The sequence below is a fragment of the Mesorhizobium sp. ISC15 genome, assembly GCF_037162615.1.
GTDB classification, from domain to species: Bacteria; Pseudomonadota; Alphaproteobacteria; order Rhizobiales; family Rhizobiaceae; genus Mesorhizobium; species Mesorhizobium mediterraneum.
Genome location: NZ_JAVSPX010000001.1, coordinates 2,858,814 through 2,916,484 on the forward strand (window position 1 = coordinate 2,858,814; position 57,671 = coordinate 2,916,484).

The window sequence follows — 57,671 nt, forward strand, 5'->3', positions numbered from 1 at the left end:
CGTCGAAGTGGCACCCCTATTCGGTGGCATTGCGGGTCGTCGGGCCGGTTCTGCAAAAATGGCTGATCCCGCACCTTAGGCCGTCTGCAGTCGGTGTTACCGGCTATCCGGCCTTTTTTGACCATTGCTCTCCTTCGGACATGACGAAATTGTTTCGCGGCCAAGGATTTGAGCAGGTCGATGTCAGGTCATTTTACCGCGCCAGCGATTATTTTGCTTTCTTCTTGCCCGCCTACCTTTCCGTCGCTCTGTTCGAGAATCTTTGCGCAGTTCTGAACTGGCGCGTCTTCTGTTCAGGCTTCGTCATCAGCGCTACGAAACCCACTCGCTAGCAGAACGAGGCCATGCGTATTTTTCAGAATTCTGGGCTCAACCCAAGCTATCGGCCCCGGCTTGCTGACCTCGTCGGGCAGGGCAGTGGATTCGAGCAGCAAATGCAGTTGTTTCTGAATGACCGCTACGGGGCTGCACATATTCTCTCGCCGATACTTGAGGGTCGCCCGGAGGCATTCTTTACGAACGGCGACGATGAATCGCTGCAGCGGGCGTGGGCAAGCGAAAACGGGCTGGGCCAAGACACGCCGCTGGCCGACATTCTGCTTGCGCAGATCGAGCACCACAAGACGGATGTCTTCTACAATCTCGATCCATTCCGTTACGACGCATCTTTCGTGCGCCGCTTGCCGGGACATGTGAAGCGAAAGATTGCCTGGCGCGCCGCACCGGGCAGGATTGATTTTTCAGGTTATGATCTTGTGCTTTGCAATTTCCCGTCAATGCGAAGGCTTTGGGAGGAGCAGGGTGCCAGGACGGCCCACTTCTTTCCCGCTCACGATCCGGAGCTCGATACCGTCGCTGCAAATCGGAGCAGGGACATCGATGTCCTTTTCTTCGGTGGCTACAGCCGCCATCACCAACGTCGGCGGCAGATCTTGGAAGCTGTCGCAGGTCTTGCCAGCCGCCGCCGCGTTGTTTTCCATTTGGACCTGTCACGCTACACGCCGCTCGCCGAGACGCCGCTTGGCTGGTTCGGTCCTCTGAAAGCGGTACGCCGCCCACGTGCGATCCGCAACGTCAGCGCGCCCCCTGTGTTCGGGCGTGCCATGTATGAACAGCTTGGAAGGGCCAAGATCGTGGTCAACGCCTCGATCGACATGGCAGGCCCTGACCGCGGCAACATGCGCTGTTTCGAAACGATGGGCGCCGGAGCTCTGCTGGTCTCTGATTCCGGTAGCTATCCCGCACCGATGCGCGATGGGGAAACCATGGTCGTCTATGAACAGCCGCAGGACGCATTGGAAAGAATCGAGCGGCAGCTGGACGAGGGAAGCTGGGACAGGATTGGGTGGGCCGGGAACCGCGCGATTCGTGAAGAATACAGTAAGAAACGCCAATATGAGCGGTTTCTTGAACTGGTCTAACGGGTTATCTGATCCCTCGCCCTCTCCTGTCGCTCGATAACTGGACGAAACCCGAGGGGCGGACTTTAGGCGACGCGCATTAGCTGGCCGGCGCCAGCCCATTGTCTCGACTGAACGAGACATGGTATCGATGTAGCTGTTTCAACAGGTGCCGTTATGCATGTCAGCAAACCCGTTCCGATCCATAAGGATTTGTGGGCCTGGAGCTTTGCCTTGGCGATTGCCGGCTACCCATTGGTCGGTATCGTATCATCTGTGACCGGAAGAGAAGATCAAGTCTTATCGATCGCCTTTCGCGCTCTGGTAATCGGCCTCTGTGGGCTGTCTTTTTTTTCAGACCGGCAGAAAGCTTGGCGGTCGGCCGACGCATGGCTATTTGTTTTTGCCGGACTTTATACAATGAAGCTTGGTATTGATGCCAGCTACGACATAGATGGGGCATCGGACGCCCTTGTATATGCCGTTCTCACTTCCATGGTGCCTGCGGCTCTTCTGGGTTTTTCGACAAACAAATGGTCGGAGATCAATGTAGCATGGGCACTCTTCATCGTCGGAGCGTTGAGCGTGCTGAGTATCATTTGGCTGCAGTATACTGGCTCCAACGCTGTGCGGCTTGACAACACTGAGCGAGTTACTCTCGATCGGTTAAATCCTATTTCCATAGGTCACGCCGGACTAACTACACTTATCGCATCATATACTCTGATAAGAATTTACCGAAGAAAAATAGCTAAAATCGCAATTGTTGCTGTAGTTGCCGCTTCGGTATTCGCCATTTATCTAGCAGCTGCTCGCGGTCCAGTTGTTGCCTTGGCATGCTGCATCGTTGTGCTTCCTATGCTCCGCCCTAAATTCACCACCATGATCCTGTGTCTGCTGTGTCTTGCGGTCGCGGTATTGGCGTTGGCGATCACGGACATAACGCCGTTGCTCGATAAGCTCAATTTGACGACGATTGGAGAAGACCGTTCAACGACGGCACGTCTAGGATCGGTTGCGCTATCGTGGGAACTTTTTCAGCAAAACCCGTTGTTTGGCTACGGAACGCAACTGCCTCTGTTCATATATCCCCATAATATGTTCATGGAGATCCTTCAAGCCATGGGGCTTCTCGGTATGGCGATATTCATTCCGGTTTTCGTGAGGATAGCATTGGCGGTAAAATTCCTGGCCGACAAGCGCTTGGTGCTTCTGCCGCTTTTGACCACGCAAGCCATCGTCGGAGCGCAATTTTCTGGGTCGCTCTGGGGATCGGCGTTTCTTTGGATCATCATTACCGTCTTGATCTTCCGCTTCAATGTCATGAGGTCATTTGAATTGTGGGCACATCGACGGGTGATGTGGCGCTCATATGCCCAACCGGGGCGCCCAGTAGGGTCGCATAAATACCGGATAACATTGCCGCTCGAAACCAGTATGCGCCGGATGTAAGCCATCAACACCTGCCGCCTACGGAGCGTTCTCAAGCTCGTTCAGGAATCTCAAGGTAGCTTGCCACCACTCCGCATTCTCATCCCATTTCGCTGGCCGATAGGGCGAATTGCTGCCGATAGTGCCCCATATAACGATTCCGTCGGCCAGCCTCCTGCAAGTATCCAGTTGAGTATACCAGAGGTCATCCGGCAGAAACGCAAGCGTATTATGAAACTGCGGCCACAGAAAGCAGTAGACTGGCTTTCCTTGTGAAATCCTTCGTGCTTCCCCGATATTGGATTGCGCATAGGCTATCCAAGCGTCCTTGTCGCCGTAAAATGTATACAGCGAGGGAAATAGCGCATCGACATAAGGGATGAGGGAGGAAGCGAGGTTGGTGTTTTGCTGCTTCCAGTCGTCCAGTGCAGCGGCGCCCTGATGGCCGATTGCTCTCCAATGATCCCTGATCGGCAAGACAGCATAAAGCCCGAGCTTGACGCTTGGGTCTGCCTTTCTGAATGCGCTGAGCGTCTTCTGATATTTCGCGATGGACGATGCTTGATCCGGACCCTCAAGGGGCCAGCTTTCAATGTCGACATTGAGGTATTCGTTGCTCCTCGGCACTGCCAGCGCTTGCCGCACCTGGCCGGTGTCGGGAACATCTGGTCCCAGAACATGAGGGTCCACGATCGTAAGATGCTCGAAGCCGAACGCCCGCAAATCGGGCCCGCCGGCGAACCGGATAGCTTCGAAAAGCCTGAACGGAGCGCGCGTTTCCGCCGTTGCGGGCCATGAGCAGGCTAGAAGGCAGATCACACAGAATATCGTCTTGAAAAACATGATGCTTATCCGGTTCGCCAGTCGCGAATTTTACGCGGACGAACTTCGCGCGGTTTGAATTTTCGTGGCCTGAACTTGACGAATTTTAAAAACGGTAGCTTAGCTGGACGTCTCGAACAACCTCCTTACTGAAGCATGATCGACCCGAGAAATTATCCGCCTTTGTGGTGGACGGGCGAAGCATGCAAGCCTATGACCGAACGCGCTGTCGCACTCGTCAAGCTGAGGCTGTTGTGGGCGCATCTGACAAATCTGACGAGGAGATCGAGATCGTTGTGACCGAGATCGTTGTGACAAAGAACGTGCCGCCTTATTCAGTTGTTGCCGGAAAACCACGGGGATAATCCAGCATATGGTTTCTCTCGATGCCTGAAGCGGCCATGACTTGGGAAGACGCCGTCCGCTGGTGTATGAGCGAGCCTTCGATGAAAGAGCTCGCCCGCGCTGCCTATTTCGACGACCCGGTCGTGGCCGCACAGCGCTATCACGAAAGCGCCGAGTTCCTGGCGGTTCGCAGCATGATCCCGCGCAAGGTCGGCCGTGCTCTCGATCTTGGCGCCGGCAACGGCATTCTGTCCTACGCTCTGGCGCGCGAGGGTTGGTCCGTAACCGCAGTTGAGCCTGATCCGAGCGCACTCGTCGGCGCCGCTGCGATCCGGACGCTTGCCGAAAGGACAGGCACGCCCATCGACGTGATCGAAGCCTTCGGTGAAGCGATCCCATTGTCCGCCGCAGGCTATGATTTGGTCGTCGCACGGCAGGTGCTTCATCATGCCCATGACCTTCCGGCTTTCTGCCGCGAGATGGCGCGCCTCTCTCGCGAAGGCGCGACGATCCTGTCGTTGCGCGACCATGTGGTCTCCGGGCCGCAGCAACTCGAGCCTTTTCTGCGCGCTCACCCGCTTCATCACCTCTACGGTGGAGAGAACGCCTTTACGCTGGCGGCCTACCGCGCTGCAATCCAGGAGGCCGGGCTTACGATCGACCGCGAATTGAACTCGTTCCAGTCCGTCGTGAATTATGACCCAATGACACCGTCCGAGGTTCGCGAGAGGCTCGCCAAAATCTTTGGCCCGTTCTCCCCGGTTGTTCGCCTGGCTCTTTCGCCTGTTCCCTTTGGTGTCGTCGCCAGGGTCGCCGCGTCGGTTGACCGCCGGCCCGGGCGCCTGGTCTCTTTCCTTTGCCATAAGCACGGGAAGGACTGATTTCTTGACACAATCACAAGAGGCTAAGCCTGTCTGGGTGACTGGAGCCGGCGGTTTTATCGGCCTGCACCTCGCTCGTTTCCTTGCTCAAAAGGGCTGCCACGTCATTGGCTTCGGTCGAAAAGAAGCACCCGAGTTTGCTATGGCAACCCACGGCGCCTTTCTTTCGGGCGGGGTGACCGTGGAAACGCTGGATGCGGCTCTGGCGGCGCATGGCCGCCCAGCAGCCGTGTATCATTTGGCGGGTGGCGCAACGGTCGGCCAGTCAATTGCCGATCCCCTGAAGGACTTTGAACAAAGTGTTGTCTCTGCGGCTCGTGTGCTTGATTTCTTGCGCCGCCACGCACCCGATGCACCTGTCGTTCTTGCATCCTCGGCTGCGGTCTATGGCGGCGGGCATGCCGGTTCGATCAGGGTCGACGCGGCGCTCGATCCCTATTCTCCGTATGGCTATCACAAACGCATGGTCGAGGAGCTTGGCCGGTCATATTGTGCCGCATACGGCCAGCCGGTCTCGGTGGCTCGCCTCTTTTCGGTCTATGGCGAAGGATTGCGCAAGCAGCTGCTCTGGGATCTCTGCGGCAGGCTCGCGGCAGGCGAAACCGACATTGTGCTTGGCGGCACGGGTACGGAAATGAGGGATTGGCACCATGTCTCGGATGTCGTGCGTTTGATCCATCGCATTTTGCCTGCCGGCGAACCGCGCTTCGCCATCTATAATGGCGGTGCGGGCGCAGCTGCGTCCGTCAGCACGATTTCCAGCATGATTTTGAAGGCCTGGGGAGGGAACCATCGCCTCTCGTTTTCTGGTGAGTCCCGGCGGGGCGACCCTGTCAATCTGATCTCGGATCCGTCCGGCGTCCCGGAGGGGCTTCAGTTGCAGGTGCCGCTCAGCAAGGGTATTGCAGGCTACGTCGATTGGTATCGCGCCGACGTTCTCGCCGAGCCTGTCGGTCGTCAGCGGCGCGCCGCGCCTTGATTACCGTCGGTTTCACTCTCATCGGCCGCGGAACTTGGTCAGGCGGCGAATCCTATCTACGCAACATGTTGAGCGTTATCGCCTCCGAGCTGCGTGGTAAGGTGCAGGCGAAACTGTTTCTTACACCCGAGCAGCATTCAAGCATTGGCGCGTCCTTCGATCATATGTTGGCTGCACCCGCTATTATTGATGACCGGGTCATGGGCGCCGGGCTCGGCAGGCGAGGGCTGATCGCACTTGCTGGCGGAAGGGATCGTGCCTTCGCGGACCTTGTCGCTGCGCAAGGCATCGATGTTGTCTTTGAAGTCGCCCAGTGGTTCGGGAACCGGTTTCCAGTACCGGTTGTTTCCTGGATCCCGGATTTCCAGCACCGGCGCCTGCCGCAACTCTTTCCGCGTAGCGCCTGGTGGCGCAGGGATCTCGGCTATCGCCTGCAGACGTCCGGAAATCGTACGATAATGCTATCGAGTGGGGATGCGCTGGCGGACTGCGAAACATTCTATCCAGCCTCGCGCAACAAGACCGCTGTCGTGCGTTTCGCTATCGACCTCGATCCCGGTGCCATCCTGGCGCGCGCCGATGAGGCGCGACAGGCACATGGTCTGCCTGCGCGTTTCTTCTTCCTCCCCAACCAGTTTTGGATCCACAAGAACCATAGGCTGGTCATAGAGGCGTTGAGGCATATAGGCCAAATGGGGGCGCTGGACTCCTTGCCGCCGATAATCCTCACGGGGCGCACCACCGATCCGCGCGACCCGACATTGTTCAAGCGCATGATGGAGCTTGCGGAAACGCACCGGCTCGGAAGCCATTTTCGACACCTCGGATTGATTCCCTATGACGATGTCGTCGCCCTGATCGGAGCCGCGGACTATCTCCTGAACCCTTCGCACTTCGAGGGGTGGTCAACCACGGTCGAGGAAGCGAAGTCGCTGGGAACGCCGATGCTGCTGTCCGACATTCCGCTGCATCGCGAGCAGGCGCCGGAATCGCTCTTCTTCGCACCCGATAGTGCAGAAGCGCTGGCGCAGCGACTCCTGGAGGCCGGGCAGCGCCCACGCTTAGCCCGCGATAGTGTCGCCGTGCTGCAGGGTCGGCAACAAATGCGCCGCCGAGACTACGCGGCAGCGCTCCTTGCTTTGTTTGAAAATGTCAGAGGTGTCACCCAATGACCGAACGGATCGTCAGTTTTGTCATGAGCGGCGGCGTTGGCTCACGGCTGTGGCCGCTGTCGCGCGAGGACAATCCCAAGCAGTTCCATGACTTTTCGGGCGATGGCTCGATGCTGGCCAAGACGTTGCGCCGGTTGACGGCGCGGCCGGATGGTGAAACGCCGATTTTCCTGATTGCCTCGGAGCGGCACGCCGACCGCGTCCATGCCGACCTCGCCGGCCTCGACCTTTCCGGCGGCGGCCCCTTGTTCGAGCCGACCGGCCGCAACACTGCCGCCGCCGTTGCCTTGGCGACGCTGCGCACCTTGTCCGAATATGGCGACAGCCTGGTGCTGGTGGTGCCGTCCGATCATGAGATCACTACCGCACGGCAATTCTGGCAGAGCGTGGAAAACGGCGCCGGTGCGGCGCGCGCGGGCCGGCTGGTGGTGTTCGGCATCAAGCCTAGCCAGCCGGAGACCGGCTACGGCTATATCGAGGTCGCCGGCGAGAAGGATGGCATCTGCGATGTCTCGCGTTTTGTCGAGAAACCGGACCTCGCGACCGCGCAAAGCTATCTGGCGGCCGGTAACTTCTACTGGAACACTGGCATCTTCCTGTTTCGTGCCAGCGCCATGCGCGACGCTTTCACGGCTTTCGAGCCCGAGATATGGAATGCCACCGAAATTGCCTACCAGGCAGCGACATCAGATCTTTCCGGTCTCTATATGCCTCTGGAGCTCTACGCCGCCATTCCCTCGACGTCGATCGACTACGCGATCATGGAGCGCGCCAGTCACATCGCCATGGTACCGGCCGGCTTCCGCTGGAACGATCTCGGTTCCTGGCAATCACTGCTCGATGTCGGTCCCTCCGACGAAGAGGGCAACGTCATCGTCGGCGACGTCGTCGCCATCGACTGCGAGAACTCCTACATCCGCAGCGACAGTCGCTTGCTGTCGGCCATCGGCCTGAAGGACGTTGCCATCGTCTCGACCGCCGACGCCACCTTCGTCGCCCCGGTCAGCCGCAGCCAGAACGTCAAGAAGATTGTAGAGCAGCTCGAAAAGAGCGGTCGGCTTGAAACCAGGTTCACGCCCGCCGACGACCGCGTGATCGAAAGCGGCGCTTGGCGGCGCCGCGTTCACCACTGGCTGTTTGAAGAGACGGTGCCGCTATGGTCCACGGTCGGTGTCGACGAGCGCCATGGCGGTTTCCACGAGGCACTCGGCTTTGACGCCACACCGCTGATGAAGCCTAAGCGCATGCGCACCATGGCCAGGCAAGTCTACGCCTTCGCTGTCGCCAAGGCGCGCGGCTGGGATGGGCCCGCCGACAGGTTGATCAGCCACGGCATCGAATTCATGAACAGGAACGGCCGCACCGACAATGGCGGCTGGGTGCGCACGCTTAATGTCGATGGCACGGTCGCCGATGCCACAGAGGATGCCTACGATCATTCCTGCGTGCTCCTTGCGCTGGCGCATGCCCATATGGTCGGCAATGCCGATGCATTGCGGCTTGGCGAAGAAACGTTTTCGTTTCTCGACGCGCATCTCGAGGATCACCGCATGACCGGCTTTCTCGAAACGTCGAGCGGCGCGGGCGAACGCCGCTCCAACCCACACATGCATCTGCTCGAGGCTTTCCTGGCCTGGCATCAAGCGACCGGCGATCTCGCCTATCTTCGCCGCGCCGCGCGCATCGTCGATCTGTTTCGCAGCCATTTCTTCGATCCGGAAAGCTGGACGTTGGGCGAATATTTCGACGCCGAGTGGAGCCCGGCGGAGGGCGAGAAAGGCGGATGGACGGAACCCGGCCACCATTTCGAATGGGCTTCGCTGCTGGTCGACTTCGCAGGGCGCACCGGCCAGAGCGAACTAACCAGCTTTGCCAGAAAGCTCTATGCCTCGGCCATCGCCAACGGCCTCAATCGCGCCACCGGCCTCGCCTATGGCGCCGTCTCGCGGCAAGGCCTGCCGCTCGACCTTGTCTCGCGCAGTTGGCCGCAGGCCGAAGCAATCAAAGCAGCGATTGCACTGGACGGTTCGGGCGGTCCCGACCTCAAGCCGGAGATCGAAGCACGTGTCGGTCGCCTGTTCCGTTGGCACATCAATCCGGCGCCGCTCGGCCTGTGGATAGACCGCATCGACGAGCGGGGGCGCTCGCTGGCGAGCGATGTACCGGCAAGCATCTTCTACCATCTGGTCTGTGCGCTGACCCAGTATCTCGACAGCACGGTCGGCGAATCTCGGTAGAGCGATTGACGGAGAGACGCGTGCTTGGCCACGGCGGGAGTGAGAATTTTTGTCGTTCAAGAAAATAGGCTTGCTGGCACTCGTTGCCTTGGCGTTTGCGATTGGCTTCTTTGCCATCATCGTGAAAAAAGGGACGCCTGTTCGTTCGCAACCCCCTAGGCCGCAAGCGGCGCTTGAGCCGTTTGATGGCAAGCTTTCCATCCAGGCGGTCGATGATCTTCGCGTCGGTGGCCGCAAGATTGTGTTGTGCGGCGTGGCGTTTACCAAGCCGCAATCTATGCGTGCGATGGTAACGGAGGCGGCGCGCCGGGATTACCAAGGGCTCGCCCTGACCTGCAAACCGGTCGGCACGGGGACGCCTTGCGACGGCAATGTCGCCTCAAAGTTTGGTGATGCCATCGTTGTGCAATGCCTCACGTCCGATGGCACGGATTTGGCGGCGAAGCTTGCCGAGAACGGCATCCTGTGCGGTCAGCCTGCGCAGGCAGGTCCGATCTACAAATCTTGCTTGTCGGGTTCGTAGCTCACGGGTTCCCTAACTGCCCCTCGCATTCCCATGGATCGCGACTGTCATAAAACGAAAGGCAGGATGTGCGATGACGCCCCCAAGTCAAACAGAGTCGACTCATAATCCCTGTACGAAGCACGGCGCGATTGGCGGTCATCAGGGCCCAAGAAATAGACCTGACTTTCCGACAATTTCCAGATGGGCCGGCGCTAAAATGCTAAATTCAAATCTGCCACGTGAGTGTGTCCGATGAAACACAGCGGAACCAAAAAGTCATCTCGCACCTGCGAAGCAGGTTGGAATCAAAGCAAAAAGCTGTTACGCGCTTGTTCAATACCTTGGTACTTGGGCGGGACGAGGTACGGCGGGAAAAAAGGATCGAAACGAATGAACCTTACTGTAAAAATTGCGTTGGCCGGATTTGTCGCCTCAATCGGCTTCGGCTCGGTTTCGTCTTTCGCTCAGGACACGCCATGCACCTGTACGACCCCTTACCAGGGAGCGGCGAATTCGATTGGTTCCATCGGGCACGCCAATGGTGACGTAATGGTTTCGCAAGCCGCCGGCTATGGCCCGGCCAAAGCGGGAAATGCGCTGGATTTCGGCAGCCGCGTAGTGGTCGGAGCCAAGGGATCGGCTTCCGTCAAGGTCGGTGGCTGCAACCTAGATGTGCCGGCTAATTCAAGCCTCGACATTTCTCGTGTCGAGAACAATATCTGCCTGAAAGTTGTGGGCTCTGAGCAGACGGCAGCCGCCGTTAGCTCTGAGTATACGGGTCAGATTCCCCCGGGCGGCAACCGGTCCAACACTCCGCTATTCATTTTCGGTGGTATGGCTGCCGCCGCCGGTATTCTGGCTGCAACGCAGGATGACGACGACGGCGTGAGCCGTTAGGCGCAACAGGACAATCGCAGCAAAGGCATGTGACTGCCTCTGCTGCGATTGTGTCGCCGGTGCCCTCTGTGCCTTGGCGCGCCGCTGGAGCCGGGGTTTTGATGAAACTCGTCAACCATACCGCTCTATTGCTTGCGTTGGAGATGGGTGCGGTTCGTCTTGGGCGAACTCGCATCGTGACGGATGACGGGGCAACGCTGATCATTAGCTTGCACGACGACGACAGCGCCGTCGGCGAATAGCTTGAATCTGGCATCTACAGCATTGCTTGAATTTGATAAATGCGTCATTCGCTATCGTGCGGGTGGCGCATTTGCCTATTATCCGGGAGAAAATGTCACGTTGCTTCAGTGCGGCCACAAACGTCAATGATCGACCTGCATTCCCATATCTTGCCCGGTCTTGATGACGGCTCGCGCAGTCTTGCTGAATCGCTGGAAATGGCGCGGCTGGCCGTGGCAGACGGAACGACCCATATGGCGTGCACGCCTCATATCGTGCCAGGCATGTATGAAAACGGATCGGCAAATATTGCCCGAGCTGTTCAAGGGCTGGAGCAGGCGCTGCGCCGGGCCGAAATACCGCTCGCTCTTTATGTCGGCGCCGACGTTCATGTAGCGCCCGATCTTCCGGAGCAATTGGCTCTCGGCGATGTGCCGACGTTAAACAGGTCTCGCTATTTTCTATTCGAACCGCCGCATCACGTTTTACCGCCAAGGCTGGAAGATCTTGCTCTACGTCTCGTAAATGCCGGGTTCGTCCCGATTCTTACCCATCCTGAGCGGCTGACCTGGATCAAGGCAAATTACGACGTTGTCGAGAGGTTGAATGCAATGGGCTGCCTTGTTCAGCTTACGGCAGACTCGATTGTTGGTGCTTTTGGGCGCACGGCACTTTACTATTCGGAAAAGCTGATTGACGAAGGCAGGGTAGATATTATCGCATCCGACACCCATGGCGCTACCCGCCGGCGTCCTGGGCTTTCGCAGGCAGTCGCCGCTGCCGCGAAGCGATGTGGGGAAGATGAGGCCCGCAATATGGTGTTCAAACGTCCAGGCGAAATATTGGCGAATCGGCCTCTCGATCCGGTCGGAAAGGCACGTTCGAAAAAGCCAAGCCCCGGCAACGCCGGTCGCTTTGCGGGATTGGGTCGCTTGTTGAAGGGTGGGACGGCGTAATGGGCGTTTTTCATTCCGCAAAAAGTTGTATGGGCACGATAAGTGTCTTGCTCGCTTCGCTCACGATGGCTGCCTGCACGAGCACCTCATCAACGACATCGTCTTCGCCGGTCGATGCGCTGCAACTGACGTCATCGTCGGCGCCGCTCTCGGGCGGCGGTGCGCTGCAGGTCGTAAAGGAGCTGCCCGCGCCGCAAAACACCCAGAACGGCAACGAGCAGCCTTTGTCCCCGAACGATGTGATCGAGGTGAATGTGTTCCAGGTCGACAATCTGAACAGAACCGTTCAAGTCGACGCCGGCGGGCAGATTTCGCTTCCACTTATCGGGACCGTCACAGCGGCAGGAAAGACCGTCCGGCAGCTCGAGCAGGAAATCGAAACGGCCTACGGCGCCAACTATCTGCAGTCGCCTGATGTGTCGGTCTTCGTCAAGGAATCGATCGGACAGCGCATTACCGTCGACGGCGAAGTCACCAGGGCCGGTATTTTCCCGGTGTCGAGCAATTCTTCTCTCATCGATGCGATCGCCCTTGCTGGAGGGTTCAATGCCGTTGGCGACGCAAAAAAGGTCTTTGTTTACCGCGGTATCGGCCCAAACACATTGGTCGCAAATTACAATGTGGAGGAAATTCGTGCTGGCAAGAGCCGCAACCCACGTATCTATGGTGGCGACAAGATTGTCGTCTTCGCCTCGAAATCGAAAATTGCGATGAACAATCTCAAAGACGCTCTCGGAGTTGCATCAAGCGCAGCGAGACTTGCCGTAGTCCCCGGATTGTAAATCACGGCCGCTCAGAATTACGCACAGAGAAAACCTAAGGTTGCCACGCACCATGCTCGATCGTAACAGGCAGCATCAAATCGCAGGTCCAGGACATGGCCAAGCCTTGTCTGCCGACCTGTATTATGACGGTGCACAAAACTATAGCCCGTACGGTCGCGATTACGCGGAGCAGGACGAGGGCTTCAATCCGCTCAGGTTGTTTTTTTACGTTGTCCAGTATCGGTGGCTGATCGTCATGATGGTAGCTGGCGGACTTGTCGCCGGCATCGTCGTTACCATGATGCAGACGCCAAAATATCGGGCAACAGCACAATTGGAAGTGCTGGTTCCTTCGGCCAAGGTCTTCAAGGACATTGAAGTGGTTTCTGAAGCCAGCGACGACTATCGGGTCTTTCTAACCGCCCGGGAAAAGCTGAAAAGCCGGGCTTTGGCGCAGCGCGTGGTGTTCCAACTAGGGCTTAGCGAAAAGCCGGATTTCCTGTTTCCGACCCCGAACTTCTCGCCTAGCAATATTTTCTATCGTGCGTTCGGAATTTCCAAATCGCCTTCCATTGAAGAGACAACCCCGGAGGAACGTGAGCAGATTGCGATCGGGCGTGTTCTGGATGACCTCACGGTCACTCTGGTCGCCGACACAAGCCTGCTGTCGATTACGTTTGCCGACCAGAAGCCGAAATATGCGACTGATATCGCCAATCAGATCGCGCAAAGTTATATCGACCAGCGCCTCGATCAGACCAGCGAAACCTCAGACCTGGCACGGCAATTCATCCAGGAACAGGTTTTGCAGGTAAAGCAAAAGCTACAGAAATCCGAGGAGGAACTCGTCGCTTACGCAAAGGATGTGGGCATCACGATAACCGGCGACGAGAAATCGCTGATAGGGTCGAATATCGAGACTCTGAACACCGCGCTCGCGACAGCAATCCAGGAACGTCTCGATGCCGGACGGATGGTGGACCAGATAGACAAAGGCCGCGGGGCGAGCCTCGGCCCAGTCTTGGAGAGCGAAGGTCTGCAGAAGATCACCGAAAAACTGTCGGATTTGACCAGCCAGTATCAGCAGAAGTTGGGCATATTGAAGCCTGGCTTTCCAGAGATGCAGCAGCTTCAGGCGCAGATCAAGGAGCTGCAGCGGCTTTATGACAATGGCGTTTTGACTATAACCGATTCGCTGCGGCAGAAATATCAGGAGGCTCAGAACAAGGAGGCCGACCTCAAGTCAAAGCTTGCCGAGATGGAGATGCAGCAGGTTATCTTCAACGATAAAAACATCAAATATACGATTTTGAAACGAGAAGTTGATTCAAACCGCTCTCAGTATGATAGCCTTATTGCCAAGTTGAACGAGGTTGGAGTGAGCTCAGAGCTCAAGACACAAAGTGCCGCGATAGTCGATTTCGCGACGCCGCCCAATGGCCCTTATTCGCCGCGCCTGATCGTCAATCTTGCGATCGCTCTGATGCTTTTCATGACTCTGAGCGCATCAATTATCTATATCATCGAGTTGTTGAACAACACCTTCACCAATCCTGAGCAGGTCGAAAAGGAATTGGGATTGGCGATGCTCGGCATCTTGCCGCTTGTCGATGACCGGGAACTCATAGCCAGCATCGCCGATCAGAAATCCGGACTATCCGAAGCCTACCGTTCGCTTCGAACATCGTTGCAATTCTCCGGTGCCGAAGGCGCGCCACGATCGCTTCTGGTCACGAGTTCGGAGCCCTCGGAAGGCAAGTCGACGACGTCGTTCAAGCTCGGGCAGGATTTTGCCGCACTCGGTGCAAGGGTTCTCATTGTCGACGGCGATCTGCGAAAGCCCAACCTTCATCGGCTGTTTGGCCTCGACAACACAATCGGACTGAGCAATCTGCTGACGAACACTGTCCGCAAGGAGGATCTGGCTAGCATCTTCAGGGCGACGAAATACCCAAATGTGACCGTTCTGACTTCCGGAACGATCCCGCCGAACCCCGCGGACCTGCTCTCTTCGCCGAAGATGGCACTGATCATTACCAATCTCGGCAAGCGCTTCGATCTTGTCATAATCGATGCCCCACCGGTCGTCGGCCTTTCAGATGCACCCATCCTGAGCCGTCTTGCCGAGGGTACGTTGATGGTCATCTCGACCAATCAGGTGACACGCAAGTCGGCGAAGACGGCGTTGAAGCGCTTGCGGGCTGCCGGCGCAAACGTGGTCGGAGCCGCGATGTCGAAATTTGCGGTGAACAAGTTCGATTACAACTACGCGTACAAATATATGAACTACCAGTATTACGACTACGGCACCCCGAAAATTGAGGGCAAAGTCGATGACGGAGCAGACCAGCCCGCTTATGCAAAATCTACGGCGTTCAGGCGTTTGGTTCGTCGCATCCGTTCTAGCATTGGCGGCTTCGTCGATCGGGCTAAGTCGATTTCTTGAAACCGAGACGCCAACCGTTTCCCTCGCGCTGGATCCGTTGAACGTCAACGCCTTGACGGGCGAGATCACCGACGACCTGAACGATACAAGCACCGCTCCCGATCTCGACGCATTGCTTGCCAAGGCCGAAAGCGCGCTTCGCTTTGACCTTGCGGACGCACGTCTCTACAGCCTGATCGGGGAAATCAAGTACCGACAGGGTGCAAAAGACCAAGCCTACGAATTTTTCGATCAGGCTCGAAAATTATCCAAGACAGAAATCCATGCGCTTCAGAGGTCGATCGGCCGCTCGATCGAAACAGGCGATCTGTCCGGGGCTGTCGGTGAGATCGATATTTTGCTGCGGCGATGGCCAGATCAATTTCCGGCGATCGCCGAGGGGCTGCCGACAATCCTTTCGAACCCCGATGGATACCAGGCGGTGCTGGCAGCCATCAGGGCCGCGGCGCCCTGGAGAGCCAATCTGTTGGTTGCGCTTGGTAAAACCCCCGAGGGACTCGATTTCGCAAATCGGCTATTGCTCGATTTGACCGGATCAAGCGCGCCACCAAACTCGAGCGAATTATCCCATGTAATCTACGGCTATATTCGTCAGAAGGAATATGACCAGGCGTATCGATTGTTTCTTTTCAGCCTGTCCGATCAAGAACGGAAACTGGGCGGGTACATTTTCAACAGCACCTTTGAGCCCGTGTCCAGTGGTAAGCCTTTTGACTGGCAGGTCGGCGATCAGTCGGGCCTGGAAGTTACGTTTGTATCATCTCAAGATGCGGTCGAAGGCGAGGGTGGAGCGACGGTCCGCTTCCTAAACACGCCCGTCAAGAACACAGCTCTTCAGCAATATATCGAACTGCCTCCAGGCTCCTATAAAATTTCTCTCGCTGCGTCTGCGAGAAACTTGAAGCTGCCAAAGGAGTTGTTCTGGTCGATCAGATGTGTGGGGCCGACCGGCGAAATAGCGCGTTTCAATATTCCGGAGGGCACATACAATCGCCAGGCGCTCAGTCAGGATTTTTCGGTTGGACCGGCTGGGTGCCCCATGCAATTGTTGAAGCTGGAGACTGCCGCCATTGCTGAGAGCTGGCGCTTTCGATATGTCGGTACGTTGGTAATGCACAAATTGAGCATCGAGAGACTTTCATCTTGAGGGACCGGCCGTCGGAATGGGATAAATATCTCCTCGGGTCGGTTCTGTTTGTTTCGCTGCTGATCGGCGGTGGCACTGCAAGTGGTCTTTATACGGATACGCTGATTGAGATCGCGGCAATCATCTCGGCGGCGGCTGTCTTTTCACAAACCTCTGGCCAGAGACTCCCCCATTCTGTTCTGTGGCTGCTTATCTTCGCTGTGGCGTTGGTGATTTTGCAAATTGTCCCGCTGCCTGCGGCGATATTCAGCGGATTGCGACCAGAGCTGTTGCTCGCAGATTCCGGGCTGGTTGGAGAAACCCGATTTCGTTTCGTCAGCGTCGGGGTTGGACGGACGATCGAGAGTCTGTTGTATCTGGTGGCGTCAGCGGCGTTTTTTTTGGCTGTGCTGCGTTTGCGCACCGATCAGGTCCATGGGCTTCTCCCGTTCTTTTTTATGGGCGTTATCTGCAATGGGTTGGCGGGAGCGATTCAATATTCGCTCTCCGACAATATCGCCATAGAGGGATTGTTGCCTTTTACGATCAATGCCGGGCTTTTCGCCAATCGGAATCATTTTGCGGCTTTGCTTTTTGTTTCTATTCCCTTCGTCGTTTATTACGGCCTTTTCCGCGGCCATCTCTTGTCCGGATTGCTCGGACTGGTCACCCTTTTGCTGCTTCTTTTGGCCGCCGGTTCGCGCGCCGGTGTTCTGATTGGACTGGCGATTACCGTACTGTCCATTTTCTTTCTTTCGGCGCGCTCCAAGGTTAGTGGATGGGGCATACTGCTGATTTTCATAGGACTTTCAGCCTATACGATAGGCGCATGGACGAAAATCGATACTGACGCGATCGATCCAGCTTTCGGGCGAGGAGAGTTTGCTCGGACCACCATTGAGGGAATCAAAGAGAATTGGGCAACCGGCGTCGGATTTGGTAATTTTCAAAAGGCCTATCAGATATATGAAAAGGAAGGGATGATTTTCAAACAGTTCGTAAATCATGCCCACAACGAGTATCTTGAAATAGCTTTTGAAGGTGGAGCTCTCGCCATTCTGCTGATGGTGCTTTATTTCGTAATTCTTTTGATAGCGTTTACTAAAATTCGCCGCGATCCTCTTCAAAAGGCGGCGTTTCTCTCGGTGTCTTTTCTTCTCATCCATTCACTGGTTGATTATCCGTTGCGGACCGAAGCGCTTGCAATGACGTTTGCCTTTATGAATGCAATCATCTTCCACAAAGGATTTGCGGACCGTTTGGCCCAGAAGAACGAATTGATCGAGATCGACCACAACGGAAACAAATTGTTCGTCCCGATCGAAACTTCGTCCCAACGCAAGCCGAGATTGACAAGCCGCCGCGCGAAACATAAGCACGAACGCGCGAGATATAAACACGAATAAGTTGCGTCGGCTGGGGAGCGCGAAGGCGGTTTTTAGGAGAGCTTGTTGAAAGGCATTATCTTGGCTGGGGGCAGCGGAACCCGGCTCTATCCGCTGACACTGGCGGTCTCTAAGCAAATCTTGCCGATATACGACAAGCCGATGATCTACTATCCGCTGAGCGTCCTGATGCTGGCGGGAATCCGCGAGGTTCTGGTCATCTCGACCCCGCGCGACCTGCCGGTTTTTCGGGATCTGCTCGGCGACGGCTCAGAGTTCGGGCTTGATCTGTCCTATGCTGAGCAGCCGCATCCCAATGGCCTTGCTGAAGCCTTCATCATTGGCCGTGACTTCATCGGCAATGACAGCGTCTCGATGATCCTCGGCGATAACATCTATTTCGGCGAAGGGCTGTCGCAGCTCTGCCGCACGGCAGCTTCGCGCAAAAGCGGCGCCTCGGTGTTCGCCTACCATGTCGAGGATCCGCAACGCTATGGCGTGGTTTCGTTCGACAAGATCAGCGGCTCCGCTTTGACGATCGAGGAAAAACCGCAGGCACCGAAGTCGAATTGGGCCATCACCGGCCTCTATTTTTACGACAATGATGTCGTGAATATAGCCCCGACGATCCGACCTTCGGAGCGTGGCGAGCTCGAGATCACGGCGGTCAACAACGTATACCTGGAACGCGGGCAGTTGCAGGTTCACCAACTCGGCCGCGGCTATGCGTGGCTCGACACCGGCACCCATGACAGCCTGCATGAAGCCTCTTCCTTCGTGCGCACGATCGAGCATCGTCAAGGTATCAAGGTTGCCTGCCCGGAAGAAATCGCCTTCGAGCAGGGCTGGCTGACGGCGGACAAGGTTCTGCAGCGCGCCACCCGCCTGGGAAAGAATGAATATGCCGCCTATTTGCGCAAGCGCGTCATCGAGTTGACGGAGAACTAGGTGTTGGAGATCAGGCCCCTCGGCCTCGACGGCGTGCTGGAGATCATCCCGAAGCGGTTCGGCGACACGCGGGGGTTCTTTGTCGAGACCTACAACGTCGAGCGGTTTTCAGACGCCGGTATCGATCTGCGTTTCGTGCAGGACAACCACTCCTATTCCGCTGCCGCGGGTGTGTTGAGGGGGCTTCACTATCAGCTTCCCCCGCGTGCCCAGGACAAGCTGCTGCGCGTTATCCGCGGCAGGATTCTTGACGTTGCGGTCGATATTCGCCGCAGTTCGAAGACATTCGGAAAATGGGTGGCCCTCGATATCTCCGCCGAAAAAGGCAATCAAATTTTGGTGCCGCAAGGCTTTGCGCACGGTTTCGTCACGCTCGTGCCGGACACCGAGGTGCTGTATAAGGTCACCGACACCTATTCGCCGGAACATGACCGATCGATCCGTTTCGACGATCCCGCCATCGGCGTCGAATGGCCATCGCTATCAGGCGGATTTCAACTTTCGGACAAGGACCTCAAGGCGCCGCCGCTCGCCGCCGCCGAGGTGTTTGTGTGAAAGACGTTTACGTGAGGAGAGCGGCATGAATTTTCTGGTGACTGGAGGTGCCGGCTTCATCGGCTCGGCGGTGTGCCGGCATTTGTGCGGCAATCCGGCCTACCGGGTGACCAACATCGACAAGCTCACCTATGCGGGAAACCTCGCCTCGTTGCGGCCGATCGAAAACGCGCACAACTACAGATTCGTGCACGCCGATATCTGTGACGACAGGACGATTCTGGAAATGCTGCACCGCGACGACATCGACGTCATCATGCATCTTGCCGCCGAAAGCCATGTCGACCGGTCGATCGACGGGCCGGGCGCGTTCATCGAGACCAACATCGTGGGAACCTACCGAATGCTCAATTCGGCCCTGGAATATTGGCGCAGACTTCCCGACGAGAAGAAAAACCGTTTTCGTTTCCATCATGTTTCGACCGACGAGGTGTTCGGCGATCTGCCCTTCGACAGCGGCGTCTTCACCGAACAGACGCCCTATGCACCGTCTTCGCCCTATTCGGCGTCGAAGGCCGCATCCGACCATTTGGTGCGTGCATGGCATGACACCTACGGCCTACCGGTCGTCCTGTCGAACTGTTCGAACAATTACGGTCCGTTCCATTTCCCCGAAAAGCTGATCCCGCTCGTCATATTGAACGCGCTCGACGAAAAACCGTTGCCGGTCTATGGCGCCGGCGCGAACGTGCGCGACTGGCTTTTCGTCGAGGACCATGCGCGCGCCTTGGCGATGGTCGCGACCCAGGGGGCGGTTGGCGAGAGCTACAATATCGGCGGCGGCTCGGAACGTACCAATCTGGCGGTGGTCGAGGCGATCTGCGACGTCCTCGACAGCAGGCGGCCGCGTTCTGCCGGCCGCCGCTATCGCGATCTCATCACCTTCGTTGCCGACCGCCCGGGTCATGACCGGCGCTACGCAATCGACGCTTCGAAGATCGAGCGCGATCTCGGCTGGACGCCGCGCGAGACCTTCGACAGCGGCCTCGCCAGGACGGTCGACTGGTATCTTCAGAACGAGTGGTGGTGGGGTCCGATCCGCCGCGAGCAGTACGCCGGCGAGCGGTTGGGCGAAGCGCGAAAGGGTGCTGCGTGAGGCTTGCCGTCACCGGACGCGAGGGCCAGGTCGTCAGCAGCCTTGTCGAGCGTGCGCGCACGCACCCGGACGTCGAGGTCTTCACCCTCGGCAGGCCTGAACTCGATCTGGCGAAGCCGGAGACGATCGAACGGGCGGTTGTGGCTACCCGACCCGACCTGGTCGTGTCCGCCGCAGCTTACACCGCCGTCGACCAGGCTGAGGACGAACCGGACCTTGCCTTCGCCGTTAACGGCATCGGCGCCGGCCATGTCGCTGCGGCCGCAGCACGGATCGGTGCACCGGTGATCCACCTGTCGACCGATTATGTCTTCGACGGAAGCGGCGAGGGGGCTTATGTAGAAGAAGACGAGCCCGCTCCGCGCAGCGTCTACGGCGCCTCGAAGCTCGCCGGCGAGCACGCGGTCGCCAGAGCCAATCCACGCCACCTCATTCTGCGCACGGCATGGGTCTACAGCCCGTTTGGCAGGAATTTTGTCAAGACAATGCTGCGCCTCGCTGCCGCTCGCGACGAGATAGCGGTAGTAGCCGACCAGTGGGGAAATCCCACTTCGGCCCTTGATATCGCCGATGCGATCTTGCACGTCGCGCAGATTCTGCATGGCAACAAGGGCTTTGCTTCCTTCGGCGTCTACCATCTCGCAGGAACCGGCGACACCAACTGGAGTGGATTCGCCCGCCACATCCTGGACACAAGCAGGGTGCTAGGTGGCCCCTATGCGCAGGTCAGGGATATCGCCACTGTGGATTATCCGACCAAGGCGCAGCGTCCCCGAAATTCGCGCCTGGCGACTCAAAAATTCGCGACTGCATTCGGATGGATAGCCCCGAGCTGGCACAACTCGACCACAGAGGTGGAACGATGTCTTCTTCGGCCTGCCTCAGGATGCTCCTTGCCCTCTCTGGGAACAATGCACTTACCTTAGCCTGAAGAGCACGATGATTCCTTTCACTTCGACGACATTCCGATTTCCTGACCTCGTAACTCCGTCGGCATGGGTCGAACATGTTCCATTCATGTTCTGGTTGATCGATGCGCTCCGGCCGCACCGGTTTGTCGAGCTTGGCACGCATGCAGGGGCCTCCTATTGTGCCGCCTGCCAAGCCATTGAGTTGCTGGGTCTCCACTGCAGTTGCTATGCAATTGATACTTGGAAAGGTGACGAGCATGCGGGCTACTACGACGAAAAAGTTTATCACGATCTCGCTGCCTACCACGCTCCGAAGTATGCAGCATTTTCGCGTCTGGTGCGGTCAACTTTTGACGCGGCTGTTGACCATTTCGAGGACGCCAGCATCGACCTGTTACACATCGACGGTCTGCATACTTACGACGCTGTTCGTCATGACTTCGAGACCTGGCGGCCGAAATTAACGCAAAACGCCGTGGTGCTCTTTCACGACACGAATGTGCGTGAGCGCGATTTCGCCGTCTCTCGTTTTTGGGGTGAAGTCTCGGCGGATCGGCCGCATTTCGAGTTCCTGCATGGACATGGATTGGGCGTCCTGGGGGTTGGCGATAATTATCCGAAGGCGGTCGCATCGCTTTTCGCTGCCGGTGAAGAAGAACACGGCCGAGGAGCCATACGCGCTGCCTTCGCTCATCTTGGCCAAGTGGTTGCCCACTTCAGCGATACAGCCCATGCGACAAGGCGGACGGAAGCAACATTTGTGCTGACCCGCGAAGAGTGGCATCGACAGATGGAACAGCGGGGCAGCCAGATCACCGCTCTATTGGCCGAACGCGATCAGTTGGCAGCGCGGGGACGCGAGCGCGAGGTGCAGTCTGCGCTGGATCGAAAAGAATGGCAGCTTCAGATCGAAGGGCGTGACGCCAAGATTTTGCAGGCGAACGCGCAGGTCATTGAGAAGGCCGAAGAGATACAGGTCCTAAAAGAAAAGCTTTCGGTGGCAGTAGCCGATCGCGAGAATGCCCGCTCTGAGGAAAAGCGACTGCATGAAATTCTCGGCGCTGTTTATTCCAGTACCTCCTGGCGCGTTACTGCGCCCCTAAGAGCGGCAAAGCGGCTTTTGACTACCTTGGGAAAATAGGGCCATTCCAAGCGTATTGCCCGCTGTTTCGGCGATCGAACGGACCTACTCAAATTGTCGACGCATGACCCGAGACAAAGTCTACCCACCGCTTGCTCGGCTGATATAAAAAACTATGCAAAACAGTAATCGCTTGGTCGAGCTTTGGCTTCAATTCGCTGCAGAACTGCGAAAACTGAAGCTTGTATATCGCCGTATTCTCGTCGAGACCCGCCGCAATTCACGGCCTGGGTTCAATCTCCGTGACGGCAACGGCGAAACTGTCGGCTGTCTCGAGGAGATTAAAGTCGAGCGCGGCATGATTCACCTGCGGGGATGGACGACAAGACCAATTCTCCGGCTGATAGCCGGCCCGGTCCGCCGCTCGATCACGCCAGACCACGCCCGTCAAGATATCAATGATGAAAGAGGCCTGCGTCTCGACACCCCCACGGGTTTCAATTTCAATTTCCATTTTCGCGATGACGACCTGCGCCTTGAATTCGACGGGATAGACGGCCCGAGGGAATATAAGTTCACCGCTATGTCACAGATGGAGCGGGCATACTCCAACGGATTAATCTTCTTTCATCTCATATGGTCGGGCATCAAAAACATCCCCCTCTTGTTTCGGCATTTCGTCCTGCGCGATCCCGTTGCTGCAAGCGGCTTGAAAGATCTATATCTCACGTTTGATCGGAAACCAGAGGTTGATTGGACGGCTGGTATATTAACTAAAAGCTCGGCGTTGCCGGTGCTTGATGAGAAGATCTTCATTGTCCTTCCCGTTTACAACGGGTTTGAAATCCTGCCTCAGGTATTGGACCGCGTCGACCGTTTCACCGACGGGCCTTCCTCTCTCGTCATCGTAGAAGACTGCTCGACGGACAATCGCGTGAGACCTTGGTTGCAGGATTGGGTTGCCAGCCGCCAGTCTAAAGCTGTTTTGATCGAGAACGAGCACAATCTCGGCTTTGTCCAGGCAGTCAACCGGGGGCTGGAAGCTGCGGCCGGACACCATGTCGTTCTACTGAATTCCGATGCCTTGGTGCCCGAGAGGTGGCTTTCCCGGCTCATGGCTCCGATCATTGCCGATGAGACGGTGGCTTCCGCCACTCCGATGTCAAACGATGCCGAGATTTTCTCTGTTCCGGTGATCTGTCGGAAAACCGATCTGCGACCCGGACAAGTCGACGCCATTGACTCCATAGCCCGAAAAATCAATCCAGCGGTTCTGTCGGTTGAGGTACCGACAGGCGTCGGCTTCTGCATGGCAATGAATAAAAAATTCCTTGGCCAGGTCTCAAAATTCGACCTGGCATTCGGTAAGGGTTATGGCGAAGAAGTAGATTGGTGCCAGAAGACGCATGCACTCGGCGGACGTCACGTCGCGGTGCCCAATCTGTTCGTTGAACACCGCGGAGGCAATTCATTCGGATTGGAGGCAAAGGCACGTTTGATGCGTTCGAACGGCGCGATCATTTCGAAGCGGTATCCAGCCTACGATGCAAATGTACAGGATTTTATCGCGACGGATCCACTTTTGTCGGCTCGCATTCTGCTTGCCATCGCAGTAGCCAAGAGACCGGATCGTCCCTTGCCGGTCTACTTCGCTCACGATCTAGGGGGCGGCGCCGAATCCTATTTGCAAAGCCGTATCAAATCGCAGATCGAGACCATGGATCAAGGGGCTGTCACCGTGCGTGAGCGCGCCGACGCTGGGCTTTTTGAGCTGGAGATCCATTCGACCGCAGGCAAAACCAAGGTACACACTGACGATCTCGGCCATCTGCGCAATCTTCTTCACACCGTCGATCAACTGAACCTGGTCTATTCATGCATTGTCGGATCACGCGAGCCGCTCAGAATTGCAGCTTTTGTGGCAGAGCTTCGCCGGCCAAATGATCGTCTTTCGGTTCTCATCCACGATTATTTTCCAGTTTGCCCGTCTTATACACTACTCGATAATAGCGGAAAATATTGCGGTATCCCGGCAACGGACGTTTGCGTAGCCTGTCTCGGAGCCGGCAATCCCAACAGCGCTGTACCAGAGCCCGATATCCGCGAGTGGCGCGAGGTATGGGGCGGCGTCATGGCAATCGCTGAACAGATTGAGGTCTTTTCCGGTACCAGTCGTCAGATCATTTCCAAGGCCTATCCGGCAGTTGCGGACAAGATAGTGGTCAAGCCGCATGTCCTTCGATATCTGCCTCCGGCAGTGAACGCGCCGACTACTCGTGTACTGACAATCGGAATCTTGGGCAATATCGGCTATCAAAAAGGCGCGCGCGCGGTCAGAGATCTAGCAGCGGTCCTGCCGCACGATCGAAGCGTTCGCATCTCGATCATCGGAAATTTCGATTATCGCTTCCATCGTTCGGCTATCGCTGTTTACGGCCAGTATCAGGTCGAGGATCTGTCCAGGATTGCTGTGCAGCAGCAGATTGGATGCTGGCTGATGCCTTCGATCTGGCCGGAGACCTTCTCCTACGCCATTCACGAAATGTTGGCGACCGGCCTTCCTGTCTTCTGCTTCTCGCTCGGCGCACAGGCCGAGGCGGTTGCAAAATCGAAGAATGGCTACGTTATGAGAACTACTCCGGACAAGCCACGCGAAATCCTGGATGAGATCCTCGCCGTCATGCGCCACATGTCGAAATCAGCTGCATGAGGGCCGATATCGGGGTCGCAATCTCGCTGAAAAGGGGGGGGACCGCCCTACAGTTCCGACGGGTTTCTGATATCCAACTCGGCCAATTCCGCAGACTTTTGATCGATCACTCGCTGAATACGGTCGTGATAGGCTGGCGCCGCGACGTCTTTGACCATATGCCGGACCTGAATCGCGCTTTCGAGTTGTCTGCGTTTGTCGCTTCCGGTCCAAACGCCTTGTGGGTGTTGACGATAGACGCTTAGAGTTTGCGGTATAAATCCGATCGTTCCGGACTTCTCCAATTGAAATGCCAACGCAATTTCATTGAATCGCCCTTCAAACAGCCTGTCAGGCAGAGATTTCATAAGCCCCGATTTGAAAAGGCAACTTGAAAAATTGGCTATAAGGTTCATCGACGGATCATTCAAAAAGTCACTTCCCGTGAGCTTTGATCGTGTCAGTTCCTTCTGTCGATTTAGCAATCGCCTTGTGTCATTTTGGGCGTTAACAACATCGATCATTGAGAACACCATCGAGCAATCCGGATTGTCTATAAGAAATCTCGACTGTTTCTGCAGTTTTTCTGGAGACGACCAATAATCATCACCTTCAAGAATCGCTATGAAATCACCAGTCGCATTGTCGATACACTTTCGGAATGTCCCGGATATTCCCAAGTTCTCGTCGTTGCTAATGTCACGAACAAGATGCCGATATCTGTTAACATAGCCTTTTACGATGCTGCGCGTTCCATCGCTGGAACCATCGTCACAAACAATGATTTCGTGGATAAAATCACCCACCTGCTTTATAGCGCTGTCCAATGCCTGCGATATATAAGTTTCATGATTATAGGCAGGAATAAGGGTTGTGATGGTAATTGGCATACCATGTTTTTCGCGCAAATAAACGCGAGCGTCATCTAGTGACTCGCCTACACTAATGCGAGATCTATCAGTTGCAGCATCGTTATAGATCATCAACGGGCAGGGTATGAATACCGCAGGGATCTTTTCCGTGTACCGGATAATCAGATCCCAATCGACCAAGCGCCTCATGGTGGTGTCGAATCCACCAAGACTGCGAAACATGTCTCTTGAATGCACGAAGGCGCCTAAATCTATGTAGTTTGCTTTCAACAGAGCCGGGCGATTGAACGGCCGCCTTCCACGTACAGCTCCGTCCGACTCATTTTCAAAGCACGAGTAGAACAGACGATGGTTCGGATGCTCGACGATACTGCTTGCAAACGTCGAAAGAAAATTCGGCTTAAGGCAATTGTCGGAATCCAGGTAGGCGATCCATGGGTTAGATGCCTTAGCCAATCCGGCATTTCGAGCCGACGAAACGCCAGTTCGCTTGTTGCTGCGTAGGAGCTTGATTCTCCCGCCGCTTATTTCGTGCGAATAGCGCTCTATGATGGCGTCGTACGCACCATCTGTCGATCCATCGTCCACCAGGATCAGTTCATAAACCGCATGCCTTTGACTGAGGACAGAATCTATGGAGCGAAAAATTGAATTCTTCCTGTTGTAAAAGGGAGTGACGATGGAAAACTGGACCCCGTCCGCCTCGAAAAATTTCGATGGGTGGGAGTGCTCAATTATGTAAGAATAAAGTTCTGGATTAATAGAATGTATTTTGTGCAAAAAGGCACTTACGCCATCATAGTTGGCTGCGGTTTTTTTAAATGCCTTCACTTTTAAGAGCGGGCAGCCCACATCCAAAAGTAAGTTAGGAAAGACAGTCAAATTAGGGCTCGAGCGTCTTGCTTCTTCGACGGCATCGCCGCCACTGTCAGTATAGCAACAGGAAGTAAATCCTAGATCCTGGAAGTAGGATGTCATCACAATTTCATAGTTCAGTATGACTTCGGAAACGGACTTTTCCTTCTTGACTGCGGAAAAGAATTTTAAGAAATTTTCGGACGAAAAGACGATCCTCTTGAAGACAACAAAATAGCTCTGAAGATGGTATGAAAACTCTGTATTATCGGTAAGGCCCCAGAAATCACATTTTCGCTCTGACATCTCCTTAAAGAGTTTGTCGAAGTTATATAAAGGTCCATAACAGCTATCATTACAAAGAAGCAGTTCATCAGTGCTCGAAAGTAGACCATGTTGATTTGCATACGCTATGCCGCGTTTATATGAGCCGAAATCATACTCTCCGTGCCGCTCACATATATAAGCATCGACAAGGCGGTCGAGCTTTGCCACCTCACTATCGGAAAAACTATTGTCCGCAACAAAAATTATGGTGTCACTAATAGTCCTTAGAGATTTCAGATAATACAACACGTAGGGGTGTATGACCGAGTCTGCGCTGTACGATGCGAAGACCACGATACGCCCCGTTTTTTTTCGCGGCGACGGGTACGAGGATGTGAATTGCTCAAAAGAACCAGCTAGCTCGCTGTCCGGGCGGAAATCCGGTGTACCGTCAAGCTCGGCAGCAGGAATAAACGGGGGAACAAACTGGGCGACCGGAGGAGAGCCCGTGGGGCGTCGCTCGTTTCGACCCCATTTGATGTAGTGAACAAGTGGGTTTAGGTGAGCGGCGCCGACGTCGGGGTTTGCTGCGATATACCCGAGACTGTCGAAAAACGGACTGGGATTGCGACCCTCATAGGCTCCATGCCGTGCATAATGCAGAGCGGGATCGATACCTGCCATATCCACGTCTGTGTTCTGGGAAAGATACCAACGAGCATCGAATAGGTGACTTTTCCTTATGAGCAAGGCATTGCGCCGGTCTCTGTAAAAAATGCTCGCACTTTTAAGATCGAACAAATGTGGGTGAATTTTCCTAATTATCTTCATTCCAACTCCCCCGATTTGGCTGCAATCGCAAAATTTCAAATCGGCAAATTTGACGCGGCTGGTGCCCTAGCGAGATCCGTCAATGAAAGCAACATCGATTTGTCGAGTAATAATATTAGACTATCCGCATATAAGGAAGAATAATTGTATGCATATCCTGAGCTATGAGCGAAATTATCACTCATGATTTCTAGCGTAGTCATTTATGACAGCTTGCATGCGTTCTGTATTGGCACCGCTGCGCCGAACGAAAAGCGCTAACGTGTTACAAGTAGACACGTTCCTGGAGAATTCTTCTATCAGATGGTATTGGGGGCGAACTGTATAGTCGTGAATCGCTATTATCGCGTCCTGTCTTAACCAAAGGAGCGCTGTCATAAAGCAAGCGACTCGAAAGCGGCCGTCCACTAAGCAAAAATCAATTTTGTCAGTATCGGAATCAACAATAGCGTTTGGGTAGGCCGGGAATAAGTGCTCATGACTTTTACCTACGGGTGTTCCCCATCCACCGGTGGGTCCAACATTGATATGACGCAAAGTGATCTTAGGTTTCGGATTGCCGATCTCGGGCCGAACTTTTTCGATCCATTCTTTATCGCTTTCAACTGAAGTTACGCTTTTCTCTACCAAGCCACTCGCGAGTATAGTTGTCCCACCCATACCAAATTCAAAATAGTGATCCGTTTTTGAAAGAAACGATGACAGCAGATCGACTTCTTTCGGAGTCATTATGATTTCCATACTGGAAGTCCTGCCCTGCATAAGAGTTGCAATTCAGCGTTGAGTAGCCAGATCCGACTATGGCCGAGCTGTTCAACTGGCTAACTAAGGCCTCATACGGCTGCCTTCTCCACCTCTTTGCCGAACCACTGTTCAGCCGGTTGGAATGCCTTCACCCGGCCCTTTTCAAGCTCGAGAATTTTGTTGCAGGTGCGTTTCAAAAGGCCATGATTATGGCTTGCAAGGACGATGATGCCTGCCTTTCCAGCAAGTTCATCCATCCGCTTTTTCGCTTTGTCCTGGAAGTTGGGATCCCCAGCACCAATCCATTCATCCATGAGGAGTATTTCAGGCTCAAGGCTGGTTGCAACGGAAAAAGCGAGACGGGCGGCCATTCCCTGGCTATAGGCCTTGAAAGGAACATCGATGAAATCACCAAGTTCGCTGAACTCGATGATCTCATCCATCCGCTTCTCGATATCATAATTAGTCCAGCCATTGATCAGCCCGCGCAGCACGATATTGCGCCGTCCGGTGGCCTCGCTCCGGAAGCCGAGATTAATGTTGAACAGGGCGTCCACACGCCCGCGGATGGCGGCGCGCCCGCTCGTTGGTTCGTAAATGCCGTAGAGCACCTTGAGAAGTGTCGTCTTGCCGGCGCCATTGACGCCGACGAGGCCAAGCCGGTCGCCCGCATCAAGCGAGAAGCTCACGCCGTCAAGCGCCCTTACGTGGCGGGCGCGGCCTTCGCCCTCGATCTGTCCCCCAGTCGGCATGCGCCTGTCGCGCGAGGCCAGTGTCAGCTTTTGGCGAACCCTGTAGGTTAGCCCGAGATTGTCGGCGCGGATCGAAACCATCAGAGCACGAACACGATCTTCTTGCGATAGCTGCCCAGAAGCAGCGCGGCCATAACCCATAGGAAGACTATAATTATGGCGCAAATGCCGAAGGCCGCGACCGGGAATTTGGCATTGAGCACTGGCAGGCGTACGATCTCGATAAAATAGGTGAAGGGGTTCCAGCGATAGATTTCAGCTTGGATGCCCCCGGCCGGGTGTATCCAGAATATCGGTGTGACGAACATGCCGATGCGCATGATATTCTGCACGATGAAGTTCAAATCGGGGAAGAAGGCGCCGGAAACGGCAAGAACAAGGATCGCCGCAGGCGTTGCAATCACGATTAGGATGAGCGCTAGCCCTGACCAGAGCCACTCAACGGTGAAGGGCGTACCTACGAGCAACAGGATGGCGATGCAGCCCGCAAGCGAGTAGCCCGCCCGGATCACCGATTGCATTGTCATGCGCATGACATAAACGGTGAGCGGCAGGGTTGTGCCCTTGATGAAGCTCTCCTCGCGGGTAAAGAGTGTAACGCTTTGGGTGACTACCTCCGTCAGATAGAGCCAGACAAATAGCCCGATCAATACGTAGGCAGCAAAATGCGGTACCGAGTGATTGTTGCCGAACATGACAACAAAGGTGCCGGCAAAGGTGAGATAGTTGACCAGCAGCCAAACAGGGCCGAGCGTCGTGCGCTTGTGCTGGTCGCAGATATCTTCGTGAGCAAGCGCCGCCCAGACGCTACGCATTCTGAGGCCACGGCCGAAATCGGCAGCGGCGCTTCGTACTACCTTCAATATTGTCGTCCCTACAAAGTTTGGCGCTGGTATCACAGTCGCACCGTGGTGCAAAGCGGGTTCATCATTGCGGTCGTTCGGCCCACAAATGCCAAGTCGTCATAACCATCGCAATGCGAATTTGGCAATGGACCGCATCATTCGAATTAGTATTAGAGAATTCCCATCTACCACGTCGGGCCGGAGTCGAACTAGTCGATCGCAAGTTTTCGCCCCGTCACCCTGCGGAACCTCCAAAAACATCTGGCGATGCCCTCGACTCCACGCTATGCCGATAGCAGTTGTATTGGCACTTGTAGGCTACGGACTATAGGGGTCCGGTGTCAGTCTGACCGCCGAGCCTTCGCGCCAGGAGTGCAGTACTATCCGATGACACCATATGTAGAAGTCGTATTCGGGCTTCGGCCGGACATGCGGCGCGCCTTTATCATGATCCAGGACGCCGCCATGGTCCTGGTCGCGGTCGCGCTCAGTCTGGTTTTGTCGCGGTCCAACCTCTCTTTCGAAGCTTTTTCCTACGAGGGCCTGACCACCTGGGCGTGCATCGTCGCTTTCAGCCATTTGCTGTTCAGATATTGCGGCCTCTACAACACGGTCTGGCGCTTCGCTTCGACGCCGGACTTTTTCAACATCCTGAAGAGCTGCGCGATTTTGACTGTCGTACTCTATTGCGCCTCGCTTTCGTTTCGTTTCTTCAAGCCGGTGACGGGCCTCAACGAGCGCCAGTTCATCGTCTTCTTTCTTGTGTCCTTTACGATCATATCGGCCCCTCGGCTCTTCTATCGCTTTCTTCGTGACGGGGCGAGCTGGCGTATCTTGAACAGGGCCGCCGACAAGGGATTGACAAAGCAAGCCCTGTTCGTCGGCCGGCTCGGCGAGGCCGATCTGATCATTCGCTTTACGCGCACGGCGCAGCCCGGGGACTATTCCATCGCGGGGGTCATGGCGATCGAGAACGACGCGCCGTTGGGCACCCGGATTCAAGGGGTTCCGGTGGTTGCAGTCCGCCCCCGTTTGACGGAATTCCTGGAGGACTACACAAGGGGCACGAAAAGTCTCGACATGCTGATTTTCGGAAATGGTGCCGGGCGGGAGATCGAGGAGTATTCGGAGCTGGTTCGTGTCGCCCGGCATAGTGGCATAGCCGTTGTGCAATTCTCGGGGTTTTCCGAACTGGGGCAGGGAGGAAAGCTGGTTCTCGACGCCGTCGAGATGGAAACGATCCTGCGCCGTCCAGCGGTGCCTTCCGACATCGAGCGTATCAGCACTTTTGTCCGTGGCAAGCGCGTCCTGGTGACGGGCGGAGCCGGCTCCATCGGGCGAACTCTAGTCAGGCGATCGCTGGAACTGGGCGCCGAGGCGGTTCTGGTCGCCGATCTCTCCGAGTTCGGCATTTTCCAGTTGAGCCAATATATCGACGAGAAAGACCATGACCGTCTCAAGGCCCGCATAGTCGATGTGGCAGACCGGCGGCAAATGACGCGTGTCATAAGCGAATTCAAACCCTGCATCATCTTTCATGCCGCCGCGCTCAAGCATGTCCCCCTGCTCGAGGAAAACTGGGATGCGGCGATCCAGACCAACGTTTTCGGAACGCTTGTCTGTGCAGAGGTAGCCGCCAAATGCGGGGTGCCGCAGTTCGTGCTTGTCTCGAGTGACAAGGCGGTGGACCCGACATCCGTGCTCGGCATGACAAAACGAGCAGCCGAGCAGATCGTGAGCGCCTTACATGAAACCCATGCGGCCCAACCAAACGGGCATCAACCGGGGGGGCATCATTCCGGCACCAAGTTCATTGCCGTCCGGTTCGGCAACGTTTTTGGCAGCAATGGATCAGTGGCGACCATATTCCAGGCACAGATCGAGGCTGGAGGGCCCGTCACCATTACGGATCGGCGCATGACGCGCTATTTCATGACAGTGGCCGAATCCGTCGACCTCGTCATCATGTCGGCAGCCGATGCAGCGTCGCGACAGGGCAGGGACGACTATGCCGTCTATATGCTCGACATGGGCAAGCCGGTGTCCATAGTTGAAGTCGCCGAGACGATGATCCGCATGGCTGGAAAGAGCCCCTACACGGATATCCCAATCCGGTTCACCGGAATAAGGCCAGGCGAGAAACTTCATGAAACGCTCCACGGCGAAGATGAAGAAGTCGTCGAGCTCAGCACCTCCAAGGTTTTTGGCCTCAGGACGGATGTTGTCGACTGGCCGAGGGTCGAGACCGCGCTTACGGCGCTGCAGACAGCGATGAAGAGCCAGGACAAGGGCTCGGCGCTTGCCGTGCTGGAAGGGCTCCATCAAGCAGAAAGATCCCCGGGTGACCTACGTCGGCCAACAGGTCCAATTGGACATGCAGGATAGGACACCCTTCGGGCGGTTGTGATTGGATGAAGCGAACAAATCCGATAGCCATTCTCAGGCATTTGCAGATGACACCACAATCGTGAGCAAACAAGATCAGCGCGTCGCCATACTGATGGGCACGAAGGACGGCGCGGCTTTCATCGAAGAACAGCTCGGCTCTCTCCTCGCGCAGTCGCATTCCCTGGTCGATCTGTGGATTTCCGATGATGGTTCGACCGACGGCACGACCGCCATCATCGGCGCCTGGAAACCTCGCTGGCACAAGGGTCGGCTGACCTTGGTGGACGGCCCCCGCCAGGGTTTCGCTGCCAATTTTCGATCAATGATCGTCGATCCGCGGATCGAGGCGGACTACTATGCCTTTTGCGACCAGGACGACATTTGGGAGCCGGACAGGTTGGAAAGCGCTGTCCGCTGGATGCGGACGCTGGACGCAAAAATACCGGCTATGTTTTGCTCCAGAACCGCAACCATGACCGAAACCGGAAGCGTGATCGGCTGCTCGCCGCTGTTCCAACGGCCGCCGTCCTTCCGCAACGCTCTCGTGCAAAGCATTGCCGGCGGCAACACCATCATGATCAACGGCGCGGCACGCGACCTGCTGGCCAAGGCGTCGTCAAAGACCCGGTTTGTCAGTCACGATTGGTGGGCCTATCTAATCGTAGCCGCGGCTGGCGGCATCGTTCGGTATGATCCGCGGCCTCTGGTGCGCTACCGCCAGCACGGGGCAAATTTGGTCGGGGCCAACGTTTCGTGGAGGGCGAGATTTTCCCGGCTCGCACATCTGCTGAAAGGCGGATTTGCCAATTGGACGGATGAGAATCTCAGTGGTCTGGCCGCCAATCGTGATCTTCTCACGACAGACGCGGCTGCGTGCCTAGGCTTGTTCATCCTGGCGCGAAAGGGCAGTATCTTCAGTCGCCTGAGCTATCTGCGCCAAAGCGGCGTCTATCGGCAGACGCCTTTTGGAACCTTCGGGCTCTATTTGGCAATCATCTCCGGCCGGATTTAATGCGTGTGAAGGCAGCGAAGCAGACCTTCGACCTCGTGCTGGCGGCCCTGCTGCTGCTGATCACGTCGCCTGTCCTGTTGGTTGCCATCCTGGCTATTCGGCTATCGTCACCCGGGCCTGCAATCTTTTCCCAGACGAGGGTAGGCCGCAATGGCGGGCTTTTTCGCTGCCACAAGTTGAGAACGATGTATCTGGGGACGCCGTCATTGCCCTCGCATGAGGCGCCGGCTAATTCGGTTACGGTGGTCGGAAAGGTCTTGCGGCGGTTCAAGCTCGATGAATTGCCGCAGCTCTGGAATGTCCTGAAGGGGGAAATGAGCCTGGTCGGGCCACGTCCATGCTTGCCCACGCAAACGGAGCTGATCGAGCGTCGCAAGCAGTTGGGCGTGTCATCCATGCTTCCGGGCATAACCGGCTTGGCCCAGATTCGAGGCATCGACATGTCGGTCCCGACGCTCTGTGCCGAAACCGATGCCGCTTATCTCAAGGCGGCGTCGTTCGGTCTCGATGTCAGGATTCTGCTTGGAACGATTTATCGGACCTGAGCAAATCTGCTGACCTGCGCTATTGCGGTCAGTCGCTCGATCGTATCGGTTTCCGGCAGCCAGCCCTCCGAAATGAGCAGGGACGGATCGCATATCTGCGTTGCGGTCAAGCTTTCCCAAAATTTGCGTTTGCCCAGCAACGATGCGACCGGCCGTATCAGGCCGGCAGGGACCGCAACCAGGCGTTTCGGCCGTCCAAAGCCTTGTCGAAAGGCTTCGATGATGGCGGCGACCGGGATTGGCCGTATATCGCTGGCGATATAGACGGGGCGAAGCGGGATCGAATGGGTCAACAGGTGCAAAACCGCCCGGGCCGCTGCCTCGGAGGATATCAGCGAGCGGACGCCCGCCAGGGCCGCTGCGGGCAGCGGCAAGGCGGTGTCGGCCAAGCGCATCAGTGTCGCCAGATTTCCCTTCATGCCAGATCCGTAGACCGGCGGCAGGCGCAGCATTGCGGCATCGGAGCGGCCGGACGATGCATAAGCGTCCAGGACCCTGATCTCGCCTTCGCGTTTCGAACGCCCATAGGCGCATTGCGGGGCAGGGATGGTCTCTTCGTCGAGCCTCCCGCTGAAGCCGGCGCCGACCACAGCCCGGGTCGAAGACAGGTAAATAAAGCGTCCGTTGGCCTGTGCAGCCGCGGCGCGCGCGAGTTGCCCGGTCAATTCGGCATTGGCTTTCAGGTAATCGGCTTCGGTTGGATTGCCACGATCGTTGTTCAACCCGGCGCAGTGGACGACATGCGTGACGTCTTTCAGGATCGTCGCAAAGGCCTCGGCAGGCGCGTCGAAATTCGGCAGCAGGAGGATGTCGTTTCCCGAACCGAGCTTTTCCGGGTGCCGGGAGGCGATCCGGATTTCGAACTGCGCCTCTCGGAGGAGTTGCACGACAAGGCGCCCGATGAACCCTGTCGCGCCTGTGACCAACACTTTCATTGCATTGCTCGAAGCTACTACTCGGCGGCCGATGTCGCAGGAAGCGCTTGTTCGTCCGCCAGCGGCATATGGCGCCCCGATGCAAGATATGTCCCCGACACCAGGAAGATCATCAGCACCGAATCCAGAATATCATGACCGATAAGAATGCCCACCATTCCGCCTGAGAGATAGGTGATCACCACAATGACGATCATGGTGGCGCCGAACCGCTCGACCGGATCGGCACTGATGCGCAGCACTGTGGCAGCATTTTTAGCGGCAACGATAAGGATGGCCGCCAGCGCGACAGCTCCCACGATTCCGGCTTCCACCAGTGCGGTCAGAAAGCCGTTGTGGAAGTGGCCGAAGCCTTTATCCATGCCGAATTGGTCAAGAAATCCCTGTTTTATCAGCAGTGGCGTCGCGCCCACCCCATGTCCGAAAAGCGGCATTTCGCGAAATGCGTCGAGGCCAATTTGCCACATAGCAACGCGAAATCCCAAGGCGGTGCCGTAGTTGCCATGCGCCGTGAGCGCCTCCCAGTCGGAACGGAGGAACTCGGCCCGCTCCAATATTGTTTGGAATCCAAAGGCAGCGATCGCGAGGCCGGCCAAGCCCAGTATCAACAACAGACGAAGGACGTACTTGCCCCTTAGCTTCTGCCGATTGATCAGCAGCACGGCTATGCCTGCAATCAGCATCGCCAGCCAGATGATACGCGAACCGGAGTAGAGGATGGCGATTGTTCCGGCCAGCGCCGCACAGGCGAGAAGGCTCCTGGCCTTTTCGATTCCCGACAAAGCGCCAGCCATGCATACCAAAACACTGAGGCAGGCGACCGTCGCGAACACGATCGGATTTCCGGCACCACCTTCAACCCTTGGCAGGCCAATCCAGTAGTACTGGATGCCAGTCAGCAGCAATGCGCCGAAGCAAGCGGCCATGCTGCTCAGTATGATGACGCGGGCGAGGGTGGTTTTTTGCGAAATGCTCCAGACCGAATATGAGAAGGGGAAAAACAGGAAGGTGATCAACGGTACAAGATGCGTCGCATCCCTCGCAATCGAGTTGTTGACGATGGAGGCGAGGACAACGGCGCCGCAAAAGGCATAGATCGCGACGGTGAGGGCGGCCATGGGCCGATCGACATTGAAGCGCCGTCTCTTCAGTGCAATGAGTAGGGTCGACCACAGGCCGCCGCCATTGAATGCAAAACTAACCACCGATCCCAAAACGGAGGGAGAAAAGAAGCAAAGAATGGAAAAGTAGATATTGACCCGTGCCGGTGTGAATTGCTGTTTTAGCGATGAAAGCCAGCTCAAGGTTGTAAGTCGCATTCTGCAATGGTCTTTGGGACGAGGATCTGTTTTGGCGATGGCTGTTGCGATGATCTTCAGGGTGTCACGCACGTGACGCCACACGCGTGGCTGATTTCCGTGGACCGGTATAGCCGCTGAGGATGATTTTCGATAGTCCGCGGGAACAGGCCGCCATCAAAAATCGACGGTGTCGTTCGTGCGTTAGTGCGTGGCCGCCAACGTATTGACGCTCGTTCCCTCCATCCAGGCAATATTTTTCCCGGCCTATCAGGCTCGTCGGCTCAGTGAGTAGGAATTTTCGGGTTTCGGGTCCTAAGTAGAAGATTCATTCCCGAACCACTTTGCTTCAGGCCTGTCTTGCATTGTTATAAACAATGGCGATCTGCTAGAACGCCTGCACGAAAACAAGATTGTCCAGAAGTGAAGCTGAGCCGGGCGGCTACGAACTGCGCCCGATGCATCGATGCAAGGTCTGGATGGCACGAGAGAACGCTCACAGTCCATGAACATCGCGCTTACGCACCTTCAGCGGCTCGAGGCTGAATCCATCCATATCTTTCGCGAGGTTGCGGCGGCGTTCGCCAAGCCGGTCATGCTCTACTCCGTCGGCAAGGACTCCTCCGTGCTGATGCACCTTGCGATGAAGGCGTTTTATCCCGCCAAGCCGCCGTTTCCCTTTCTCCACGTCGACACGACCTGGAAATTCCGCGAAATGATCGCTTTCCGCGATCAGATGGCGCAAAAGCTCGGCTTCGATCTCCTGGTCCACGTCAACGAAGACGGTGTGCGCGACAAGATCAATCCCTTCGACCATGGCTCGAATACCCATACGCATGTGATGAAGACCGTTGCGCTGCGGCAGGCGCTCGACAAGTACGGCTTCGATGCAGCCTTTGGCGGTGCCCGTCGCGACGAGGAGAAGTCGCGCGCCAAAGAGCGGATCTTCTCCTTCCGCAACGCCCAGCACGTCTGGGATCCGAAGAATCAGCGGCCGGAGATGTGGAAGATATTCAACACCCGCATCGCGACCGGTGAATCGATCCGGGTCTTTCCATTGTCGAACTGGACCGAGCTCGACATCTGGCAGTACATTCTCCAGGAAGACATCCCGATCGTGCCGCTCTATTTCGCCAAGGAGCGGCCGGTCGTCGAACGTGACGGCATGCTCATTCTGAGGGATGACGACCGCATGGTATTGCGCCCCGGCGAGACAGTGGACAACCGGCTGGTGCGCTTCCGCACGCTTGGCTGCTATCCGCTGACCGGCGCGATCGAATCGGACGCCGATACGCTGGAGGCCATCGTCGGCGAAATGCTCACCGCGCGCACGTCAGAGCGCCAGGGCCGCTTGATCGACCGGGATGAAGCGGGCTCGATGGAAAAGAAGAAGCGCGAGGGGTACTTCTGAGCATGCGCCACATCATGGCCAAGAGCCTCGCCTCCACCGACGGCATTCGTGACTATCTTGCGGTGCAGGAACGAAAGTCGCTGCTGCGCTTCCTGACCTGCGGTTCCGTGGACGACGGCAAGTCGACGCTGATCGGGCGTCTGCTTTCGGACACCAAGCAGATTTTCGAGGACCAGCTTGCCGCGCTTGAGCGTGATTCGCGCAAGCACGGGACGACGGGCGACGACGTCGATTTCGCGCTGCTGGTCGATGGCCTAGAGGCGGAGCGCGAGCAGGGCATCACAATCGATGTCGCCTATCGCTTTTTCGCCACGCCGAAGCGCAAATTCATCGTCGCCGACACGCCCGGCCACGAACAATACACGCGCAACATGGCGACAGGCGCGTCGACCGCCGATCTGGCCATCGTGCTGATCGATGCCCGTCAAGGTGTGCTGCGCCAGACAAGGCGCCACTCGATCATCGCCTCGCTGCTGGGCATCCGGCACATCGTGCTCGCCGTCAACAAGATCGATCTCGTCGGCTTCGACAAGGCCGTCTTCGAACGAATCATCGAGGATTTCAGGCAATTTTCGCACAAGCTCGGCTTCCAGACGATCGTGCCCATCCCGATGTCTGCCCGTTACGGCGACAACGTCACCAGCCGCTCGGACAAGACGAAGTGGTATTCCGGGCCGACGCTGATCGAACATCTGGAAACCGTGTCGGTCGATGAAGCCGTTGTCGAACTGCCGTTCCGTTTTCCGGTGCAGTATGTGAACCGCCCCAATCTCGATTTTCGCGGTTTTGCCGGCACGATTGCTTCCGGTTCCGTCTCAACAGGCGACGAGGTCGTTGTCGCCAAATCCGGCAAGTCCGCTCACGTCAGGCGCATCGTCTCGCATGGCGGCGATCTGAGCCAGGCGGTTGCCGGCCAGGCCATCACCCTAGTTCTCGACGACGAGGTCGAGGTCTCGCGCGGCAATATGCTGGTGTCGCCGGCGGCGCGGCCTCAGGTCGCCGACCAGTTCGCCGCCAACATCGTCTGGTTCGACGAGCATGCGCTGTTGCCGGGCCGCTCCTACATCCTGCGCACCGAGACCGATCAGACCAGTGCCACCGTCACCGACCTGAAATACCGCGTCAACGTCAACGACTTTGCCCATGAGGCGGCCAAGTCGCTCGAAATGAATGAGGTCGGCATCTGCAACATCTCGACGCGGGCGCCGATCGCTTTCGACACTTTCGCCGAGAACCGCACGACCGGCGCCTTCATCCTGATCGACCGCATCACCAACGCCACGGTCGGCGCCGGCATGATCCTGCATTCGCTGCGCCGCGCCGAAAACATTCACTGGCAATCGCTCGATGTCGGCAAGCACGGCCGCGCCGATCTGAAGAACCAACGGCCTGCCGTGTTCTGGTTCACCGGGCTCTCCGGCTCGGGCAAGTCGACCATCGCCAACCTCTTCGAGAAGAAGCTATTCGCCACCGGCCGCCACACCTACATCCTGGACGGCGATAATGTCCGCCACGGCCTCAATCGCGATCTTGGCTTCACCGACGCCGACCGCGTCGAAAACATTCGCCGCGTTGCGGAAGTGGCGCGCCTGATGGCCGATGCCGGGCTGATCGTCATCGTTTCCTTCATTTCGCCCTTCAGCGCCGAACGGCGCATGGCCAGGGAATTGATGGCCAACGGTGAATTCGTCGAGGTGTTTGTCGATACACCCTTTGAGGAATGCGCCAGACGCGATCCGAAGGGTCTCTATGCGCGGGCGTTGAATGGCGAAATCAAGAATTTCACCGGCGTCGATTCCCCGTATGAAGCTCCTGAAAACCCCGAAATCCATCTCGAGACACTCGGCAAGTCTGCCGAGGAGATGGTAGAGGCCCTGGAACTCTGGCTAAACGAGCGCGACATTGCCGAAAACCAATACGATAGCGGCGGCGGCATCTGACGACGAAGCGATGCTCGGCGTGTTCGAGCGCCTTGCCTTGGCGGCGGGGCGAGAGGTGATGCGGGTTTTCGATGCTGGTTGCGCGGTCGATCAGAAATCAGACAGCTCGCCGGTGACCGAGGCCGATCGCGAGAGCGAAAAGATCATCCTCGCCGGCTTGCGCGCCGCGTTCCCCGACATCCCTTGCGTGGCTGAGGAAGAGGCATCGGCCGGCATCGTGCCGCCCGACCTCGACGACGCCTTTTTTCTGGTGGATCCGCTCGACGGCACCAAGGAATTCGTCAACCGCAGGACCGACTTCACCGTCAACATCGCGCTCGTTCGTCACGGCGTGCCGGAGATCGGCGTGGTCTTTGCGCCATGCACCGGACGCTTTTTTTCCGGCCGGCCGGGCAGGGCGGAAGCAATCGAAGTCGATGGCGACTACCAGATCATCGGCCGTCGGCCGATTTCGGCCAGGACCGGTGTGGCGCCACTGACCATCGTCGCCAGCCGGTCCCACAACACGCCCGAGACCGAAGCCTATATCCGCACGGTAGGCGCTGCCGAGATCGTCTCGGTCGGCTCGTCGCTGAAATTCTGTCTTGTCGCCGGCGCCGAGGCCGACGTCTATCCGCGCTTCGGCCGCACCATGGAATGGGATACCGCGGCCGGCGATGCGGTGCTGCGCGCCGCCGGCGGCATGACGCGCACGCTTGACGGCAAACCGCTGGCCTACGGCAAGCGCCAGCAGAGCGACGACGAGGACTTCGCCAATCCGCATTTCATAGCCAGCGGCAAGGCAGTCGGGCCAACCTGACGATTATAACGTCGCTAGCCCTGCAGGGCGTGGATCGCCGTGCGAAGCATAAATCCGGCTGAGACCGCGCGTCACGATCCCCGCTTCGGTCGTGGCATCTGGCGCACAGAACTCTTCGACGAAACGATTTCGCCCAAAACATCGCCGCTCGAGTTAAAATACATGACCGGCCGCGGGCAATCAGACGTGGCCCCAAGAACAGGTTCTTCTTGGCTACGTTCGCATTCCGCCGCACACAAAACCTTATGCTCTCCTGATGGGCGGTTGCCATCACGTGTTGGCGTTTCTATATGTACGTCTACACATAGGAGAATTCGCTATGCCGCTCAACATTCGCAGTGAAGAGGTAAATATGCTTGCCGAAAAATTGGCGGCGCGCACGCGGTTGAACAAGACGGCTGCCGTGAAGCTGGCCCTGGAAAACGAACTGCGCCGTGCCGAGGAGGCGATCCCTCTGTGGGAGCGGCTGAAGCCTTTGCGCGCGAAAATTGCGGCCTATCCGGACACCGGCCTTGCGGCAGACCGGGCGTTTTTCGATGACCTCAGCGGCGACTACTGATGTTCGTCGATGCGTCGGCAATCATCGCAATTGTGACGGAAGAGCCTGGGGCCGAGAACCTTGCGGCGGCGCTAGATGCCGCGCGCTCGCCGCGGCCGATCACATCGGTCGTGGCTGCATGGGAAGCGACTGTTGGGCTGTTTCGCAAAAAGCGCATTCCCATGGCAGAAGCTGAAGCGCGAGTGCAGGAGTTCCTTGAAGCGGCTGGGGTCGAGGTTCTGGCGATTTCGAGCCGTGAGTTGACCGCCGCGCTGCAAGCCTTCGATCGCTATGGACGGCACCGCTATCCGGACGCTGAACGCAATAGTGCGCTCAATCTTGCCGATTGCTTCCATTATGCCACCGCGAAATCCTACCAAGCGCCGATCCTGACCATAGATGCGGGATTTGCGCTTACCGATGTCGCGACTGTGGGTGCCAAGACTTGAGATATCGGAAGGGGAGGGCGGCCTCCGCCATGCGCTGGCGCCGGGGAAGCGCGTCGTCGCAACTGACGCCTGTTGATGCCGCGATCGGCGTGCTGCTGGAAGGCATACCGGCTAGACTGTGATCGCGCGCGTGAAGCTCTACGCTGCGGCGACGTCCGCCGAATTCGAGCCGATATAGTTGCGGATCGTCTCGATGATCCGGTCCTGATCGGCTTCGCTCAGGTAAGGGTGCATGGGCAGGCAGAGAATCCGCTTTGGCAGCTCCTCCGAAACGGCAAGACCGGACGGCGTGCGCGGATAGTCGCGGTAGGCGATCTGGCTGTGCAGCGGCTTCACGTAATAGATGACCGAAGGAATACCCTTTTCGCCGAGATGCGCCTTGAGCCCGTCGCGCTTCGGCGTCTCGACGGCGTATTGCGCCCAGGCCGAACGGCCGCCGTCCAGGTTGCGCGCCGCCTTGAGGATGTCGCCGAGCCCTTCGGCGTAACGATTTGCAACCGCTTGCCGGGCAACCATCTCGTCTTCGAGAATGGCCAGCTTCTCGATCAGGATCGCCGCCTGCAACGTGTCGAGCCGCGAATTGATGCCGACGCGGACATTGTCATACTGGGTTTCGCCCTTGCCGTGGAAGGCGAACGAGCGGAGCTGTTCGGCCAGCGCATCGTCATTGGTGAACATCGCGCCCCCGTCACCATAGCAGCCGAGCGGCTTTGCCGGGTAGAAGCTGGTCGAGCCGACCGCGCCGAACGAACCGCACATCTTGCCGTCGATCGAGCCGCCCATCGACTGGGCAGCATCCTCGATAACCATCAGCCCTTCGCGGTTGGCGATCGCCATGATCGCCTCGTAGTCGGCGGCAAGCCCGAACAGGTCGACGGGAATGATCGCCCTTGGCTTCAGCCGGCCTTCCGCCTTGATCATGGCGATGGCAGCCTCGAGGCTGGCGATGTCGATGTTGTAGGTATTGGGATCGACATCGACGAAAACCGGCTCGGCCTTGGCCAGCGCCACCACTTCCGCCGTGGCGGCGAAGGTGAAGCTCGGCACGAACACCGCGTCGCCTGGGCCGATGCCGGCCGCAAACAGCGGCAACAGCAGCGCGTCGGTGCCGTTGGCGCAGGCGACGACATGCTTGGTGCCGATATAGGCGGCGAGCTTATTTTCGAATTCGGTGACCTCAGGTCCCAGAATATAGCGTCCCTCATCGACGACGCGGTCGATCGCCACTTTCAGCCTGTCGCGGATTCGTTCGCGCTGCGCGCCAAGATCGATGAACTGCATGTCGGCCTCAAAACGGTACTAGCCAGATAACCGGCCGCTGGTATCAGAGTTGCGCCAGCCGAGAAAGCTGCACGAACCAAACCGCGAATTGCTCAAGTGTCGCAGCCTGTTACCTCTGATTTCCGAGGTGCCCTTTGAAGATGCCGGAAATCCGGGCTTCATCAGGCATCATTTGGTTTTCATATCGCGTCGCGTCCGGCCGGCGAAACATAAAGTGATCGCCAAGCTGGGTGTATCGCCGTGCAATCAGGCGATTTCGTGCCGCCATGGCGGATTGGCGCCGGCTCGCGACACGGTAACCGCCGCAGCCTTGGCGCCGAGCGTCAGCGCCTTGTGGATGGCGTCTTCCGGCAGATTGGCGATCGCCTCCTTCGACAGCAGGCCTTGCTCGTGCAGCGAGGCCAGGATGCCGGCGTTGAACGTGTCGCCGGCGCCGACCGTATCGACCACCTCGACCTTGTCCGGCACGACCGTGACCTTGTGATCCCTGGTGTAGCCGGCAGCGCCTTCGCTGCCATGGGTGACGACGATCAGGGTCGGGCCGCGATCCAGCCAGTTGCGGACGACGTCTTCGTGCGAGCCGGCTTCGCCGAACCAGTTGAGGTCCTCATCCGACAGTTTCACGATGTCGGCCATCGCCATCATAGAGCGGATGCGCCGGAGATGCTTGGCCTTGTCAGGGATGAAATTGGGCCGAATGTTGGGGTCGAGCATCATGACGCGGCGCTTATGCTCGCGCCGCATGAATTCCTCGTAGGCCGATCCGGCCGGCTCCGAGATCAGGCTGATGGCGCCGAACAGCATGGCTTCGATCTCGCTGCCGAGTTTCGGCAGATCGTCGACGGTCAGCATGCGTCCGGCTGTGTTTTCATCGTAGAACGTGTAGGTCGCCTGGCCGTTGTCCAGCCGCACGAAGGCAAGCGTGGTCGGCCGGGGAGATGTGTGCGCATAGGTGGAACTGACCTTGCTCTCTCCCAGTGCGTCCCTGAACTGGCCGCCGAACAGGTCCGACGACAGGCCGGAAAAGAAACCGGCGGGTGCTCCCAGCCTGCCGAGCGCAATAGCGGTGTTGAACACCGCGCCGCCGACATAGGGGGCAAAGGCCGGCTCGCCCTCCGTCGTGGTACGCGGCAGCATGTCGATCAGGGCTTCGCCGCAACAGAGGATCATGATTTGCAGTTCTCCGGCGGATAGATCACACCCTTGCGGATGATGATGTTGGCGTAGAGCTACGGCTCGTTTGTCGCGACGATCGCGTGCGCGGATCTGACCCGTAGATAGAAGCCGGCGCCGGCAAGCGCAACCGCCTTGCAACCATTCCGACCAGCAAACTCAGGCACTCCTGGAAATCGTCGTCGAACCGATGAGGAAGCGCTCGGAAAGCGGCAGGCTGGCGCCGCCCAGGGCACGTGCATGAATACCGACAGTGCCCTCGCGAACGGCTGGGAGGTTCAGGCCTTCGCCGTCGATGTTGCCGATGGCTTCGACAACGGCATCGACGAGCCGGCGCCGCACGGCCTTCGGCATCCATCCGTCGATCACCGCTGCCTCGAAATCGATAACCGAGGATGCTGCCACGATGGCATAGGCGAGCGCTTGCGAGGCGCAGGCGATCCAGTCGTCAAGCTCGACGCCGATCTCGCCCCAATCCTCCGGTGACGTCCACAGATGCGAGGCCTCGACACCGCGCGCGTTGAGCGCCTTTTCCAGCATGGCGATCGACGCCACGTCGATCAGTTGGGTCGGCTTGCCGTCCGGTCCGGGCACCGGCATCGAACCCAGCGCGCCGGCATTGCCGGTCGGCCCGCCAAAAAGGTGACCGTTGAGCACGATGCCGCCGCCGGCGAAGGCACCGATATAGAAATAGACGAAGTCGCGCGCCGCACCCGCCTTGCCGAACACCAGCTCGGCGCCGCAAGCCGAGGTGGCATCATTCTGCAGATAGACGGGGAATTCGCACTGCGCCTGGATATCGGCGCGGATGTCGCGGTGGCGCCATTCGTCCATGACGTCGCGCGGCGCACCTGCCGTATCGGCCCAGTTCCACAATTCGAACGGCATGGCGATACCGAGCCCGGCAATGCGCTTGTCCTGCGCCGGGGTGAGCTCGCCGCGCATCGTCTTCATGCCGGAGGTGACGAATTCGACCGTCTCGCGCGGTGCCGGATAGCGGTAGGAATGCTGCAGCATCGAGCGTACATTGCCGAGAAAGTCGATCAGCACGAGTTCGGCGCTGCGACGGCCGATCTTCAGGCCGATGAAATAGGCGCCATCGGGATTGAGCGCCATCGGAATGGAGGGTTGGCCGATCTTGCCGCGCAACGGCGCCTGGCGGACAAGGAGCTTGTCCACCTCGAGCTCGCGCATGATGACGGAAACTGTCTGAGCCGAAAGTCCGGTCATGCGCGCAATGTCGGACTTGGCCAGGCTGCCGTGCCGACGCACCAGAGACAGCACCAGCCGCTCATTGTGGTCTCGCATGCCGCTCTGGTTGGTGCCGCGATGAATGCGGCTTTCGGCTGCCTCGGGCGAACCGTGCCCCGTAATGCCGGTCTCCACCCTTGTTCCTCCCGTCGTTTCCCCTCAAAGCTTTTGGGGCCAGAATGAGTGAACGATGCAGTCCTGTCAATAATAAATAAGAGTGATTTAATTATTGACAGAAACCTCGGCCTGGTGTTGTGTTGGGCCAGGCGTCCACGCCGGGAGAAGTCGTCTGGATGCTTGTGCGGATGCCGGTTGGCCGGCATCCGAAATGGTTCCACTGGGAGGAAAATCGTGACCAAGACAGCACTATTGAAGTCCACCGTTTTTGCCGCGGCCGGACTGGGTCTGATGGCGTTCACCTCGGCCGCGTCCGCTGCCGACGTCGGCGCCTGCCTGATCACCAAGACCGACACCAACCCGTTCTTCGTCAAGATGAAGGAAGGCGCGGCCGCCAAGGCCAAAGAGCTCGGCGTTGAGCTTAAAGCCTACGCAGGCAAGATCGACGGCGACAGCGAGAGCCAGGTGGCGGCGATCGAAAGCTGCATCGCCGACGGCGCCAAGGGCATCCTGATCACCGCGTCGGACACCAAGGGTATCGTCCCGGCGGTGAAGAAGGCACGTGACGCCGGTCTGCTCGTGATCGCGCTGGACACGCCGCTTGATCCGCTCGACGCCGCCGACGCGACTTTCGCGACCGACAATCTGGAGGCCGGCAAGCTGATCGGCGCGTGGGCCGCCGCGACGCTCGGCGACAAGGCGAAGGATGCCAAGATCGGCTTCCTCGACCTGACGCCCTCGCAACCGACGGTCGACGTCTTGCGCGACCAGGGCTTCATGATGGGCTACGGCATCGACGTGAAGGATCCCAACAAGATCGGCGATGAGGACGATGCACGCATCGTCGGCCACGATGTCACGAACGGCAACGAGGAAGGCGGCCGCAAGGCGATGGAGAACCTTCTCCAGAAGGATCCCGGCATCAATGTCATCCATACCATCAATGAGCCGGCAGCCGTCGGCGCCTACCAGGCGCTCAAGGCCGTGGGCCTCGAAGGCAACGTGCTGATCGTCTCGGTTGACGGCGGCTGTCCCGGCGTGAAGTCGGTCGCCGAGGGCGTGATCGGCGCGACCTCGCAGCAATATCCGCTCCAGATGGCGGCACTCGGCATCGAAGCGATCGCCGCTTTCGCCAAGGATGGGACGAAGCCCAAGCCGACCGAAGGCAAGGATTTCTTCGACACGGGCGTGAACCTCGTGACCGACAAGCCGGCGGAAGGCGTGAAGTCCATCGACACCAAGGAAGGCCTCGCCAAGTGCTGGGGCTGATGCCGGTCTGACAGGCAACAGAACCGATCGGCCGGGGGCTTGATCCCCGGTCGTTTCGGGCGGACGATGCGCTATCGCAAGCGCGAACAATTCCGGCGGCAGATCGGGAATGGTTGGACGGGCGTCGGCGTGGCTGAGGCCCCATGGGAGGAAACATGGCTCAGGTTCAGGAATTCGAAAAGGCTCTCTCGAACAGCGAGACAAGCGTTGCTGCTTTTGACGAGCACGGCACGTCGATCGTCAAGCGCATCCAGCATTTTTTGCATTCCACTCCGGCTGCGGTGCCGCTGATCGTGCTGGTTCTGTCGATCGCTGTCTTCGGCATCACCATCGGAGGGCGGTTCTTTTCGTCCTACACGCTGACGCTGATCCTGCAGCAGATTGCCATCGTCGGTATTCTCGGAGCCGCGCAGACGCTGGTCATCCTTACAGCCGGCATCGATCTGTCAATCGGCGTGATCATGGTGATTTCGGCCGTGATCATGGGCAATTGCGCGGTCACCTATGGTCTGCCGACCTTGCTTGCGGTGGTGATCGGGCTTGCCGCCGGCGGGGCCTGCGGGCTGCTCAATGGGCTGCTGGTCGCCTACATGAAGCTGCCGCCCTTCATCGTCACGCTCGGCACCTGGAACATCGTCATGGCCACGAACTTCATCTATTCGGCCAATGAGACGATCCGCGACGCCGACGTCGACGTCCAGGCGCCGCTGCTCCATCTGTTTGGCCTGAACTTCAAGATCGGCACAGCGGTGCTGACAATCGGCGTCATTGCCATGGTCGTGCTGGTGCTGATCCTGTGGTACGTGCTTAATCACACGGCATGGGGCCGCCATGTCTACGCCGTCGGCGATGATCCGGAGGCGGCAAAACTGTCGGGCATCCAGACCAAGAAGGTGCTGATCTCGGTTTACACCCTTGCCGGGCTGATCGCCGCTTTCGCTGCCTGGGTCTCCATCGGCCGCAACGGCTCGATCTCGCCATCCGCCGCCGTCACAGACTACAATTTGCAGGCGATCACCGCGACGGTGATCGGCGGCATTTCCCTCTTCGGCGGACGCGGCTCGATTCTGGGCACGCTATTCGGCGCGATGATCGTTGGCGTCGTTTCGATGGGCCTCAACATGCTGGGCGCCGATCCCCAATGGAAAGTGCTGCTTACCGGTGTGCTGATCATCGGCGCCGTGGCGATCGACCAGTGGATCAGAAAGGTTTCGGTGTAACCATGACCCAGGAGCCCATCCTCACCGCGCGCGGCCTCGTCAAGCGCTATGGCCGCGTCACCGCACTGAATAGCTGCGACTTCGATCTCTATCCGGGAGAAATCCTGGCCGTGATCGGCGACAATGGCGCAGGCAAGTCGACGCTGATCAAGGCGATCTCGGGCGCCGTGGTTCCGGACGAGGGGATCATCGAGTTGGACGGCAAGCAGGTGCTCTTCAAGTCGCCCATCGAGGCCCGCGAGGCCGGCATCGAAACCGTATACCAGAACCTGGCGCTATCGCCGGCGCTGTCGATCGCCGACAACATGTTCCTCGGTCGCGAGATCCGCAAACCGGGTTTTCTGGGCGACTGGCTGCGCATGCTCGACCGGCCGGCCATGGAAAAGCGCGCCCGCGACAAGCTCACCGAACTTGGCCTGATGACCATCCAGAACATCAGCCAGGCCGTGGAAACGCTCTCGGGTGGCCAACGCCAGGGCGTGGCGGTGGCGCGGGCCGCCGCCTTCGGCTCGAAGATGGTCATCATGGATGAGCCGACAGCGGCGTTAGGCGTCAAGGAGAGCCGCCGCGTGCTCGAACTGATCCTCGACGTGAAGAAGCGCGGCCTGCCGATCGTGCTGATCTCGCACAACATGCCGCATGTCTTCGAGGTGGCCGACCGCATTCACATCCATCGGCTGGGCCGTCGCCTCTGTGTCATCGATCCCAAGCAATATACGATGTCCGACGCCGTCGCCTTCATGACCGGAGCGAAGCTTCCGCCGGAGGCGGCGCTGGCGGCCTGATGCATGTCGCCCAAAAGTGCGTAGCGGTTTTGGGATAACGACATGCACGCATCGCGGAAGCCGCCCAAACGCGACGCGCTTTAAGTTGCTAAACTGCCGCCGGGTAATCTGCCCCGCGGCAATCTAACTCGATTGAATGTATAACAAAATATGCGGTAGCATGGGCTGGGAGGAATGGTGAAAGCCAGTATGATCATGGCAACCACGAGAGGCGACATGACGCACGCGATGGCATCCAAAGCTCCCATTCTCGAAACCCCAGATCCCAAGACTCTCGCTGACGAAGTCCTCAAGGCCCTCAAATACAGGGTCGGCAAGGGCACCGCAGTCGCCACGCAATACGACTGGCTCACCGCCTCGATCAAAGTCGTGCGTGACCGCATCGTCGATCACTGGATGCAGGCGACGCAGGAGGCCTATGCCCAGCAGGAAAAGCGCGTCTACTATTTGTCGCTGGAATTTCTCATTGGCCGCCTGATGCGCGATGCCTTCTCCAATCTCGGCCTGATGGACAATATGCGCGAAGCGCTGCGGTCTCTCGGCGTCGACCTCGACCTCATCGCGGCCCTCGAGCCGGATGCAGCGCTTGGCAATGGCGGCCTCGGCCGGCTCGCCGCCTGCTTCATGGAAAGCATGGCAACCGTCGACATCCCCGCGCATGGCTATGGCATTCGCTACGCCAACGGCATGTTTCGTCAGGAAATCCATGACGGCTGGCAGGTCGAGCTGCCCGAGACCTGGCTCGATCACGGCAACCCCTGGGAGTTCGAAAGGCGCGAACGCTCCTTCGAGGTCGGTTTCGGCGGCGCGGTGGAATCGATCACCTCGAAGGACGGCCGGCTTGAGCGCCATGTCTGGAAGCCAATCGAACATGTTCTGGCGGTTGCCTACGATACGCCGGTGGTCGGTTGGCGGGCCAACCGCGTCAACACGCTGCGGCTCTGGTCCGGCATGCCGATCGATCCGATCCTGCTCGACAAGTTCAACGCCGGCGACCACATTGGTGCGCTCGCCGAAAGCAACAAGGCCGATGCCTTGTCGCGCGTCCTTTACCCTGCCGATTCCCACAAGGCCGGTCAGGAGCTGCGGCTAAGACAAGAGTATTTCTTCTCGACCGCCTCGTTGCAGGACATCATCCAGCGCCATCTCAGCCAGTATGGCGACCTGCAGTCGCTGCCCGACAAGGCGGCGATCCATCTGAACGACACCCATCCGGCCATCGCCGTGCCCGAGCTGATGCGCCTGCTGATGGATGTCCACGGCATGGATTTCGACCAGGCCTGGAGCATCACCAAGCGCACCTTCGGCTATACCAACCACACGCTGCTTCCCGAAGCGCTCGAAAGCTGGCCGGTGCCGCTGTTCGAGCGGCTTTTGCCGCGCCATATGCAGATCGTCTACGCCATCAACGCCGAAGTGCTGTTGGAGGCGCGCGCCTCCGACCAGTTCTCGGATGAGCAGATCGGTCGCATCTCGCTGATCCAGGAAAACGGCGACCGCCGGGTGCGCATGGGCAATCTGGCCTTTGTCGGCTCGCACTCGATCAACGGCGTCTCTGCCCTTCACACCGAGCTGATGAAGGAAACGGTGTTTGCCGACCTTCACAAGCTCTACCCCGACCGCATCAACAACAAGACCAACGGCATCACGCCGCGGCGGTGGCTGATCCAATGCAATCCCGGTCTTACCGCGCTTACCCGCGAGGCGATCGGCGACCACTTCCTCGACGACATCGACGCGATCAAGGAGCTCGATGCCTTTGCCGACGACGCCGCCTTCCGTGACAAGTTCGCGGCCGTCAAGCGGGCGAACAAGGTCAGGCTGGCCAATCTCGTCGCCGACCGCCTCGGCATCAAGGTCGATCCCTCGGCGCTGTTCGACATCCAGATCAAGCGCATCCACGAATACAAGCGCCAGCTCCTGAACATCCTCGAAGCGATCGCGCTCTACGACCAGATCCGCTCCCATCCGGAGCGCGACTGGATGCCCCGCGTCAAGTTTTTCGGCGGCAAGGCGGCGCCCAGCTATCACAACGCCAAGCTGATCATCAAACTCGCCAACGACGTCGCCAAGGTCATCAATCGCGACCCGGCCGTTCGCGGCTTGCTGAAAGTGGTGTTTGTGCCGAACTACAATGTCAGCCTGGCCGAGATCATGATGCCGGCCGCCGACCTTTCGGAGCAGATATCGACCGCCGGCATGGAAGCCTCCGGCACCGGCAACATGAAATTCGCGCTGAACGGTGCGCTGACCATCGGCACGCTCGACGGTGCCAATGTCGAGATCAAGGAATGCGTCGGCGACGACAACATCTTCATTTTCGGCCTGACCACTGAGCAGGTCGCCGAGCGGCGCAGCAACGGCTACGATCCGCGATCCGTGATCGAAGCCTCTCCCGAACTGGCGCAGGCGGTGGCTGCCGTTTCGTCGGGCGTCTTTTCGCCTGACGATCCGGAACGCTATCGCGACCTGATGAACGGCCTCTATCAGAGCGACTGGTTCATGGTCGCAGCGGATTTCGATGCCTACGCCGCCACCCAGCGCGACGTCGACGCCGTCTGGCGCAACAGCCCGGATTGGCACGCCAAGGCAATCCGCAATGTCGCCCGCGTCGGCTGGTTCTCGTCCGACCGCACGATCCGCCAATATGCGAAAGAAATCTGGAACGTGCCCGTTTGATATGATTGCATGAGGCCACGAACAACGTGGTCCCGGGGAGGGTCACTGCCTGATGAGGAAGCCGCGCGCGACCGCTGCGACAAGCGGGCCGGATGGACTGGCGTCAGCCGGTGATGTCGCGGCGATTGTCGCCGGCACGCATGGTGATCCTTTCGCTGTCCTCGGTGTGCACGAGGTTGACAAGGGCTTTGTCGCCCGCTGCTTCGTCCCTCATGCCGAGCTCGTCACTGCCTACACGCTGACCGGCAAGAAAGCGGGCGAACTCCCCAGGCGCGACGAAGGCGGCTTCTTCGAGGGCAGGCTGTCGCTCAAAAAGCGCCAGCCCCTGCGCTATCATGCGCGCAATGCCGGCGGCGACTGGTGGCTGACCGATCCCTATTCATTCGGACCGGTGCTCGGTCCGCTGGACGACTATTACATCGCCGAGGGTTCGCATCTCCGGCTGTTCGACAAGCTCGGCGCGCATCTCATCGACCACGAGGGTGCGTCCGGCGTGCATTTCGCCGTCTGGGCGCCCAATGCAAGGCGTGTTTCGGTGGTCGGCGACTTCAACGAATGGGACGGCCGCAGGCATACGATGCGCGTCCGCCGCGACACCGGCATCTGGGAGTTGTTCATTCCCGACATCGGCGCCGGCCGGCCCTACAAATACGAGATCATCGGACCCGATGGCGTGAGGCTGCCGCTGAAGGCCGATCCGTTCGCCTTCAGGTCCGAACTGCGCCCGGCCACCGCTTCGGTGACGGCGCTTCCGCCGGCGCATCAATGGGGTGACGAGGCGCACCGCAATTTCTGGCGCAACACCGACCCCAGGCGCGAGGCGGTGTCGATCTATGAGGTCCATGCCGGCTCCTGGCAGCTTCACGACGACGGCAGCTTCCTGTCGTGGGACGAACTCGCCGAAAGGCTGATCCCCTACGTCGTCGACACGGGTTTCACCCATATCGAATTCATGCCGATCTCCGAACATCCCTATGACCCGTCCTGGGGCTACCAGACGACAGGCCTCTACGCGCCGTCGGCCCGCTTCGGCGATCCGGACGGTTTTGCCCGCTTCGTCGACGGCGCCCACCGCGCCGGCGTCGGCGTCATCCTCGACTGGGTGCCGGCACATTTCCCGGTGGACGCGCATGGCCTGGCCAATTTCGACGGCACCGCGCTCTATGAGCATGCCGACCCGCGCAAGGGCTTCCATCCCGACTGGAACACGGCGATCTACAATTTCGGCCGGCGCGAGGTCGTCTCGTTCCTCGTCAACAATGCGCTGTTTTGGGCCGAGAAATACCACGTCGACGGTTTGCGGGTCGATGCCGTCGCCTCGATGCTCTACCTCGATTATTCACGCAAGGCCGGCGAATGGATTCCCAACGAAAAGGGCGGGCGCGAGAACCTCGAGGCGGTCAGCTTCCTCCAGAGGATGAACAAGGAGGTCTATGGCCATCATTCGGGAGTGATGACGATTGCCGAGGAATCGACCTCATGGCCAAAGGTCTCGCAGCCGGTGCATGAGGGCGGACTGGGTTTCGGCTTCAAGTGGAACATGGGCTTCATGCACGACACGCTGGAGTATTTTTCCAAGGAGCCGATTTTTCGCAAGCATCACCACAACGATATCACCTTCGGCCTGGTCTACGCCTTCTCAGAGAATTTCGTGCTGCCGCTCTCCCATGACGAGGTCGTGCACGGCAAGGGCACGCTGCTCGGCAAGATGGCCGGCGACGACTGGCAGAAATTCGCAACGCTGCGCGCCTACTACGCCTTCATGTGGGGCTACCCCGGCAAGAAGCTGTTGTTCATGGGACAGGAATTCGCCCAGCGCCGCGAGTGGAGCGAGGCGCGCGCGCTCGACTGGAACTTGCTCGATTTCCGGCTCCACCGCGGCGTCCGGCAAACGGTGCGCGATCTCAACTATCTTTACCGTTCGCGCCCGGCGCTGCATGCGCGCGACTGCGAGCCGGAGGGCTTTTCCTGGCTGATCGTCGACGACAGCGCGAACTCCGTCTTTGCCTGGCTGCGCAGCGCGCCGGGCGGAAATCCGGTCGCCGTCATCTCCAATTTCACGCCCGTGCCACGCGACAATTATCGCGTGCCGTTGCCGACGGCCGGAAAATGGCGCGAGATCATCAATACGGACGCCGCCGACTATGGCGGTTCCGGCAAGGGCAATGGCGGCGCCGTCGAGGCTAGGGCGGAAGGAGGAAGCATCTCGGCGACGATGCTGTTACCGCCGCTGTCAACGATCATGCTCGAATTTGCTTCGGAATGAGCGATGTCTCGCGCGAGTAACTTGGGAGGATAAAATGGCAGAGATAAAACGAACCCAGCCGCTGGCGCGCGATGCCATGGCCTATGTGCTGGCCGGCGGCCGCGGCAGCCGGCTCAGGGAGTTGACCGACCGGCGCGCCAAGCCGGCGGTCTATTTCGGCGGCAAGACGCGCATCATCGATTTTGCGCTCTCCAATGCGCTCAATTCCGGCATCCGCCGCCTCGGCGTCGCCACGCAATACAAGGCTCATTCGCTGATCCGCCACCTGCAGCGCGGCTGGAACTTCCTGCGGCCCGAGCGTAACGAGAGCTTCGACATCCTGCCGGCCAGCCAACGCGTGTCGGAAACGCAATGGTATGAGGGCACGGCCGATGCCGTGCACCAGAACATCGACATCATCGAGGCCTACGGGCCCGAATACATGGTCATCCTAGCCGGCGACCACATCTACAAAATGGACTACGAGCTGATGCTTCGCCAGCATGTCGAAGCCGGTGCTGATGTCACCGTCGGCTGCCTTGAAGTGCCGCGCATGGAGGCGACCGGCTTCGGTGTCATGCATGTCGATGCCAAGGACACCATCATCTCCTTCATCGAGAAGCCCGCCGATCCGCCCGGCATTCCCGACAAGCCGGATTTCGCCCTGGCCTCGATGGGCATCTATGTGTTCAAGACCAAGTTCCTGATGGAGCAACTGCGCCGCGACGCGGCCGAACCGGGCTCAAGCCGAGACTTCGGCAAGGACATCATCCCCTATGTCGTCGAGCATGGGAAGGCGATCGCCCATCGCTTCGCCAAATCCTGCGTGCGCTCGACCGCCGAGAACGAAGCCTACTGGCGCGATGTCGGCACGGTCGACGCCTATTGGGAAGCCAATATCGACCTGACCGACATCACGCCGGAGCTCGACCTCTACGATCGCGACTGGCCGATCTGGACCTATGCCGAGCTGAAACCGCCGGCAAAGTTCGTGCATGACGAGGATGGCCGTCGCGGCTCGGCCGTGTCGTCGCTCGTCTCGGGCGATTGCATCGTCTCAGGCGCGTCACTGAAGCGAAGCCTGATCTTCACCGGCGCGCGCATCAATTCCTATTCGACGCTCGAGGACGTCGTCATGCTGCCCGACTGCCATGTCGGCCGGAACGCAAGGTTGAAGCGCGTGGTGATCGATCATGGCGTAAGGATACCGGAGGGGCTCGTGGTCGGCGAGGATCCGGTTCTCGACGCCAAGCGCTTCCGCGTTTCCGAAAAGGGCATCTGCCTCATCACGCAGGTCATGATCGACAAACTGGGGTTGTAGTGGATGCAGGTTCTGTCGGTCACGCCCGAAATATACCCTCTGATCAAGACTGGCGGGCTTGCCGACGTGACCGGCGCGTTGCCCATCGCGCTCGCCGGCAACGGCGTGACGATGCGCACGCTCGTTCCCGGCTATCCCCAGATCATGGATGCCTTCAAGAAGAAAAAGGCCGTTCACCAATACTCGCAGTTGCAAGGCGGCAAAGCTTCGGTCCATGCCGTGGAGATTTCAGGGCTCGATCTTTTCGTGCTCGACGCGCCGCATCTGTTCGATCGTCCCGGCGGTCCCTATGGCAATGCCACCGGCGCCGACTGGCCGGATAATTGGCGGCGTTTCGCGGCCCTGAGCCAGGTTGGCGGCGACATCGCCGGCGGCGCCATCTCGGGCTACCAGCCGGACATCGTCCACGCCCATGACTGGCAATCGGCGATGACGCTGGCCTATATGCGCTACGGCAAGGCGGTCGGAACGCCGTCGATGATCACCGTCCACAACCTCGCTTTCCAGGGCCGGTTCGGCGCCGGCATCTTTGGCGAGCTTGGCTTGCCGGCGTCGGCCATGGCGCTCGACGGCGTCGAATATTATGGCGGCGTCGGCTTCCTCAAGGCCGGCCTGCAGGCCGCCTGGGCCATCACCACGGTCAGCCCGACCTATGCCCAGGAAATCCGCTCGCCCGAATTCGGCATGGGCCTTGATGGCCTGGTCAACATGCGGTCTGTCGATCTCTATGGCATCGTCAACGGCATCGATACCGAGATATGGGACCCGGCCACCGACAAGCATCTGGTCTCCAATTACACGGCCAAGACTTTGAAGGCGCGGCACCCCAACCGGACCGCCGTCGAGGATCGTTTTGACCTCAACCGCGACGACAGTCCGATCGTCTGTGTCATCAGCCGGCTCACCTGGCAGAAGGGCATGGATATATTGGCGGCGGTCGTTGACGGGATCGTTGCGAGAGGTGCGCGCCTGGCGATTCTGGGATCCGGCGACGCCGGCCTCGAAGGTGCGCTGCTGGCCGCCGCCGCCCGCCACCGCGGTCGCATCGGCGTCGTCATCGGTTACGACGAGGGCCTTTCCCACACCATGCAGGGCGGCTGTGACGCCATCGTCATCCCGTCGCGCTTCGAGCCTTGCGGACTGACGCAGCTTTATGGCCTGCGCTATGGCTGCGTGCCGGTCGTCGCCCGCACCGGCGGCCTCGCTGACACGATCATCGATGCCAATGAAGCGTCCGTTTCGGCAGGCGTCGCGACCGGCTTCCAGTTCGCGCCCGCCGATGCCGGCGCCTTGCTGCACGCCATCCGCCGGCTGGTCGAAGCGCACGCCAACCCCACGGTCTGGACGTCGATGCAGCGGCAAGGCATGAAGGCCGACGTGTCGTGGGACAAAAGCGCGGAAAAATATGTTGAGCTCTATCGCTTGCTGCTTTCGAAAAGGGTTGCCTGAAGCATGACACAAACCGTCCCCACCAAACCCTATCTCGACCAGAAGCCCGGCACCTCCGGGCTGCGCAAGAAGGTGCCGGTGTTCCAGCAGGGGCACTATGCCGAGAACTTCATCCAGTCGATCTTCGATGCGCTGGATGGATTCAAGGGCAAGACCCTGGTGATCGGCGGCGACGGCCGCTTCTACAACCGCGAGGTCATCCAGAAGGCCATCGCCATGGCGGCAGCAAACGGCTTCGGCAAGGTGATGGTCGGGCAGGGCGGTATCCTGTCGACGCCGGCAGCTTCCAACGTCATCCGCAAATACAAGACTTTCGGCGGCATCATCTTGTCGGCCAGCCACAATCCGGGCGGCCCGCATGAGGATTTCGGCATCAAATACAATGCCGGCAATGGCGGCCCGGCGCCGGAAAAGCTGACCGACGCGATCTTCGCCAAGACCAAGATGATCTCCAGCTTCAAGATCGCCGACATCGAAACCGTCGACATCGACACAATCGGTACCGTCGAGGCGGGCGGCATGACGGTCGAGGTGATCGACCCGGTCGCCGACTATGCCGAGTTGATGGAAAGCCTGTTCGATTTCGATGCCTTGCGCGCGTTGTTCAAATCGGGTTTCCGCATGCGCTTCGACGCCATGCATGCCGTGACGGGTCCCTACGCCAAGGAGATCCTGGAAAACCGTCTCGGCGCGCCGAACGGCACTGCCCGTAACTTCATTCCCCTGCCGGATTTTGGCGGCCACCATCCCGATCCCAATCTGGTTCACGCCAAACACCTCTATGACGAGATGATGGGACCGGATGCGCCGGATTTCGGCGCCGCTTCCGATGGCGACGGCGACCGCAACCTGATCATCGGCAAGGGTATTTTCGTCACCCCGTCGGATTCCGTGGCCATGCTCGCCGCCAACGCCCATCTGGCGCCGGGGTATAAGGCCGGCCTGAAGGGCATCGCCCGCTCGATGCCGACCAGCGGTGCGGCCGACCGCGTCGCTGAAAAGCTCGGCATCGGCATCTACGAAACGCCGACCGGCTGGAAATTCTTCGGCAACCTTCTCGACGCCGGCATGGCGACGATCTGCGGCGAGGAAAGTGCCGGAACCGGCTCCAACCATGTCCGCGAAAAGGACGGGCTGTGGGCCGTGCTTTTGTGGCTCAATATCCTTGCTGCCCGCGGCGAAAGCGCCAAGCAGATCGTCACCGAGCACTGGGCGACCTATGGCCGCAACTACTATTCGCGCCATGACTATGAAGAGGTCGAGACCGACCGCGCCGACGCGCTGGTCGACGAATTGCGCGCCAAGCTCGCTTCGTTGCCCGGCACCAGCGTGCGCGGCATGAAGATCGCCAGCGCCGACGATTTCGCCTACCACGATCCGGTCGATGGCTCGATAGCCAAGAACCAGGGGATCAGGGTGCTGTTCGAAGGCGGATCGCGCGTCGTCTTCCGACTCTCCGGCACCGGCACCTCGGGGGCGACGCTGCGCCTCTACATCGAGCGCTACGAGCCGGACAAGTCTCGGCACGATCTTGACACCCAGGAGGCGCTTG

General features: G+C 58.4%; 47 protein-coding genes and 1 pseudogene (2 of these 48 cut by a window edge). 37 read left to right on the forward strand and 11 right to left on the reverse strand.

Going from position 1 to position 57,671, the window contains the following annotated elements:
- The 3 genes from RPG13_RS13745 to RPG13_RS13755 all read left to right on the forward strand — a co-directional run.
- Window positions 1-332 carry the final stretch of a methyltransferase domain-containing protein gene (locus RPG13_RS13745; protein ID WP_337125304.1) on the forward strand. It extends 409 nt beyond the left edge of the window, so only the last 332 of its 741 coding nucleotides appear in the window; its start codon lies off the left edge, out of view; it ends in the stop codon at window positions 330-332.
- Between the two features lie 12 nt (window positions 333-344).
- Window positions 345-1,421, forward strand: coding sequence for a glycosyltransferase family protein (locus RPG13_RS13750; RefSeq protein WP_337125307.1), 1,077 nt, complete (start codon window positions 345-347; stop codon window positions 1,419-1,421).
- Window positions 1,422-1,634: 213 nt separating this feature from the next.
- Window positions 1,635-2,852: an O-antigen ligase family protein gene (locus RPG13_RS13755; RefSeq protein ID WP_337125309.1), complete on the forward strand. Its 1,218-nt coding sequence runs from the start codon at window positions 1,635-1,637 to the stop codon at window positions 2,850-2,852.
- An 18-nt stretch (window positions 2,853-2,870) separates the two neighbouring features.
- Here the strand turns inward: RPG13_RS13755 and RPG13_RS13760 are convergent, their stop codons facing one another.
- Window positions 2,871-3,674 carry a hypothetical protein gene (locus tag RPG13_RS13760; protein WP_337125310.1) on the reverse strand — a complete coding sequence of 268 codons (804 nt, stop codon included), beginning with the start codon at window positions 3,672-3,674 and terminating at the stop codon, window positions 2,871-2,873.
- Between the two features lie 425 nt (window positions 3,675-4,099).
- Between RPG13_RS13760 and RPG13_RS13765 the strand changes: the two genes are divergently transcribed.
- The 18 genes from RPG13_RS13765 (at window position 4,100) to RPG13_RS13850 (ending at window position 24,869) form a co-directional block, all read left to right on the forward strand.
- Complete coding sequence (locus RPG13_RS13765; RefSeq protein WP_337125311.1) at window positions 4,100-4,879, forward strand: class I SAM-dependent methyltransferase; 780 nt, start codon at window positions 4,100-4,102, stop codon at window positions 4,877-4,879.
- On the forward strand, window positions 4,821-5,858 hold the full coding sequence (locus tag RPG13_RS13770; RefSeq protein WP_158302599.1) for an NAD-dependent epimerase/dehydratase family protein: 1,038 nt from the start codon (window positions 4,821-4,823) through the stop codon (window positions 5,856-5,858). Before RPG13_RS13765 ends, RPG13_RS13770 begins: the two co-directional genes overlap by 59 nt.
- Window positions 5,855-7,030, forward strand: coding sequence for a glycosyltransferase family 4 protein (locus tag RPG13_RS13775; protein WP_126103186.1), 1,176 nt, complete (start codon window positions 5,855-5,857; stop codon window positions 7,028-7,030). Before RPG13_RS13770 ends, RPG13_RS13775 begins: the two co-directional genes overlap by 4 nt.
- Window positions 7,027-9,267 carry a mannose-1-phosphate guanylyltransferase/mannose-6-phosphate isomerase gene (locus RPG13_RS13780; protein ID WP_095486124.1) on the forward strand — a complete coding sequence of 747 codons (2,241 nt, stop codon included), beginning with the start codon at window positions 7,027-7,029 and terminating at the stop codon, window positions 9,265-9,267. The genes RPG13_RS13775 and RPG13_RS13780 overlap by 4 nt, the downstream gene beginning before the upstream one ends.
- 49 nt (window positions 9,268-9,316) lie before the next feature.
- The gene (locus RPG13_RS13785; RefSeq protein ID WP_337125312.1) at window positions 9,317-9,790 is read left to right on the forward strand and encodes a hypothetical protein; all 474 of its coding nucleotides are present in this window, start codon (window positions 9,317-9,319) and stop codon (window positions 9,788-9,790) included.
- Window positions 9,791-10,162: 372 nt separating this feature from the next.
- Window positions 10,163-10,669 (forward strand): hypothetical protein, encoded by a 507-nt coding sequence (locus tag RPG13_RS13790; RefSeq protein WP_095486122.1) that lies wholly within the window; start codon window positions 10,163-10,165, stop codon window positions 10,667-10,669.
- Window positions 10,670-10,770: 101 nt separating this feature from the next.
- Window positions 10,771-10,911, forward strand: a complete 141-nt coding sequence (locus RPG13_RS13795) for a hypothetical protein (protein WP_337125313.1) — start codon at window positions 10,771-10,773, stop codon at window positions 10,909-10,911.
- 126 nt (window positions 10,912-11,037) lie between these two features.
- Window positions 11,038-11,847 carry a tyrosine-protein phosphatase gene (locus tag RPG13_RS13800; protein WP_337125314.1) on the forward strand — a complete coding sequence of 270 codons (810 nt, stop codon included), beginning with the start codon at window positions 11,038-11,040 and terminating at the stop codon, window positions 11,845-11,847.
- A gap of 47 nt (window positions 11,848-11,894) precedes the next feature.
- Complete coding sequence (locus RPG13_RS13805) at window positions 11,895-12,629, forward strand: polysaccharide biosynthesis/export family protein (RefSeq protein WP_337125315.1); 735 nt, start codon at window positions 11,895-11,897, stop codon at window positions 12,627-12,629.
- 40 nt (window positions 12,630-12,669) lie between these two features.
- On the forward strand, window positions 12,670-15,057 hold the full coding sequence (locus tag RPG13_RS13810; protein ID WP_337125316.1) for a GumC family protein: 2,388 nt from the start codon (window positions 12,670-12,672) through the stop codon (window positions 15,055-15,057).
- Complete coding sequence (locus RPG13_RS13815; protein ID WP_337125317.1) at window positions 14,945-16,204, forward strand: tetratricopeptide repeat protein; 1,260 nt, start codon at window positions 14,945-14,947, stop codon at window positions 16,202-16,204. The genes RPG13_RS13810 and RPG13_RS13815 overlap by 113 nt, the downstream gene beginning before the upstream one ends.
- Window positions 16,201-17,589 carry an O-antigen ligase family protein gene (locus RPG13_RS13820; RefSeq protein ID WP_337125318.1) on the forward strand — a complete coding sequence of 463 codons (1,389 nt, stop codon included), beginning with the start codon at window positions 16,201-16,203 and terminating at the stop codon, window positions 17,587-17,589. Before RPG13_RS13815 ends, RPG13_RS13820 begins: the two co-directional genes overlap by 4 nt.
- Window positions 17,590-17,634: 45 nt before the next feature.
- Entirely contained in the window at window positions 17,635-18,516 is an 882-nt protein-coding gene (gene rfbA / locus RPG13_RS13825) for a glucose-1-phosphate thymidylyltransferase RfbA (protein WP_126103181.1), read from the forward strand.
- On the forward strand, window positions 18,517-19,071 hold the full coding sequence (rfbC, locus tag RPG13_RS13830; protein WP_095486116.1) for a dTDP-4-dehydrorhamnose 3,5-epimerase: 555 nt from the start codon (window positions 18,517-18,519) through the stop codon (window positions 19,069-19,071).
- Window positions 19,072-19,096: 25 nt separating this feature from the next.
- Window positions 19,097-20,167, forward strand: coding sequence for a dTDP-glucose 4,6-dehydratase (gene rfbB, locus RPG13_RS13835; protein ID WP_337125319.1), 1,071 nt, complete (start codon window positions 19,097-19,099; stop codon window positions 20,165-20,167).
- Window positions 20,164-21,093 (forward strand): dTDP-4-dehydrorhamnose reductase, encoded by a 930-nt coding sequence (gene rfbD, locus RPG13_RS13840; RefSeq protein ID WP_337125320.1) that lies wholly within the window; start codon window positions 20,164-20,166, stop codon window positions 21,091-21,093. Before rfbB ends, rfbD begins: the two co-directional genes overlap by 4 nt.
- A 13-nt stretch (window positions 21,094-21,106) precedes the next feature.
- Window positions 21,107-22,219 (forward strand): class I SAM-dependent methyltransferase, encoded by a 1,113-nt coding sequence (locus tag RPG13_RS13845; RefSeq protein ID WP_337125321.1) that lies wholly within the window; start codon window positions 21,107-21,109, stop codon window positions 22,217-22,219.
- A 133-nt stretch (window positions 22,220-22,352) separates the two neighbouring features.
- Complete coding sequence (locus RPG13_RS13850) at window positions 22,353-24,869, forward strand: glycosyltransferase (protein ID WP_337125322.1); 2,517 nt, start codon at window positions 22,353-22,355, stop codon at window positions 24,867-24,869.
- A 47-nt stretch (window positions 24,870-24,916) separates the two neighbouring features.
- Here RPG13_RS13850 and RPG13_RS13855 read toward each other — a convergent pair whose 3' ends face one another.
- The 4 genes from RPG13_RS13855 to RPG13_RS13870 all read right to left on the reverse strand — a co-directional run bounded on the left by RPG13_RS13855 (window position 24,917) and on the right by RPG13_RS13870 (window position 30,032).
- Window positions 24,917-27,673 carry a glycosyltransferase gene (locus tag RPG13_RS13855; RefSeq protein ID WP_292649468.1) on the reverse strand — a complete coding sequence of 919 codons (2,757 nt, stop codon included), beginning with the start codon at window positions 27,671-27,673 and terminating at the stop codon, window positions 24,917-24,919.
- Between the two features lie 177 nt (window positions 27,674-27,850).
- Window positions 27,851-28,402 (reverse strand): hypothetical protein, encoded by a 552-nt coding sequence (locus tag RPG13_RS13860; protein ID WP_292649471.1) that lies wholly within the window; start codon window positions 28,400-28,402, stop codon window positions 27,851-27,853.
- 104 nt (window positions 28,403-28,506) lie between these two features.
- Complete coding sequence (locus tag RPG13_RS13865) at window positions 28,507-29,250, reverse strand: ABC transporter ATP-binding protein (RefSeq protein ID WP_292649473.1); 744 nt, start codon at window positions 29,248-29,250, stop codon at window positions 28,507-28,509.
- Window positions 29,250-30,032, reverse strand: a complete 783-nt coding sequence (locus RPG13_RS13870) for an ABC transporter permease (protein ID WP_292649476.1) — start codon at window positions 30,030-30,032, stop codon at window positions 29,250-29,252. Before RPG13_RS13870 ends, RPG13_RS13865 begins: the two co-directional genes overlap by 1 nt.
- Before the next feature lie 369 nt (window positions 30,033-30,401).
- On the opposite strand from RPG13_RS13870, the gene RPG13_RS13875 reads away from it, so the two are divergent.
- From RPG13_RS13875 to RPG13_RS13885, 3 genes are all read left to right on the forward strand, one after another.
- Window positions 30,402-32,399 carry a nucleoside-diphosphate sugar epimerase/dehydratase gene (locus RPG13_RS13875; RefSeq protein ID WP_337125323.1) on the forward strand — a complete coding sequence of 666 codons (1,998 nt, stop codon included), beginning with the start codon at window positions 30,402-30,404 and terminating at the stop codon, window positions 32,397-32,399.
- Between the two features lie 82 nt (window positions 32,400-32,481).
- Complete coding sequence (locus tag RPG13_RS13880; RefSeq protein ID WP_292217756.1) at window positions 32,482-33,414, forward strand: glycosyltransferase family 2 protein; 933 nt, start codon at window positions 32,482-32,484, stop codon at window positions 33,412-33,414.
- A 5-nt stretch (window positions 33,415-33,419) separates the two neighbouring features.
- Window positions 33,420-33,959 carry a sugar transferase gene (locus RPG13_RS13885; RefSeq protein ID WP_292217754.1) on the forward strand — a complete coding sequence of 180 codons (540 nt, stop codon included), beginning with the start codon at window positions 33,420-33,422 and terminating at the stop codon, window positions 33,957-33,959.
- On the opposite strand, the gene RPG13_RS13890 is transcribed toward RPG13_RS13885, so the two are convergent.
- Window positions 33,947-34,894 carry an NAD-dependent epimerase/dehydratase family protein gene (locus RPG13_RS13890; RefSeq protein WP_337125324.1) on the reverse strand — a complete coding sequence of 316 codons (948 nt, stop codon included), beginning with the start codon at window positions 34,892-34,894 and terminating at the stop codon, window positions 33,947-33,949. The two genes, RPG13_RS13885 and RPG13_RS13890, sit on opposite strands and share 13 nt — an antisense overlap.
- Before the next feature lie 17 nt (window positions 34,895-34,911).
- On the reverse strand, window positions 34,912-36,099 hold the full coding sequence (locus RPG13_RS13895) for an O-antigen ligase family protein (protein ID WP_292710958.1): 1,188 nt from the start codon (window positions 36,097-36,099) through the stop codon (window positions 34,912-34,914).
- A 598-nt stretch (window positions 36,100-36,697) separates the two neighbouring features.
- Here RPG13_RS13895 and cysD point away from each other — a divergent pair.
- From cysD to RPG13_RS13920, 5 genes are all read left to right on the forward strand, one after another.
- Window positions 36,698-37,603 carry a sulfate adenylyltransferase subunit CysD gene (cysD, locus tag RPG13_RS13900; protein ID WP_095486105.1) on the forward strand — a complete coding sequence of 302 codons (906 nt, stop codon included), beginning with the start codon at window positions 36,698-36,700 and terminating at the stop codon, window positions 37,601-37,603.
- Window positions 37,604-37,605: 2 nt separating this feature from the next.
- On the forward strand, window positions 37,606-39,543 hold the full coding sequence (gene cysN / locus RPG13_RS13905) for a sulfate adenylyltransferase subunit CysN (RefSeq protein WP_292621220.1): 1,938 nt from the start codon (window positions 37,606-37,608) through the stop codon (window positions 39,541-39,543).
- Window positions 39,544-39,553: 10 nt separating this feature from the next.
- Window positions 39,554-40,342 (forward strand): 3'(2'),5'-bisphosphate nucleotidase CysQ, encoded by a 789-nt coding sequence (gene cysQ, locus RPG13_RS13910; RefSeq protein WP_337127018.1) that lies wholly within the window; start codon window positions 39,554-39,556, stop codon window positions 40,340-40,342.
- Window positions 40,343-40,661: 319 nt separating this feature from the next.
- Complete coding sequence (locus tag RPG13_RS13915; RefSeq protein WP_095486102.1) at window positions 40,662-40,901, forward strand: type II toxin-antitoxin system VapB family antitoxin; 240 nt, start codon at window positions 40,662-40,664, stop codon at window positions 40,899-40,901.
- Window positions 40,901-41,329: a type II toxin-antitoxin system VapC family toxin gene (locus tag RPG13_RS13920; RefSeq protein ID WP_095486101.1), complete on the forward strand. Its 429-nt coding sequence runs from the start codon at window positions 40,901-40,903 to the stop codon at window positions 41,327-41,329. Before RPG13_RS13915 ends, RPG13_RS13920 begins: the two co-directional genes overlap by 1 nt.
- Before the next feature lie 138 nt (window positions 41,330-41,467).
- Here RPG13_RS13920 and RPG13_RS13925 read toward each other — a convergent pair whose 3' ends face one another.
- From RPG13_RS13925 to RPG13_RS13940, 4 genes and pseudogenes are all read right to left on the reverse strand, one after another.
- Window positions 41,468-42,610: a DegT/DnrJ/EryC1/StrS family aminotransferase gene (locus tag RPG13_RS13925; RefSeq protein ID WP_095486100.1), complete on the reverse strand. Its 1,143-nt coding sequence runs from the start codon at window positions 42,608-42,610 to the stop codon at window positions 41,468-41,470.
- 246 nt (window positions 42,611-42,856) lie between these two features.
- The gene (locus RPG13_RS13930; protein ID WP_095486099.1) at window positions 42,857-43,780 is read right to left on the reverse strand and encodes a carbohydrate kinase family protein; all 924 of its coding nucleotides are present in this window, start codon (window positions 43,778-43,780) and stop codon (window positions 42,857-42,859) included.
- Window positions 43,777-43,926, reverse strand: a pseudogene (locus RPG13_RS13935) (RbsD/FucU domain-containing protein); the annotation flags it as partial. The gene RPG13_RS13930 and the pseudogene RPG13_RS13935, both read right to left, overlap by 4 nt.
- A 16-nt stretch (window positions 43,927-43,942) precedes the next feature.
- Window positions 43,943-45,169, reverse strand: coding sequence for an ROK family transcriptional regulator (locus RPG13_RS13940; protein WP_095486098.1), 1,227 nt, complete (start codon window positions 45,167-45,169; stop codon window positions 43,943-43,945).
- A gap of 273 nt (window positions 45,170-45,442) precedes the next feature.
- On the opposite strand from RPG13_RS13940, the gene RPG13_RS13945 reads away from it, so the two are divergent.
- From RPG13_RS13945 to RPG13_RS13980, 8 genes are all read left to right on the forward strand, one after another.
- Window positions 45,443-46,420, forward strand: coding sequence for a sugar ABC transporter substrate-binding protein (locus RPG13_RS13945; protein WP_425351748.1), 978 nt, complete (start codon window positions 45,443-45,445; stop codon window positions 46,418-46,420).
- Window positions 46,421-46,575: 155 nt separating this feature from the next.
- On the forward strand, window positions 46,576-47,640 hold the full coding sequence (locus RPG13_RS13950) for an ABC transporter permease (RefSeq protein WP_292501418.1): 1,065 nt from the start codon (window positions 46,576-46,578) through the stop codon (window positions 47,638-47,640).
- A 2-nt stretch (window positions 47,641-47,642) separates the two neighbouring features.
- A complete protein-coding gene (locus RPG13_RS13955) occupies window positions 47,643-48,425 on the forward strand; it encodes an ATP-binding cassette domain-containing protein (protein WP_023802796.1) in 783 nt (260 codons plus the stop codon).
- 216 nt (window positions 48,426-48,641) lie between these two features.
- Entirely contained in the window at window positions 48,642-51,104 is a 2,463-nt protein-coding gene (locus RPG13_RS13960) for a glycogen/starch/alpha-glucan phosphorylase (protein ID WP_127288729.1), read from the forward strand.
- A 52-nt stretch (window positions 51,105-51,156) separates the two neighbouring features.
- The gene (glgB, locus tag RPG13_RS13965) at window positions 51,157-53,370 is read left to right on the forward strand and encodes a 1,4-alpha-glucan branching protein GlgB (RefSeq protein WP_337125325.1); all 2,214 of its coding nucleotides are present in this window, start codon (window positions 51,157-51,159) and stop codon (window positions 53,368-53,370) included.
- A 34-nt stretch (window positions 53,371-53,404) separates the two neighbouring features.
- Window positions 53,405-54,670 (forward strand): glucose-1-phosphate adenylyltransferase, encoded by a 1,266-nt coding sequence (glgC, locus tag RPG13_RS13970; RefSeq protein WP_337125326.1) that lies wholly within the window; start codon window positions 53,405-53,407, stop codon window positions 54,668-54,670.
- 3 nt (window positions 54,671-54,673) lie between these two features.
- Window positions 54,674-56,119 carry a glycogen synthase GlgA gene (gene glgA, locus RPG13_RS13975; protein ID WP_127204229.1) on the forward strand — a complete coding sequence of 482 codons (1,446 nt, stop codon included), beginning with the start codon at window positions 54,674-54,676 and terminating at the stop codon, window positions 56,117-56,119.
- A gap of 3 nt (window positions 56,120-56,122) precedes the next feature.
- On the forward strand, window positions 56,123-57,671 hold the 5' portion of the coding sequence (locus tag RPG13_RS13980; protein ID WP_337125327.1) for an alpha-D-glucose phosphate-specific phosphoglucomutase. It continues 80 nt past the right edge of the window; only the first 1,549 of its 1,629 coding nucleotides appear in the window; the start codon lies at window positions 56,123-56,125; the stop codon falls past the right edge of the window.

Coding starts and splice junctions, on each gene's coding strand:
- RPG13_RS13915 (WP_095486102.1), top strand. CDS start 40,662: ATGCCGCTCAACATTCGCAGTGAAGAGGTAAATATGCTTGCCGAAAAA.
- RPG13_RS13765 (WP_337125311.1), top strand. CDS start 4,100: ATGAAAGAGCTCGCCCGCGCTGCCTATTTCGACGACCCGGTCGTGGCC.
- cysD (WP_095486105.1), top strand. CDS start 36,698: ATGAACATCGCGCTTACGCACCTTCAGCGGCTCGAGGCTGAATCCATC.
- RPG13_RS13860 (WP_292649471.1), bottom strand. CDS start 28,402: ATGACTCCGAAAGAAGTCGATCTGCTGTCATCGTTTCTTTCAAAAACG.
- RPG13_RS13855 (WP_292649468.1), bottom strand. CDS start 27,673: ATGAAGATAATTAGGAAAATTCACCCACATTTGTTCGATCTTAAAAGT.
- RPG13_RS13955 (WP_023802796.1), top strand. CDS start 47,643: ATGACCCAGGAGCCCATCCTCACCGCGCGCGGCCTCGTCAAGCGCTAT.
- RPG13_RS13815 (WP_337125317.1), top strand. CDS start 14,945: ATGACGGAGCAGACCAGCCCGCTTATGCAAAATCTACGGCGTTCAGGC.
- RPG13_RS13780 (WP_095486124.1), top strand. CDS start 7,027: ATGACCGAACGGATCGTCAGTTTTGTCATGAGCGGCGGCGTTGGCTCA.
- RPG13_RS13845 (WP_337125321.1), top strand. CDS start 21,107: ATGATTCCTTTCACTTCGACGACATTCCGATTTCCTGACCTCGTAACT.
- glgA (WP_127204229.1), top strand. CDS start 54,674: ATGCAGGTTCTGTCGGTCACGCCCGAAATATACCCTCTGATCAAGACT.
- RPG13_RS13795 (WP_337125313.1), top strand. CDS start 10,771: ATGAAACTCGTCAACCATACCGCTCTATTGCTTGCGTTGGAGATGGGT.
- RPG13_RS13760 (WP_337125310.1), bottom strand. CDS start 3,674: ATGTTTTTCAAGACGATATTCTGTGTGATCTGCCTTCTAGCCTGCTCA.
- RPG13_RS13790 (WP_095486122.1), top strand. CDS start 10,163: ATGAACCTTACTGTAAAAATTGCGTTGGCCGGATTTGTCGCCTCAATC.
- RPG13_RS13945 (WP_425351748.1), top strand. CDS start 45,443: ATGGCGTTCACCTCGGCCGCGTCCGCTGCCGACGTCGGCGCCTGCCTG.
- RPG13_RS13960 (WP_127288729.1), top strand. CDS start 48,642: ATGACGCACGCGATGGCATCCAAAGCTCCCATTCTCGAAACCCCAGAT.
- RPG13_RS13950 (WP_292501418.1), top strand. CDS start 46,576: ATGGCTCAGGTTCAGGAATTCGAAAAGGCTCTCTCGAACAGCGAGACA.
- RPG13_RS13800 (WP_337125314.1), top strand. CDS start 11,038: ATGATCGACCTGCATTCCCATATCTTGCCCGGTCTTGATGACGGCTCG.
- cysQ (WP_337127018.1), top strand. CDS start 39,554: ATGCTCGGCGTGTTCGAGCGCCTTGCCTTGGCGGCGGGGCGAGAGGTG.
- RPG13_RS13865 (WP_292649473.1), bottom strand. CDS start 29,250: ATGGTTTCGATCCGCGCCGACAATCTCGGGCTAACCTACAGGGTTCGC.
- glgC (WP_337125326.1), top strand. CDS start 53,405: ATGGCAGAGATAAAACGAACCCAGCCGCTGGCGCGCGATGCCATGGCC.
- RPG13_RS13925 (WP_095486100.1), bottom strand. CDS start 42,610: ATGCAGTTCATCGATCTTGGCGCGCAGCGCGAACGAATCCGCGACAGG.
- rfbB (WP_337125319.1), top strand. CDS start 19,097: ATGAATTTTCTGGTGACTGGAGGTGCCGGCTTCATCGGCTCGGCGGTG.
- glgB (WP_337125325.1), top strand. CDS start 51,157: ATGAGGAAGCCGCGCGCGACCGCTGCGACAAGCGGGCCGGATGGACTG.
- RPG13_RS13890 (WP_337125324.1), bottom strand. CDS start 34,894: ATGAAAGTGTTGGTCACAGGCGCGACAGGGTTCATCGGGCGCCTTGTC.
- cysN (WP_292621220.1), top strand. CDS start 37,606: ATGCGCCACATCATGGCCAAGAGCCTCGCCTCCACCGACGGCATTCGT.
- RPG13_RS13920 (WP_095486101.1), top strand. CDS start 40,901: ATGTTCGTCGATGCGTCGGCAATCATCGCAATTGTGACGGAAGAGCCT.
- RPG13_RS13750 (WP_337125307.1), top strand. CDS start 345: ATGCGTATTTTTCAGAATTCTGGGCTCAACCCAAGCTATCGGCCCCGG.
- RPG13_RS13875 (WP_337125323.1), top strand. CDS start 30,402: ATGACACCATATGTAGAAGTCGTATTCGGGCTTCGGCCGGACATGCGG.
- RPG13_RS13930 (WP_095486099.1), bottom strand. CDS start 43,780: ATGATCCTCTGTTGCGGCGAAGCCCTGATCGACATGCTGCCGCGTACC.